Origin of the sequence: Streptococcus sp. 27098_8_74 (genome assembly GCF_041431705.1) — a bacterium.
GTDB lineage: Bacteria > Bacillota > Bacilli > Lactobacillales > Streptococcaceae > Streptococcus > Streptococcus salivarius_E.
The window spans coordinates 1-57,671 of the sequence record NZ_JAPVYF010000011.1 but is presented as its reverse complement, the minus strand read 5'-3'; the positions used below and the strand labels follow the sequence as shown (position 1 = coordinate 57,671).

General features: G+C 39.3%; 61 protein-coding genes and 4 pseudogenes. 51 read left to right on the top strand and 14 right to left on the bottom strand.

The window, feature by feature from the left end:
- Positions 1–13 precede the first annotated feature (13 nt).
- On the bottom strand, positions 14–574 hold the full coding sequence (gene ahpC / locus O3670_RS05785; RefSeq protein WP_022496765.1) for an alkyl hydroperoxide reductase subunit C: 561 nt from the start codon (positions 572–574) through the stop codon (positions 14–16).
- Between the two features lie 272 nt (positions 575–846).
- Here ahpC and rpsB point away from each other — a divergent pair, with 272 nt between their 5' ends.
- Complete coding sequence (gene rpsB / locus O3670_RS05780) at positions 847–1,614, top strand: 30S ribosomal protein S2 (protein WP_002886342.1); 768 nt, start codon at positions 847–849, stop codon at positions 1,612–1,614.
- Positions 1,615–1,724: 110 nt separating this feature from the next.
- Positions 1,725–2,765, top strand: coding sequence for a translation elongation factor Ts (gene tsf, locus O3670_RS05775; RefSeq protein ID WP_002886343.1), 1,041 nt, complete (start codon positions 1,725–1,727; stop codon positions 2,763–2,765).
- Between the two features lie 108 nt (positions 2,766–2,873).
- Here the strand turns inward: tsf and O3670_RS05770 are convergent, their stop codons facing one another.
- On the bottom strand, positions 2,874–3,344 hold the full coding sequence (locus O3670_RS05770) for a COG2426 family protein (RefSeq protein WP_004182164.1): 471 nt from the start codon (positions 3,342–3,344) through the stop codon (positions 2,874–2,876).
- Between the two features lie 317 nt (positions 3,345–3,661).
- Between O3670_RS05770 and O3670_RS05765 the strand changes: the two genes are divergently transcribed.
- Together O3670_RS05765 and O3670_RS05760 are read left to right on the top strand one after the other, a co-directional pair.
- Complete coding sequence (locus tag O3670_RS05765) at positions 3,662–4,117, top strand: CtsR family transcriptional regulator (protein WP_272126820.1); 456 nt, start codon at positions 3,662–3,664, stop codon at positions 4,115–4,117.
- Positions 4,118–6,568 (top strand): ATP-dependent Clp protease ATP-binding subunit, encoded by a 2,451-nt coding sequence (locus O3670_RS05760; RefSeq protein WP_371511101.1) that lies wholly within the window; start codon positions 4,118–4,120, stop codon positions 6,566–6,568. It begins immediately after the preceding gene.
- A gap of 128 nt (positions 6,569–6,696) precedes the next feature.
- Here the strand turns inward: O3670_RS05760 and pbp3 (O3670_RS05755) are convergent, their stop codons facing one another.
- Both pbp3 (O3670_RS05755) and pbp3 (O3670_RS05750) read right to left on the bottom strand, forming a co-directional pair.
- The gene (gene pbp3, locus O3670_RS05755) at positions 6,697–7,953 is read right to left on the bottom strand and encodes a D-alanyl-D-alanine carboxypeptidase PBP3 (protein WP_037603298.1); all 1,257 of its coding nucleotides are present in this window, start codon (positions 7,951–7,953) and stop codon (positions 6,697–6,699) included.
- Between the two features lie 144 nt (positions 7,954–8,097).
- The gene (gene pbp3 / locus O3670_RS05750; RefSeq protein WP_037603297.1) at positions 8,098–9,345 is read right to left on the bottom strand and encodes a D-alanyl-D-alanine carboxypeptidase PBP3; all 1,248 of its coding nucleotides are present in this window, start codon (positions 9,343–9,345) and stop codon (positions 8,098–8,100) included.
- Positions 9,346–9,554: 209 nt separating this feature from the next.
- Here pbp3 (O3670_RS05750) and pnp point away from each other — a divergent pair, with 209 nt between their 5' ends.
- The 13 genes from pnp to rpsI all read left to right on the top strand — a co-directional run bounded on the left by pnp (position 9,555) and on the right by rpsI (position 21,470).
- Entirely contained in the window at positions 9,555–11,792 is a 2,238-nt protein-coding gene (gene pnp, locus O3670_RS05745; protein WP_073686364.1) for a polyribonucleotide nucleotidyltransferase, read from the top strand.
- Positions 11,789–12,559, top strand: coding sequence for an SseB family protein (locus O3670_RS05740; protein WP_049546073.1), 771 nt, complete (start codon positions 11,789–11,791; stop codon positions 12,557–12,559). Before pnp ends, O3670_RS05740 begins: the two co-directional genes overlap by 4 nt.
- 86 nt (positions 12,560–12,645) lie before the next feature.
- Positions 12,646–13,266, top strand: a complete 621-nt coding sequence (gene cysE / locus O3670_RS05735) for a serine O-acetyltransferase (protein ID WP_014633706.1) — start codon at positions 12,646–12,648, stop codon at positions 13,264–13,266.
- 376 nt (positions 13,267–13,642) lie between these two features.
- Positions 13,643–14,986 carry a cysteine--tRNA ligase gene (cysS, locus tag O3670_RS05730; protein WP_073686363.1) on the top strand — a complete coding sequence of 448 codons (1,344 nt, stop codon included), beginning with the start codon at positions 13,643–13,645 and terminating at the stop codon, positions 14,984–14,986.
- A complete protein-coding gene (locus tag O3670_RS05725) occupies positions 14,979–15,380 on the top strand; it encodes a Mini-ribonuclease 3 (protein ID WP_002886359.1) in 402 nt (133 codons plus the stop codon). Before cysS ends, O3670_RS05725 begins: the two co-directional genes overlap by 8 nt.
- A gap of 288 nt (positions 15,381–15,668) precedes the next feature.
- Positions 15,669–17,342, top strand: coding sequence for a hypothetical protein (locus O3670_RS05720; protein ID WP_195520289.1), 1,674 nt, complete (start codon positions 15,669–15,671; stop codon positions 17,340–17,342).
- Positions 17,343–17,389: 47 nt separating this feature from the next.
- A complete protein-coding gene (gene rlmB, locus O3670_RS05715) occupies positions 17,390–18,133 on the top strand; it encodes a 23S rRNA (guanosine(2251)-2'-O)-methyltransferase RlmB (RefSeq protein WP_004182149.1) in 744 nt (247 codons plus the stop codon).
- A gap of 2 nt (positions 18,134–18,135) precedes the next feature.
- On the top strand, positions 18,136–18,651 hold the full coding sequence (locus O3670_RS05710) for an NYN domain-containing protein (protein WP_002886370.1): 516 nt from the start codon (positions 18,136–18,138) through the stop codon (positions 18,649–18,651).
- Positions 18,652–18,659: 8 nt separating this feature from the next.
- The gene (locus O3670_RS05705; RefSeq protein WP_371595895.1) at positions 18,660–19,520 is read left to right on the top strand and encodes a DegV family protein; all 861 of its coding nucleotides are present in this window, start codon (positions 18,660–18,662) and stop codon (positions 19,518–19,520) included.
- Positions 19,521–19,672: 152 nt separating this feature from the next.
- On the top strand, positions 19,673–20,143 hold the full coding sequence (locus O3670_RS05700) for a hypothetical protein (protein ID WP_371595894.1): 471 nt from the start codon (positions 19,673–19,675) through the stop codon (positions 20,141–20,143).
- Positions 20,144–20,152: 9 nt separating this feature from the next.
- Positions 20,153–20,353: a helix-turn-helix transcriptional regulator gene (locus O3670_RS05695; protein WP_002886373.1), complete on the top strand. Its 201-nt coding sequence runs from the start codon at positions 20,153–20,155 to the stop codon at positions 20,351–20,353.
- A gap of 250 nt (positions 20,354–20,603) precedes the next feature.
- Positions 20,604–21,050 carry a 50S ribosomal protein L13 gene (rplM, locus tag O3670_RS05690; RefSeq protein ID WP_002886374.1) on the top strand — a complete coding sequence of 149 codons (447 nt, stop codon included), beginning with the start codon at positions 20,604–20,606 and terminating at the stop codon, positions 21,048–21,050.
- A 27-nt stretch (positions 21,051–21,077) separates the two neighbouring features.
- A complete protein-coding gene (rpsI, locus tag O3670_RS05685; protein ID WP_002888293.1) occupies positions 21,078–21,470 on the top strand; it encodes a 30S ribosomal protein S9 in 393 nt (130 codons plus the stop codon).
- Positions 21,471–21,579: 109 nt separating this feature from the next.
- On the opposite strand, the gene O3670_RS05680 is transcribed toward rpsI, so the two are convergent.
- Both O3670_RS05680 and O3670_RS05675 read right to left on the bottom strand, forming a co-directional pair.
- On the bottom strand, positions 21,580–21,801 hold the full coding sequence (locus tag O3670_RS05680; protein WP_002893762.1) for a tyrosine-type recombinase/integrase: 222 nt from the start codon (positions 21,799–21,801) through the stop codon (positions 21,580–21,582).
- Positions 21,802–22,045: 244 nt separating this feature from the next.
- Positions 22,046–22,654: a DUF1269 domain-containing protein gene (locus tag O3670_RS05675; protein WP_002893760.1), complete on the bottom strand. Its 609-nt coding sequence runs from the start codon at positions 22,652–22,654 to the stop codon at positions 22,046–22,048.
- 350 nt (positions 22,655–23,004) lie between these two features.
- Between O3670_RS05675 and O3670_RS05670 the strand changes: the two are divergent.
- Positions 23,005–23,148, top strand: a pseudogene (locus tag O3670_RS05670) (IS982 family transposase); the annotation flags it as partial.
- Positions 23,149–23,151: 3 nt separating this feature from the next.
- Positions 23,152–23,485 (top strand): annotated as a pseudogene (locus tag O3670_RS05665) (diacylglycerol/lipid kinase family protein); the annotation flags it as partial.
- A gap of 331 nt (positions 23,486–23,816) precedes the next feature.
- Here O3670_RS05665 and O3670_RS05660 read toward each other — a convergent pair.
- The 8 genes and pseudogenes from O3670_RS05660 to O3670_RS05625 all read right to left on the bottom strand — a co-directional run bounded on the left by O3670_RS05660 (position 23,817) and on the right by O3670_RS05625 (position 29,273).
- Positions 23,817–25,034, bottom strand: coding sequence for a tyrosine-type recombinase/integrase (locus tag O3670_RS05660; protein WP_037611323.1), 1,218 nt, complete (start codon positions 25,032–25,034; stop codon positions 23,817–23,819).
- A gap of 10 nt (positions 25,035–25,044) precedes the next feature.
- Entirely contained in the window at positions 25,045–25,317 is a 273-nt protein-coding gene (locus O3670_RS05655; protein ID WP_105026077.1) for a helix-turn-helix domain-containing protein, read from the bottom strand.
- Positions 25,318–25,371: 54 nt separating this feature from the next.
- Complete coding sequence (locus O3670_RS05650; RefSeq protein ID WP_138261809.1) at positions 25,372–26,514, bottom strand: YcjF family protein; 1,143 nt, start codon at positions 26,512–26,514, stop codon at positions 25,372–25,374.
- Positions 26,504–26,737, bottom strand: coding sequence for a hypothetical protein (locus tag O3670_RS05645; protein WP_138261808.1), 234 nt, complete (start codon positions 26,735–26,737; stop codon positions 26,504–26,506). Before O3670_RS05645 ends, O3670_RS05650 begins: the two co-directional genes overlap by 11 nt.
- Before the next feature lie 79 nt (positions 26,738–26,816).
- Positions 26,817–27,035, bottom strand: a pseudogene (locus O3670_RS05640) (CHAP domain-containing protein); the annotation flags it as partial.
- 149 nt (positions 27,036–27,184) lie between these two features.
- Positions 27,185–27,751, bottom strand: a pseudogene (locus O3670_RS05635) (replication initiation factor domain-containing protein); the annotation flags it as partial.
- Between the two features lie 24 nt (positions 27,752–27,775).
- On the bottom strand, positions 27,776–28,510 hold the full coding sequence (locus O3670_RS05630) for an HAD family hydrolase (RefSeq protein ID WP_371595893.1): 735 nt from the start codon (positions 28,508–28,510) through the stop codon (positions 27,776–27,778).
- A 4-nt stretch (positions 28,511–28,514) separates the two neighbouring features.
- Positions 28,515–29,273, bottom strand: a complete 759-nt coding sequence (locus O3670_RS05625) for a DeoR/GlpR family DNA-binding transcription regulator (RefSeq protein ID WP_201042595.1) — start codon at positions 29,271–29,273, stop codon at positions 28,515–28,517.
- A gap of 516 nt (positions 29,274–29,789) precedes the next feature.
- Between O3670_RS05625 and lacA the strand changes: the two genes are divergently transcribed.
- The 32 genes from lacA (at position 29,790) to O3670_RS05465 (ending at position 57,442) form a co-directional block, all read left to right on the top strand.
- The gene (lacA, locus tag O3670_RS05620) at positions 29,790–30,215 is read left to right on the top strand and encodes a galactose-6-phosphate isomerase subunit LacA (protein ID WP_201035983.1); all 426 of its coding nucleotides are present in this window, start codon (positions 29,790–29,792) and stop codon (positions 30,213–30,215) included.
- 16 nt (positions 30,216–30,231) lie between these two features.
- Positions 30,232–30,747 carry a galactose-6-phosphate isomerase subunit LacB gene (gene lacB, locus O3670_RS05615; RefSeq protein WP_002889666.1) on the top strand — a complete coding sequence of 172 codons (516 nt, stop codon included), beginning with the start codon at positions 30,232–30,234 and terminating at the stop codon, positions 30,745–30,747.
- Between the two features lie 123 nt (positions 30,748–30,870).
- Complete coding sequence (gene lacD, locus O3670_RS05610) at positions 30,871–31,851, top strand: tagatose-bisphosphate aldolase (protein WP_048674083.1); 981 nt, start codon at positions 30,871–30,873, stop codon at positions 31,849–31,851.
- 27 nt (positions 31,852–31,878) lie between these two features.
- Positions 31,879–32,196, top strand: a complete 318-nt coding sequence (locus O3670_RS05605) for a PTS lactose/cellobiose transporter subunit IIA (RefSeq protein WP_002290550.1) — start codon at positions 31,879–31,881, stop codon at positions 32,194–32,196.
- The gene (locus tag O3670_RS05600; RefSeq protein WP_371595888.1) at positions 32,196–33,902 is read left to right on the top strand and encodes a lactose-specific PTS transporter subunit EIIC; all 1,707 of its coding nucleotides are present in this window, start codon (positions 32,196–32,198) and stop codon (positions 33,900–33,902) included. The genes O3670_RS05605 and O3670_RS05600 overlap by 1 nt, the downstream gene beginning before the upstream one ends.
- Before the next feature lie 136 nt (positions 33,903–34,038).
- Positions 34,039–35,445, top strand: coding sequence for a 6-phospho-beta-galactosidase (lacG, locus tag O3670_RS05595; protein WP_037597316.1), 1,407 nt, complete (start codon positions 34,039–34,041; stop codon positions 35,443–35,445).
- A complete protein-coding gene (locus tag O3670_RS05590; protein ID WP_073686143.1) occupies positions 35,445–35,717 on the top strand; it encodes a DUF3884 family protein in 273 nt (90 codons plus the stop codon). The genes lacG and O3670_RS05590 overlap by 1 nt, the downstream gene beginning before the upstream one ends.
- A gap of 20 nt (positions 35,718–35,737) precedes the next feature.
- Positions 35,738–36,637 carry an aldose 1-epimerase family protein gene (locus O3670_RS05585; RefSeq protein WP_371595887.1) on the top strand — a complete coding sequence of 300 codons (900 nt, stop codon included), beginning with the start codon at positions 35,738–35,740 and terminating at the stop codon, positions 36,635–36,637.
- A gap of 465 nt (positions 36,638–37,102) precedes the next feature.
- Positions 37,103–37,771, top strand: a complete 669-nt coding sequence (locus tag O3670_RS05580; RefSeq protein WP_037604025.1) for an ArsR/SmtB family transcription factor — start codon at positions 37,103–37,105, stop codon at positions 37,769–37,771.
- A gap of 305 nt (positions 37,772–38,076) precedes the next feature.
- Positions 38,077–38,391, top strand: coding sequence for a thioredoxin (gene trxA, locus O3670_RS05575; RefSeq protein ID WP_195187381.1), 315 nt, complete (start codon positions 38,077–38,079; stop codon positions 38,389–38,391).
- An 8-nt stretch (positions 38,392–38,399) separates the two neighbouring features.
- Complete coding sequence (gene trxB, locus O3670_RS05570) at positions 38,400–39,320, top strand: thioredoxin-disulfide reductase (RefSeq protein ID WP_021143448.1); 921 nt, start codon at positions 38,400–38,402, stop codon at positions 39,318–39,320.
- Positions 39,317–39,586 (top strand): hypothetical protein, encoded by a 270-nt coding sequence (locus O3670_RS05565; protein ID WP_037620098.1) that lies wholly within the window; start codon positions 39,317–39,319, stop codon positions 39,584–39,586. The genes trxB and O3670_RS05565 overlap by 4 nt, the downstream gene beginning before the upstream one ends.
- Positions 39,587–39,766 carry a type Z 30S ribosomal protein S14 gene (locus O3670_RS05560; RefSeq protein WP_014677714.1) on the top strand — a complete coding sequence of 60 codons (180 nt, stop codon included), beginning with the start codon at positions 39,587–39,589 and terminating at the stop codon, positions 39,764–39,766. It abuts the gene before it with no gap.
- A 19-nt stretch (positions 39,767–39,785) separates the two neighbouring features.
- Positions 39,786–40,436: a DsbA family oxidoreductase gene (locus O3670_RS05555; RefSeq protein WP_175057365.1), complete on the top strand. Its 651-nt coding sequence runs from the start codon at positions 39,786–39,788 to the stop codon at positions 40,434–40,436.
- Between the two features lie 159 nt (positions 40,437–40,595).
- Positions 40,596–41,159, top strand: a complete 564-nt coding sequence (locus tag O3670_RS05550; RefSeq protein ID WP_049530577.1) for a TMEM175 family protein — start codon at positions 40,596–40,598, stop codon at positions 41,157–41,159.
- Positions 41,160–41,640: 481 nt separating this feature from the next.
- A complete protein-coding gene (locus O3670_RS05545) occupies positions 41,641–42,222 on the top strand; it encodes a hypothetical protein (protein WP_371595886.1) in 582 nt (193 codons plus the stop codon).
- 3 nt (positions 42,223–42,225) lie between these two features.
- Entirely contained in the window at positions 42,226–42,435 is a 210-nt protein-coding gene (relB, locus tag O3670_RS05540; RefSeq protein WP_002886384.1) for a type II toxin-antitoxin system RelB family anti-toxin, read from the top strand.
- Positions 42,436–43,107: 672 nt separating this feature from the next.
- A complete protein-coding gene (locus O3670_RS05535) occupies positions 43,108–43,524 on the top strand; it encodes an LPKTxAVK-anchored surface protein (RefSeq protein WP_371595885.1) in 417 nt (138 codons plus the stop codon).
- An 86-nt stretch (positions 43,525–43,610) separates the two neighbouring features.
- Entirely contained in the window at positions 43,611–44,447 is an 837-nt protein-coding gene (gene srtB / locus O3670_RS05530; protein WP_002889691.1) for a class B sortase, LPKTxAVK-specific, read from the top strand.
- 165 nt (positions 44,448–44,612) lie between these two features.
- Positions 44,613–45,830 (top strand): CapA family protein, encoded by a 1,218-nt coding sequence (locus O3670_RS05525; RefSeq protein WP_073685762.1) that lies wholly within the window; start codon positions 44,613–44,615, stop codon positions 45,828–45,830.
- Positions 45,831–46,151: 321 nt separating this feature from the next.
- On the top strand, positions 46,152–46,418 hold the full coding sequence (locus O3670_RS05520; protein WP_002889695.1) for an ACT domain-containing protein: 267 nt from the start codon (positions 46,152–46,154) through the stop codon (positions 46,416–46,418).
- 17 nt (positions 46,419–46,435) lie between these two features.
- Positions 46,436–47,773 carry a PFL family protein gene (locus O3670_RS05515; RefSeq protein WP_073685763.1) on the top strand — a complete coding sequence of 446 codons (1,338 nt, stop codon included), beginning with the start codon at positions 46,436–46,438 and terminating at the stop codon, positions 47,771–47,773.
- A 115-nt stretch (positions 47,774–47,888) separates the two neighbouring features.
- On the top strand, positions 47,889–48,593 hold the full coding sequence (locus O3670_RS05510; RefSeq protein WP_073685764.1) for a histidine phosphatase family protein: 705 nt from the start codon (positions 47,889–47,891) through the stop codon (positions 48,591–48,593).
- Complete coding sequence (locus O3670_RS05505; RefSeq protein ID WP_371595883.1) at positions 48,580–49,377, top strand: M15 family metallopeptidase; 798 nt, start codon at positions 48,580–48,582, stop codon at positions 49,375–49,377. The genes O3670_RS05510 and O3670_RS05505 overlap by 14 nt, the downstream gene beginning before the upstream one ends.
- On the top strand, positions 49,374–49,955 hold the full coding sequence (locus tag O3670_RS05500; protein WP_004182173.1) for a glycoside hydrolase family 73 protein: 582 nt from the start codon (positions 49,374–49,376) through the stop codon (positions 49,953–49,955). Before O3670_RS05505 ends, O3670_RS05500 begins: the two co-directional genes overlap by 4 nt.
- Before the next feature lie 193 nt (positions 49,956–50,148).
- Positions 50,149–51,183, top strand: a complete 1,035-nt coding sequence (gene hrcA, locus O3670_RS05495) for a heat-inducible transcriptional repressor HrcA (protein WP_004182170.1) — start codon at positions 50,149–50,151, stop codon at positions 51,181–51,183.
- A 38-nt stretch (positions 51,184–51,221) separates the two neighbouring features.
- The gene (grpE, locus tag O3670_RS05490) at positions 51,222–51,746 is read left to right on the top strand and encodes a nucleotide exchange factor GrpE (protein ID WP_002886396.1); all 525 of its coding nucleotides are present in this window, start codon (positions 51,222–51,224) and stop codon (positions 51,744–51,746) included.
- A gap of 316 nt (positions 51,747–52,062) precedes the next feature.
- Positions 52,063–53,886: a molecular chaperone DnaK gene (gene dnaK, locus O3670_RS05485; protein ID WP_175057367.1), complete on the top strand. Its 1,824-nt coding sequence runs from the start codon at positions 52,063–52,065 to the stop codon at positions 53,884–53,886.
- 353 nt (positions 53,887–54,239) lie between these two features.
- Positions 54,240–55,373 (top strand): molecular chaperone DnaJ, encoded by a 1,134-nt coding sequence (gene dnaJ / locus O3670_RS05480; RefSeq protein WP_002886399.1) that lies wholly within the window; start codon positions 54,240–54,242, stop codon positions 55,371–55,373.
- A gap of 105 nt (positions 55,374–55,478) precedes the next feature.
- On the top strand, positions 55,479–56,225 hold the full coding sequence (gene truA / locus O3670_RS05475) for a tRNA pseudouridine(38-40) synthase TruA (RefSeq protein WP_014633801.1): 747 nt from the start codon (positions 55,479–55,481) through the stop codon (positions 56,223–56,225).
- The gene (locus O3670_RS05470) at positions 56,218–56,979 is read left to right on the top strand and encodes a bifunctional hydroxymethylpyrimidine kinase/phosphomethylpyrimidine kinase (protein WP_014633802.1); all 762 of its coding nucleotides are present in this window, start codon (positions 56,218–56,220) and stop codon (positions 56,977–56,979) included. The genes truA and O3670_RS05470 overlap by 8 nt, the downstream gene beginning before the upstream one ends.
- A complete protein-coding gene (locus tag O3670_RS05465; RefSeq protein ID WP_175057368.1) occupies positions 56,969–57,442 on the top strand; it encodes an ECF transporter S component in 474 nt (157 codons plus the stop codon). The genes O3670_RS05470 and O3670_RS05465 overlap by 11 nt, the downstream gene beginning before the upstream one ends.
- Positions 57,443–57,671: the final 229 nt, after the last annotated feature.

The following is a 57,671-nucleotide window of genomic DNA, read 5'->3' as shown; positions in this document are numbered from 1 at the left end:
TACCCCCTGGTTGTTAAATTTTACCTACAAGATCTAAGCTAGGAGTAAGTGTTTCAGCTCCTTCTTTCCATTTGGCTGGACAAACTTCACCTGGATGTTGGCGAATATATTGAGCAGCACGGACTTTATCAATAAGAGTGCTTGCATCCCGTCCGATACCGTCAGCGTTAATTTCCATCATTTGGATAACGCCATCTGGATCAATGATGAATGTACCACGTTGTGCGAGACCATCTTGCCCAAGAACATCAAAGCCTTGTGAGATGTGGTGTGAAGGATCTCCAATCATAGGATAAGTAATAGTTCCAACAACATCTGAGTCATCATGCCAAGCTTTGTGAACAAAGTGAGTGTCAGTAGAGACAGAGTAAACCTCTACACCAAGAGATTTAAGAGCTTCATATTGTTCTTGAAGGTCACCGAGTTCAGTTGGGCAGACAAATGAAAAATCTGCAGGGTAGAAGCAGAAAACAGCCCATTTTCCCTTAATATCTTCATCTGTAACAGTAATGAATTCCCCGTTGTGGTAAGCTTGTGCTGAAAATTCAATAATTTCTTTTCCGACTAATGACAAAATAATGTCCTCCTCTATTTTTGATAGCCTAATTATAAACAAAATACTTATCAACCTCAAAGAAAACGATTGCAATTTCAATACGGGTGAATTTTTTCTAATGGTCAGACTGATTTTAGAGCTTGTCAAATGTCACTTTTTTTGATAAACTACTATAGTTGCGTAAAGTGACAAATACTCATTCTAAGCCGATTGTGGTCTTGTTGCCGCAGGGTGGGACTGCAAGTCTAAAGCTTAGAAGAGGAAAAAACAATTTTTAAGGAGAAATACTCATGGCAGTAATTTCAATGAAACAACTTCTTGAGGCTGGTGTTCACTTCGGTCACCAAACTCGTCGCTGGAATCCTAAGATGGCTAAGTACATCTTCACAGAACGTAACGGGATCCACGTTATCGACTTGCAACAAACTGTAAAAATGGCTGATACAGCTTACGAATTCGTTCGTGAAGCAGCAGCTAACGATGCAGTAATCTTGTTCGTTGGTACTAAAAAACAAGCAGCTGAAGCAGTAGCTGAAGAAGCAACTCGTGCTGGTCAATACTACATCAACCACCGTTGGTTGGGTGGTACTCTTACAAACTGGGATACTATCCAAAAACGTATCGCTCGTTTGAAAGAAATCAAACAAATGGAAGCTGATGGAACTTTCGAAGTTCTTCCTAAGAAAGAAGTTGCACTTCTTAACAAACAACGTGCACGTCTTGAAAAATTCTTGGGTGGTATCGAAGATATGCCTCGCATTCCAGATGTAATCTACATCGTTGACCCACACAAAGAACAAATCGCTGTGAAAGAAGCTAAAAAACTTGGTATCCCAGTTGTAGCGATGGTTGATACAAACGCTGATCCAGATGAGATTGATGTAATCATCCCAGCTAACGATGACGCTATCCGTGCCGTTAAATTGATCACTTCAAAAATGGCTGATGCTATCATCGAAGGTAACCAAGGTGAAGATGCTTCTGCAGATTTCCAAGAAGCAGCTGCAGCTGATTCAATCGAAGAAATCGTTGAAGTTGTCGAAGGTGACAACAACTAATCTTTAAGATTGGTTTGGGCTCAATGCCCACTAAAGATACGACAAACACCTAAGGGGCGGGGCTCAGCCCTGCCCCTTAGTTTGATAAAATAAATTTGGAGAAAAACAAAATGGCAGAAATTACAGCTAAACTTGTTAAAGAATTGCGTGAAAAATCTGGTGCTGGTGTCATGGACGCTAAAAAAGCATTGGTTGAAGTTGAAGGTGATATCGAAAAAGCAATTGAATTGCTTCGCGAAAAAGGTATGGCTAAAGCAGCTAAGAAAGCTGACCGTGTTGCAGCTGAAGGTTTGACTGGTGTTTACGTTAACGGTAACGTTGCAGCAGTTGTTGAAGTTAACGCTGAAACTGACTTCGTTGCGAAGAACGCTCAATTCGTTGAGTTGGTAAACGAAACAGCTAAAGTAATTGCTGAAGGTAAACCAGCTAACAACGAAGAAGCACTTGCATTGACTATGCCTTCAGGTGAAACTCTTGAAGCTGCATACGTAACTGCTACAGCTACTATCGGTGAAAAGATTTCATTCCGTCGTTTTGCAGTTGTTGAGAAAACTGATGCACAACACTTCGGAGCTTACCAACACAACGGTGGACGTATCGGTGTTGTTTCAGTTATCGAAGGTGGAGATGATGCTCTTGCAAAACAAATCTCAATGCACATCGCAGCGATGAAACCAACTGTTCTTTCATACACTGAATTGGACGAACAATTTGTTAAAGATGAATTGGCACAACTTAACCACGCTATCGATCAAGATAACGAAAGCCGTGCTATGGTTAACAAACCAGCTCTTCCACACCTTAAATATGGTTCTAAAGCTCAATTGACTGATGCTGTTCTTGCTCAAGCTGAAGAAGATATCAAAGCTGAGTTGGCTGCTGAAGGTAAACCAGAAAAAATCTGGGATAAAATCATCCCAGGTAAAATGGACCGCTTCTTGCTTGACAACACTAAAGTTGACCAAGCATACACACTTCTTGCTCAAGTTTACATCATGGACGACAGCAAAACAGTTGAAGCTTACCTTGAATCAGTAAACGCTTCAGTAGTAGAATTCGTTCGCTTTGAAGTTGGTGAAGGTATCGAAAAAGCATCTAACGACTTTGAATCAGAAGTTGCAGCTACAATGGCAGCAGCTCTTAACAACTAATTCTAGTTGCTAGATAAAAAGAAAAGAAGTTACGTGAATGAATCGTAACTTCTTTTTTGTTGCTATTAAAAAAACGTCTGAGCATGCCCCAGACGTTGAAAAAAGTAATTAATGAGCGAAGGTATTTACACCAAGTAGAAGAGAGAGTGTTCCCATGATGATACCTGCAAGGATAACCCCAAGCATAACAGCAATAACACTACGTTTAAAGTCCCAATCTAGGATAGATGCTGCTAGGGTACCAGTCCAAGCTCCTGTTCCTGGAAGCGGAATTCCCACAAAAAGTAGAAGGGCCCAGAAGACACCCTTATCTCCAGCAGCTTTTTCAAGTTTTTGGCCACCACTGTGACCTTTTTTAAGACACCAGGTAAAGAAGCCACCAATTAGAGGTTTATCTGCCCCCCATTCGAGGACACGGCGGGCGAAGAAGAAGATAATTGGAACTGGAATCATGTTCCCAATGACACAAAGAATTAGGGCTTGCCACCAAGGGATACCTGAGGCGATAGCAACAGGAACGGCTCCACGGAGCTCAACCAAAGGAATCATAGAGATTAAGAGTGCAATGATGTATTTCATGAGTAACCTTTCATAGGGGAATAAAATAAGAGATAAGACTCAAAATGACATGAGCTTTATCGAGAGTGATAAGACTAATACTACTGCGAAAGTGCTAAAAAGTACTTGTTGGATTAGGTGGGTCTCAGCCTATCAAAGTAGATAGAAAATTTGAATCAAACACCTTAAGTTACCTAATATTTCAGTCTTATTTATTGTATCTTATATGGTCTCTAATGACAACTTTAAAAAGCTTTTTGAGGGTATAGTTTCCCATGAGCTGACATTTTTGGTATAATAATAGTCAGTTATAGTCAAATTAGACTGGAGGAATTAAGATGGCAAGAAATACATCAGATAGTATAGAAGAATATATTAAAGAATTGCTGGGCCAGTCTGGAATTGCTGAGATTCAACGCTCGAACTTAGCAGATACTTTTCAAGTTGTACCGAGTCAGATTAACTATGTTATTAAGACTCGTTTTACAGAAAGTCGTGGTTATATTGTTGAGAGTAAACGTGGAGGTGGCGGTTATATTCGTATCGTCAAGGTCAGATTCTCCGACAAGCACCACATGATTAATGATTTGCTTCAGAACTTGGCAGATAAGCTCAGCGAGCAGGTATTTACAGACTTGATTCAGTTGCTTTTTGATGAAAAAATCATCACTGAACGTGAGGGAAATTTGATTTTAGCAACTGCTAGTGATGATGTTTTAGGCGAAGATGCGGCTGCTATTCGTTCGCGTATTCTACGCTCGCTATTACTTAGATTGGATAGAAAAGGAAATTAGATGACGACATATTCAAGAAAAATGCAGGCTATTTTCCATCGTGCTCAGCTTGAGGCAGAGCGTTTTGGAAGTCCTTTCTTGGAGACTTGGCATGTGCTTCTGGCTATGGTTGAGGTTCCAGGATCTGTAGCCTACCTAACATTTACTGATTTTGAGGACCGTATTCGTGCGGAAGAGATTGAGACCGCTGCTGTACTAGCGATGGAGAAAAGTCCAAAAGACTTGTCTGAATCAGATGTTATCGATTTACGTGCACAGTCGCATGCTTTAGAGGCTATGTTGCAAGAGGCAGAGGGAATTGCTGGTGTGACTGGTGCTGTAGAGGTAGGTTCTGAACATGTATTGATGGCCTTCCTTCTTCATAAGGATTTGATGGTTTGTCGTCTCCTTGAAGTTGCTGGTTTTCAATATAAGGATGACAGCGATAAGCCTCGCATTATCGATTTACGACGTTCTTTGGAGCGTTACGCAGGTCTTAGTAAGCAAGATTTGAAGGCCATTCATGACCTTCGTAAGCCTAAAAAGTCAAAGGCATCAGGGAATTTTGCTAATATGATGCAGCCTCCTCAATCTTCTACTGGGGAACTGTCAGATTATACCAAGGACTTAACGGCAGTAGCCGAGTCAGGTGCTCTTGATCCTGTTATTGGACGTGAGAAAGAAATTTCACGCATGATTCAGGTTTTGAGTCGTAAAACGAAGAATAACCCAGTTCTTGTGGGTGAAGCAGGTGTTGGTAAAACGGCACTTGCGCTTGGCTTGGCACAACGTATTGCTTCAGGCGAAGTACCTTTTGAGTTGGCTGATATGCGTATCTTAGAGCTTGATATGATGAGTGTGGTTGCAGGAACACGTTTCCGTGGCGATTTCGAAGAACGTATGAATCAAATCATCGATGAGATTGAAGCTGATGGAAAAATCATTCTCTTTATTGACGAATTGCATACGATTATCGGTTCTGGTTCAGGTATTGATAGTACCTTAGATGCAGCGAATATTTTGAAACCCGCTCTAGCACGTGGAACTCTTCATATGGTTGGAGCAACTACTCAAGCTGAGTACCAGAAGCATATTGAAAAAGATGCAGCTCTTTCTCGCCGTTTTGCTAAGATTACAATTGAGGAGCCAAGTGTAGCTGAGGCGATTGATATTCTAAAAGGCCTACGTTCGTCTTATGAAGACTATCATCGTGTAACGATTACTGATGAGGCAGTTGAGACAGCAGTCAAGGCAGCCCACCGTTATTTGACGAGTAAAAACTTACCCGACTCTGCCATTGATCTTTTAGATGAAGCGAGTGCAACTGTTCAAGGTCGTATCAAAAAAGAAGCCAAACGTGAGATAACGCCTTTGGATGAAGCACTTCTATCTGGTGATATGAAGGCTGCTGTTAAACAATATAAGGCTAGCCAAAAAGCAAAATTACCAAAACCTGCCTTGGTAGATGCAGATCAGATTATGCAAACCCTTAGTCGTCTATCAGGTATTCCTGTTGAGAAGATAACACAGGCAGATAGCAAGCGTTACTTGAATCTGGAAGCAGAGCTTCACAAACGTGTTATTGGTCAAGATGAAGCAGTTTCAGCCATTAGTCGTGCTATTCGTCGTAACCAGTCAGGTATTCGTACTGGAAAACGTCCAATTGGTTCCTTTATGTTCCTTGGACCTACTGGTGTTGGTAAGACAGAATTGGCCAAGGCTTTGGCGGAAGTTCTCTTTGATGATGAGTCAGCTTTGCTTCGCTTTGACATGTCAGAATACATGGAAAAATTTGCGGCTAGCCGACTTAATGGTGCTCCTCCAGGTTATGTTGGATATGATGAGGGTGGTGAATTAACAGAGAAAGTTCGCAATAAGCCTTACTCAGTTCTCCTCTTTGACGAGGTGGAAAAGGCTCACCCAGATATTTTCAACATCCTCTTACAAGTTTTGGATGATGGTGTCTTGACGGATAGTCGAGGTCGTAAAGTTGACTTCTCAAATACCATTATCATTATGACTTCGAACTTGGGAGCGACTGCTCTTCGTGATGATAAGACTGTTGGTTTTGGTGCTCAAGACATTTCTCATAATCACCAAGCAATGCAGTCACGTATTATGGAAGAACTTAAGAAGGCCTACCGTCCAGAGTTTATCAACCGTATTGATGAGAAGGTTGTCTTCCATAGTCTAGAGGAAGAACAACTTCGCGAGATTGTCAAGATTATGGTGAAACCGTTGGTATCAGCTTTGGCTGAAAAAGGGATTGACTTGAAATTCCAACCAGCTGCTCTCAAGCATTTAGCTAAAGATGGCTATGATGTTGAGATGGGTGCTCGTCCGTTACGTCGTACGATTCAAACTCAAGTGGAGGACAAGTTATCTGAGCTCTTACTAGGTGGCCAAGTGGTTAGTGGACAAACCCTTAAAATCGGCTGCTCGAAAGATAAATTAACCTTTACAGTAGTGTAAAAATCAAACAAAAAGACAAACTACACCTGTAGTTTGTCTTTTTTTGTGTCAATAGGAGTCAAGGTAGAGTCAATCTTTCTGTAAAGGTGGGGTAAAAGAAAAAGCCGAGCAAAGCTCGACTGTAATGACTAGAGTTTTTCGTTGACAAAGTTGACAAAGTGATTCCACCAGACCTTGAGGAAGAAGCTTTTTTTAACTTCTTTACCAGCAACCAGTTCCATGCTAGGCATACCTTGGTTAGGCAAGTAACCTTCTCCTACAAGTGACTTATCTTCAAAGGTAGCCGTTCCAACCTTGTCACTTGAGTTGACAGGGGCTTGGACTTGATTGGTAGTGACTTTAATATGTTTACTATTGTTAGCATCTATTTTTTGGATGATATTAAAGTCAGACTTAGCAACAGCAGTGACTTGCTTAGATTTCCCATCAAGGACATTGGCTTGGCTTTTACCAATAGCTTGTCCTTTTTTGGCAATGGTCTTGCTTTCCCAATGATAGACTACGTAGTTAAGTAGGTCATTGGTTGCAGTGAAACGGGCGTAGTCATCAGTATCGGTATTATCAGCATTCAAAATGACTGTGATAATGCTCATGCCGCTTTCATTTGAGTGGGCCACGAAGGAAGCACCGGCTAAATCAGTGGTCCCTGTTTTTAGGCCATCTACACCTTTACGGTAACTAGGTTGTCCCTTGAGCATATAGTTGAAGGTTTTGAGTTTGTTGACACCATCAAAATCAGCTTCAGTTTTTTTAGTGATATCGAGAATTTCAGGATATTCTTTCACTACGTGTTGTGCAATGATAGCAACATCTTTAGCACTCATGGTATTTTCTTCGTCTGATTTAGAGCCTGGATAGATATTGTCACCTAAGTAAGAATTATTGAGACCAGAGGCATTGACAATCTTAGCATCAGTGATACCCCAATCTTTAAGTTGGGCTTTCATCATGTCGACAAACTTACTTTCGGTTCCTCCGATTTCCTCGGCTAGAGCAATAGATGCACTGTTGGCACTGGAAATAAGAGTTGCGTCAAGAAGTTGTTTGACAGTGTATTTGCGGGCATCTAGTGGAATATTAGATACTCCGGCACTGACAGTTAGTTCAAAGGGGTAGTCAGAAATGTCAACTTTGCTGTTCCATTTGAGGTCTCCCTGATCTACCGCTTTATAAACCATATAGGCTGTTAGGAGCTTGGTAATAGAGCCAATCCCTGTAGAGGTAGTGGCATCTTTTTCATATAAAATTTTGCCAGTATTAGCTTCGACAGCGATGGCATGTTTGGCTGCGGCATCATATCCTTTTTTCTTATCTGCTGCAAAAGCAGGGGCTACGCTTCCCAGACAGAGTAAGAAGGTTATCATAAGCGTAATCAGTTTTTTCATGGTTTGTTCCTTCATGTGTTTTGGATATTTATTATACCACATTTTGAGAGGAACTTAAGGTGTTGAGAAGGGGCTTTTACTTACAGGACTAATTTTTAAGGCAAGATAAAACTACCTTTTGATAGCTAAAAGGTAGTTTTGTGTTTACTTGTTTCCTGTAAAGAAATTAACGATATGGTTCCACCAAACTTTTAAGAAGAAACTTTTCTTGATAGATTGGTTGGCTGTTACAGAAATTTGAGGTGGATCAGAGATGTAACCTGTTCCAACGAGATCCTTATCATCAAAGGTCGCTGTTCCAATAGTGTCACCTTTTTTGATAGGTGCTGTTATAGTTTTTGCTTTGATTTTAACAGTATCATTTTTGCTGTTTATTTTTTGAACGACTGTAAGGTCTGACTCGAGCTTAGCAGAGATGGTTTGACTGTCTCCATCGGCTACCTTAATATCATTTTTCTTGACGATTTGTCCTTTGGTGTTGAGGGTTTTGATTTCCCAGTTTTGAGTCACATAATCTAGCAACTCATTTGTGGCTGTGAATCTGGCAGCTTCATCTTCTCCGCCATTGTCCGCATTCATAACAACTGTAATCAAACTCATGCCATTTTCATTGGAGTGGGCTACAAAGGATGCCCCTGCAAGTTCGGTTGTTCCCGTCTTGAGTCCATCAACGCCTTCACGGAAGTTGTCTTGCCCCTCCAACATGTAGTTGTGTGTCGTTAATTTGTTGTCACCTTCGAAGTCAGTTTCGGTTTGCTTGGTGATTTCAAGTACCTGAGGATAGTCTTTGATGAGGTGGTCCGCAATAATTGCAACATCTAGGGCGCTCATCGTGTTCTCGTCATCTGGTTTTGAGCCAGGATAGCGATTATCCCCAAGATATTTATTATTTAGACCAGAAGCGTTAAATAATTTAGCATCTGTAATTCCCCATTCTTTTAGTTGTGCTGTCATAGCGTCAACGAAGGCACTCTCTGATCCTGAGATTTTTTCAGCCAGAGCAATAGCAGCACTGTTAGCGCTGGAAATGAGGGTGGCATCTAGGAGTTGTTTAACAGTGTATTTTCGGGAATCCAGTGGGACATTTGAAACTTCTGAATCAACGGTTAAGTTGAAAGGATAGTCTGAAATATCTACTTCAGTGTCCCAGGTAATTTTTCCTTGATCAACTGCTTTATAGACCATGTAGGCTGTTAGGATTTTAGTCATTGAAGCCACACCATCAGGGGTAGTGGCGTCCTTTTCATAGAGGACTTTTCCTGTAGTTGCTTCGATAGCAATCGCATGTTTAGCAGAAACATTGAAGTCATCTGTCTGTTCTTGTGCTAGAGCAGGTGTTACTAGGCCTAGTAAGATTAAGGCAATCATAATGATGTGTTGTAATTTTTTCATAGTCATTCCTTTGTCTCTCATAGGTGTTTATTATATCACAAAACGACTTAAATATCTGAGAGAAAGGGAATCTTAGCTGCTAACTTATGCCGGAGCTCTGCCATTTTTGACTATATTATGGTAAAATGAAAGTTATATCAAATGAATGACATAAAGTTGACCGGTTCGTTTTTATAAGGGCTGGTCATGGATAAAAAGAGGGATCAAACATGGCTAAACAAACTTTTGAGATGACCTTTGCAGGACGCCCGCTTGTCGTTGAAGTTGGGCAGGTAGCCAAGCAGGCTAATGGTGCTGTCGTCGTGCGTTATGGAGATACAACGGTATTATCAACAGCTGTTATGTCTAAAAAGATGGCAACTGCAGATTTCTTTCCTTTACAGGTTAATTATGAGGAAAAAATGTATGCAGCTGGTAAGTTCCCGGGGGGCTTTAACAAGCGTGAGGGTCGTCCCTCAACAGATGCCACGTTGACTGCTCGCCTCATTGACCGTCCTATTCGTCCTATGTTTGCGGAAGGCTTCCGAAATGAAGTTCAAGTCATTAACACCGTCCTCTCTTATGATGAGAATGCTAGTGCTCCGATGGCAGCTATGTTTGGCAGCTCTTTAGCTCTTTCTATTTCTGACATTCCTTTCAATGGTCCGATTGCTGGGGTTCAAGTGGCCTATGCCGCAGAAGATTTCATCATCAACCCAAGTGCAGCAGATAAGGAAATTTCACTTTTAGACTTGACAGTGGCAGGTACCAAGGAAGCTATCAATATGGTAGAGTCGGGTGCTCAGGAATTGTCTGAGGATATTATGTTGCAAGCACTCTTGAAGGGACATGAGGCTATTCAAGAGTTGGTTGATTTCCAAAATTATATCGTTGCAGCTGTTGGTAAGGAAAAGGCTGAGGTTGAACTTCTACAAGTTGATGCTGATTTGAAAGTCGAAATCGAAACGGCTTATTATGATCAGTTAGCTAAGGCTGTTCAGGTGGAAGAAAAACTGGCGCGTGAAGCAGCAACTCAGGCTGTAAAAGAAGAAGTCCTCGCCTCTTATCAAGAACGCTTTGCAGAAGATGAAGATAAGGAAACCATTCTGCGTGATGTAGCAGAAATCCTTGAGCAGATGGAACATGCTGAAGTACGCCGTCTCATTACCGAGGATAAGGTTCGTCCAGATGGTCGTCGTGTGGATGAAATCCGTCCTTTGGACGCAGAGATTGACTTTCTTCCTAAGGTTCATGGTTCAGGTCTCTTTACACGTGGACAAACTCAAGCCTTGTCAGTTTTGACTTTAGCACCTATGAGTGATACACAACTTGTTGATGGTTTGGATCCAGAGTATAAGAAACGCTTCCTTCACCACTATAATTTCCCTCAGTATTCAGTGGGTGAAACAGGGCGTTACGGTGCACCAGGTCGACGTGAAATAGGTCACGGAGCCCTAGGTGAACGTGCCCTTGCTCAGGTTCTTCCAAGTGTTGAAGAGTTCCCTTATGCTATCCGTTTGGTAGCAGAAGTCTTGGAGTCAAATGGTTCTTCCTCACAAGCCTCTATTTGTGCAGGAACCTTGGCTCTTATGGCTGGTGGTGTACCGATTAAGGCGCCTGTTGCAGGGATAGCTATGGGGCTTATCTCAGATGGTACTAACTACACTGTCCTGACGGATATTCAAGGTTTAGAAGACCATTTTGGAGATATGGACTTTAAAGTAGCTGGTACACGTCAAGGAATTACAGCTCTTCAGATGGATATTAAGATTTCAGGTATTACACCTGCCATTCTCGAAGAGGCTTTGGCTCAAGCCAAGGTAGCTCGTTTTGAGATTCTTGACGTTATTGAGTCAGCAATCGCTGAGCCACGTCCAGAATTGGCACCAACAGCGCCTAAGATTGACAGTATTCAGATTCCTGTTGACAAGATTAAGGTTGTCATCGGTAAAGGTGGCGAAACGATTGACAAGATTATCGCTGAGACTGGTGTCACTATCGATATCGATGAAGAAGGTCTTGTTCAGATTTTCTCTAGTGATCAGAATGCTATTAACCGTGCTAAGGCTATCATCTCCGATCTTGTACGTGAAGCTAAGGTTGGAGAGGTTTACACTGTACCAGTTGTGCGTATTGAAAAGTTCGGTGCCTTTGTTCACCTCTTTAATAAGACAGATGCTCTTGTCCACATCTCAGAACTAGCTTGGGAACGCACTGAGCGTGTCGAAGATGTGGTTAAGGTTGGGGATATGGTAACTGTTAAAATTATCAAAATCGATGAAAAAGGACGTATCGATGCCTCAATCAAGACCTTGCTTCCTAAGCCTGAAAAGATTGAGGACGGAGAAAATAAAGGAGAGCATCGTCACCGCCGTCGTTCTCATCACAAACCACGCCACCATAATGAAAATGGTGAAGCACCGAAAAATCCTGATAAATCAGAAACGAAAGAACAGATAGAAGAATGACAGAAAATCAAGAATTGCAAGCTTTTGATGAAACTCTAAAAGAATTTTTAAAGGAACCAGACCACTTTTTGACCAGTTTGGCTTTGGTTAATCACCTACAACGTACTCCCGTCTTGGCTGCCCAAGACCTCTACGCAGTTGAAGTGGAAGGCAAGAAGGTTGTTCCTGTCTTCACTAGTGAACAGGACTTACAATCTTTCAAAGCTACTCAAGAGAGTGCTCGAGAACAGACTTGGATAGAACGTTCAAGCTTAGATATCCTAACACAACTGGTTCAGGCAGAGCTTTTTGGTCTTGCTTTCAATTTAAAAGAGGATGGTGATTTCTCAAACACCACTCTGTTTGCAAGCAGTGAACTTATCCAGTTTATCAACTATTTCACTCAGACCTTAAATAATCTTTTGGGTGAGGAAAATCAAAAGGCAGATTTTAAAGATAAGATTTATCTTGTTCCAGCCTTCATTCACAAACGCGAGGAAGATGGTCAGGATGACCGTTTCTTTGCGACCATGTCGAATGCAGAGGGACAGAGTTATGTGCCAGTGTTTACGAACTTAACGAGCTTTGCAAAATGGTACGGTAACGAAACTTTTGGCCTACCTTTCCGTAAGGCTAAAGGGACGATTTTACAATGGCCACTGTCAGAAATTTACCAGCCTTCAACAGGTGAAAATGAGTTGGATAAGGTTCAAGGTATTGTCATCAATCCGTTTGATGAGCAACCTGAGTTAGTCGATTGGTCTTATTTTGAGGGGGATAGCGAGTAGACCTAGTGTTTACAGCTCTCCACTTTAAAGAAATAATAGGGCCACAACAAACAATAATAGCAATAATGATGTAAGGAGTGACCTAAATGGGTTGGTGGAAAGAAAGTATTGATATAGTAAAGAAAAATGACCCAGCAGCTCGGACGAGTCTGGAGGTTCTTTTAACCTACCCTGGATTAAAAGCCTTGGCTGCTCATCGTATCTCACATTTTCTCTGGCGCCACCATTGTCGACTCTTAGCGCGTATGCATAGTCAGTTTTGGCGCTTCTGGACTCAAATCGAGATTCACCCAGGGGCTCAGATTGCTGAAGGTGTTTTCATCGACCATGGCTCAGGCCTTGTCATTGGTGAGACAGCTGTTGTGGAGAAGGGTGCTATGCTTTACCACGGTGTCACTTTAGGTGGTACTGGTAAAGATGTCGGAAAACGTCACCCAACCGTTCGTGAGGGTGCCTTGGTTTCAGCCCATGCTCAGGTCATAGGCCCTATTGAGATTGGAAAGAATTCTAAGGTCGGTGCGGCAGCTGTGGTTGTTGCGGATGTCCCAGAAGATGTTACAGTCGTTGGTGTTCCTGCTAAGGTTGTGCGTGTTCATGGTCAAAAGGATGAAGAAGTTATTCACGATATTGAAGAAGGACGTGAATACTATAGCGAAAAACTAGAAGACCTTCTAAAAGCAGCTAGCTTCCACTCATCACGGCTATAAGGAAAGGAAACGATGAAACTATTTAGTTCAAAGGTGACTCGATTGACGGTCGTGGGCCCTCTTGCCCTTGTTTACATTGCTTTACATAGAGCAGACTATAGCATGGCAGCCTTGTGGTTTTGCATTGCTCTTTTATGGGCTGGTCTTGTTTTTAAGCAACGTCACAAGTAATACTTGAGTTATGAAAAATTTATTCAAAAACAATCCTTTTTTGGTCTTCTATATAGTTGGGAGTTTCCTTTCAGCTATGTCTCTCTTGGCTCAAGGTCAGCTAGTTGCGGCTATATGGATTATCATTCTTGTGATACTCTTGTGTTTATACCTAAACCATATCAAGGATAAAAAATAGTTTCCAGTTAATTGAAAGGAATCTCTAGTGATTAAAATTTATGATACGATGACGCGTTCGCTCCGTGATTTTGTACCTTTGACAGAAAATGTTGTCAATATGTATGTCTGCGGACCAACAGTTTACAATTATATTCATATCGGAAATGCCCGTTCAGCAGTAGCTTTTGATACTATTCGTCGTTATTTTGAGTATTGTGGCTACACAGTCAACTATATTTCTAACTTTACGGATGTAGATGATAAGATTATCAAGGCAGCCAATGAAGCTGGTATTTCAACTAAAGAATTGTCGGACAAGTTTATCGCAGCTTTTATGGAAGATACTGCACAGCTTGGCATTAAACCAGCGACACAAAATCCTCGTGTTATTAACTACATGGATGAAATCATTGCATTTGTGTCAACCTTGGTTGACAAAGGATTCGCCTATGTCTCTGAAGGTGATGTTTACTTCCGAGTAGCTAAGTCAAACAACTATGCTAAATTAGCTAACAAGACTTTGGAAGATCTTGAAATTGGTGCAAGCGGACGTACGGATGCTGAAACAGAACGTAAGGAGAATCCTCTGGATTTTGCCCTTTGGAAAGCTGCCAAAGAGGGAGAAGTTTCTTGGGACAGCCCGTGGGGACTTGGTCGTCCTGGTTGGCACATCGAATGTTCAGTTATGGCGACTGAAATCCTTGGAGATACCATCGACATCCATGGTGGAGGGGCAGACCTTGAGTTTCCACACCATACCAATGAAATTGCACAATCAGAAGCCAAAACTGGCAAGACCTTCGCCAACTACTGGATGCACAACGGTTTTGTCAATGTGGACAATGAGAAAATGTCAAAATCCTTAGGTAACTTTGTAACGGTTCATGATATGCTTAAGACAGTCGATGGTCAAGTGCTTCGCTTCTTCCTAGCAACACAACAGTACCGTAAGCCAATTAACTTTACTGAAAAAGCTATTCATGATGCTGAAGTCAATCTTAAGTATTTGAAAAACACCCACAGTCTTCCCTTGACAGATCAGGTGAATCAAGATGAGTTGCAAACTTATCTTGAAGCCTTCCAAGAAGCTATGGATGATGACTTTAATACAGCGAATGGTGTGACTGTTCTGTTTGACATGGCCAAATGGATTAATTCAGGCAATTATGACCAAACCGTTAAGGATGCTTTTGAAAAAATGCTCCAAGTCTTCGGTATTGTTTTCGAAGAAGAAGTCCTTGATGAAGATATCGAAAAACTCATTGAAGAGCGTCAAGCAGCGCGTGCCAACAAGGACTTTGCGACAGCAGACCGCATTCGCGATGAGTTGGCTGCTCAAGGTATCAAACTTCTTGATACCAAGGAGGGCGTGAGGTGGACACGTGACTAAACATCTTGATGTCAACCTTATTAATGGTATTGCTCTCGCTTTTGAGGGAGATGCTGTTTATTCCTTGTACATTCGCCGTCACCTGATTTTTCAAGGTCAGACCAAGCCAAATCAATTGCACCGTCTAGCTACACGCTATGTGTCGGCAAAGGCGCAGGCTAGTCTCATTGAAAAAATGCTAGAGCAAGAGCTTTTGACTGAAAAAGAGCTAGATATCTATAAACGAGGTCGTAATGCGAATAGCCATACCAAGGCTAAAAATACAGATGTCATTACCTACAAAATGTCAACAGGCTTCGAAGCAGTCATGGGCTATCTTCATATGACCGAGGATATTGCTCGCTTAGAGGAACTAATTGCTTGGTGTATTGACGAAGTTGAAAAAGAAATCTAAAAATTCTGCCGAGAGCAGGATTTTTTGTTATTTAAAGGCTATAAAAATTGTGACAATTAGTTGAAGCTTCAAAATTTAGATTATTTGAGAATCAAAGTAATTCAGCGATTTGACAATAAAAAATAAGATGAAACTAATATTTAGCACCTTGAAAATGAGAAAGTTAAGGGATGTCTGACACGTGTAAAACCCTGATATTATAGCGTTTTTTAATAAAACTAATTTGACAGAAAGTAAAAAAAAAGTCTATAATATTAGTAAATGAGGCCATAAAAAATGAGGAGGTGAATGGAAATAGCTAAGAAAAAAGTTTTCTATACAACTTTTGCTGCTTTGATTTTATCTAGCTTTACGCTTCAAACAGGTAAAGCAGATGAGGTTCAGGTAAAATCTGATGAAGCTAAAATAGATTATGTTAATAGTGAGGCACCGGCTCCAGTTGCTCCTCAGGTTGATTTTTCCTCAGTAGGAGCTAAGGCAGAGCCAGCGAGTCAAGTAAGTTCAGTAGTGACCTCAACGTCACTGATGGTTGTCTCTTCAAGTGAGACAGATGAGGGGCTTCTTGAGGTACATTCTCAAGTTGATATCGTGGAGACTAGCGTTTCTACGACTTCATCTCATTCAGAAGAGGCTCGTGCCCAAGCTTTTGGTGAGGATCGATCAGTAGCGGCGTCTGAACGAGGAGATGCAAACTCAACATCTGATTCTGAACAAGCAAAACCAAATATTGTGCTTACTTATGATAAGTCTCGTGAGGCTACAGCGACTGCAGAGTCTCAAGCTGTAACTTCAATGTATAAGAGTGAAAGCACACTATATACATCCGAACTTGCTGGAAATACACATGATGTTATTGAAAAATCAGAGTATTCTTCACTGGATTCTCATACGACATCTGTAAGTGCGACTCCTACTAGCCAAGCTATTGCAACTTCTGAAGTCGCTTCTGAGTCTGCAAGTACTGCAAGCTCTCTTGCATCTACGGCTCCAGAAACGAGTCAGTTAAATAATAATTCAGAAGATAGCTTAACTGTCCTCACGATTGGTTGGAAAGATTCATCATCAACTTCTGAGGTCTTTGAAACTTCTGAAGTGGTTTCTATGTTGCAAAGTGAGAGTTTGACCTATTCGTCAGAGGTAACCTTTACGGATGGACTCATTTCAGAAATCTTAGCGACTCCAATCACTTCTGAAGTTTACACCGTTGTTCCAAAACGAGACAGTACTGGAGCGCTTCTTGAAGATCAACCTGCTGTTACAGGGAATACAGACATTCTTTATTTAGCACGTGGTGAAATCTTTAACGTCAATTTTGATGTTAACAAGATGGAAGGTAAGAAGATTAAGGGGCTTAATCTAGTCCTTGATGGTAAACAAATTCATCATAGTTACTTTGTTGAAGGAACTTTGGATGAGGTCAATGCTGGTTTGAGTGCCTACCATTTGGCAGAACAAACGACTGGTATTCATAAAATGACCTTTGAGTTGATTGATACGAATAACAATATTCATTACCTGACACAGACTTTTAGCGTCTTCAATGAAGGCGAGCGTCCAGTGACACCTGATAGTTACCGTAGGAATCAGTATTCATCAACGACAACAACGACTGTACCGGTTACTTATAATACCAGTGCAAATAACTATACTGAGACCGCCAATCATATACAAGCTACGGCTGTTAATGAGTTGGCTGAGACAACTAGAGCGTTAACACAGCAATTAGCAGAACAAATTGCTGAGGTTTTGAGTGGTTGGTCTTCAGCGATTTCTGGAAATAGTTCAACAAGCACAGGTTCAATTGATATCTTCCAAGCAGCAGGTAAAACCATTACTCAAGCTGCGAGAAAGATTGCAGAATCAATCTCAGATCCAGATACAATTGGTAAGCAAGCTTTGGCTGCTGCAACTGTTGTTCTAGTTCTCCTAGTGCTTTATCTAGCAGCAATTACATTTATTTAACATGCTTTGCCCTCGTAAGAGGGCTTTTTTTATGATAGAATTAGCTTATGAAAACAACTAAAGAATTAAGTCTAGACATTGTTTATGGTGTGCATGCCGTAACAGAGAGTCTGGAAGCAAATACTGGAAATAAACTCTATATTCAAGATGATCTTCGAGGAAAAAATGTTGATGCCATTAAGGCCTTGGCAGCTGAAAAGAAGGTTTCCATCTCTTGGACACCTAAGAAAACCTTGTCTGATATGACAGGTGGAGCAGTGCATCAAGGTTTTGTTCTTCGTGTGTCAGAGTTCGCTTATTCTGAGCTCTCAGTTATTATGGATAAGGCTGAACAAGAGGAGAATCCTCTAGTCCTCATTTTAGATGGACTCAACGATCCTCATAACTTTGGTTCTATCCTACGTACAGCTGATGCTACTCAGGTGACAGGAGTTATTATTCCTAAGCATCGTGCTGTGGGGGTAACACCTGTCGTTGCCAAGACATCAACAGGGGCAGTGGAACATATTCCCATTGCCCGAGTGACCAATCTTAGCCAAACTCTTGATAAACTTAAAGAAGCAGGCTTCTGGGTATTTGGTACGGATATGGATGGCACGCCGTCTCATAAATGGAACACAGCTGGAAAGGTTGCCCTTATCATTGGTAATGAAGGTAAGGGAATCTCTGCTAACATCAAGAAACAAGTGGATGAGATGATTACTATTCCTATGAGTGGTCATGTGCAGAGCCTTAATGCCAGTGTGGCAGCTGCAGTTCTCATGTATGAAGTTTATCGAAACCGATTGTAACTATGAAAAAAAGAATACTTCTAGTTGATGGTTATAATATGATTGCTTTTTGGCAAGAAACCCGTCAACTCTTTAAGACCAATCAGCTTGATCAAGCTCGTGAAACCTTGCTTCGTAAGCTCAATCATTATGCTAACTTTGAACATATTGATATTATCTGTGTGTTTGATGCTCAGTTTGTTCCAGGGAGTCGTCAACGTTATGATCAATATCGTATCAGTGTTATTTTTACTGAGGAAGATGAGACAGCAGATAGCTATATTGAGCGCGCAGCGGCTGAGATGAATACTGTTCAAAATCTAGTTGAAGTAGCAACTAGTGACTTAAATGAACAGTGGGCTATCTTTTCACAAGGAGCTTTACGTGTTTCGGCGCGTGAGTTGGAAGAGCGTGTCAATACCGTTAAGTCTGATCTAGACAAGATGTCGGCACATATTGACTTAAAGACACCAAAACTACGTCCATGGGACGATGCGCAATTAGGGAAATTACAGGACCTTTTAAATGAAATAGAATAGAGGGATTTATGACATTTAACATTTTGACAGATTCCACAGCAGATCTAGATGAAAAATGGGCTCAGGAGAATAAGGTAGAGCTAGTTGGTTTGACCATCACGCTTGATGATATTGCCTATGAGACCGTTGGCCCTAACCGTTTAACGAGTGACCGTCTCTTAGAACGTATGCAAGAAGGCAGTCAGCCAACCACAAGCCAGGTGAATGTTGGTCAATTTGAAGAGGTTTTTCGTCGTCATGCTAAAAATGGTGATGCTCTTCTCTATATTGCCTTCTCATCAGTGCTTTCAGGTACTTATCAAAGTGCTGTTATAGCGCGTGACATGATTTTGGATGAATACCCAGAAGCTATCATTGAGATTGTAGATACTCTGGCGGCAGCAGGTGGGGAAGGTTATCTTTCTATTTTGGCGGCAGCAGCTCGTGACCAAGGTAAGAGCTTATCTGAAACGAAAGCCATGATTGAGGACATTCTGCCACGTTTACGGACCTATTTCTTAGTTGATGATCTCTACCATCTCATGCGTGGGGGTCGCCTTTCTAAGAGCTCAGCCATTATTGGTAGTTTGATTAATATCAAACTCCTTCTTTGGTTGAACGCTTCAGGCAAGTTGGTTCCTCTGGCCAAAATCCGTGGACGCAAAAAGGCCATTAAAGAAATGGTCCTACAAGCTACCCAGGATATTGGACATAGCACAGCAATTGTTGCTTATGCCAATGATATTGAAGCTGCGGAGAATCTAAAAGAACAATTGTTAGCAGTTGACGGTATTGAGAAAGTTCTCATTATGCCACTTGGACCAGTCATCTCTACCCACGTCGGACCAGATACCTTAGCTGTCTTTACGATTGGTAAAGAAGCTAGATAGAAAAAGTGTCAGATAGGATTTCCTATCTGATTTTTTGTTTTCTGAAATGCTAGATTAATAGAATATAAAAAGATAATTCATACAAAATGAATGATATATTTGACATAACGTAAAATAGTGCTATAATGAATCTAGAAAATGGAGGAAACAAAATGAAAAAGTCAAAGAAAAAAGTAGCTAGTACGATGGATGAACGTGCTCAGTTGATCAGCGGAGAATCTTCTGCTAGAGGTTATTGGGTAGCCATGCTTGGTCTATTTGTAACGATTATGGTTGCTAGCAAGACACACTCCGTCGAATTAGTGCAGTCACTATTAATCATCACTTTCTTTGGTTCTATGTGCGTAGTCGTAGTGCACAGCGTATCACGGAATGGGCACCCATGGTTGCTAGACAAAAAACTTGAGAAGAAGATGCTTATAATTTCCTGGGTAATGTGTTTTTTGGGAATTTTTATATTGCTAATGGGCCTCTTAAGTCTATTTCAGTCGTTTAAGATAGGAAAGAATCTTATGAGTAGTGTGGCATTTTTGACATTGGGTTTGACCCTTATTTGCGATTGCTGGGTTATTATTAACAGAATCAAGAAGAACCGTTTGGAAGAACTAGAAGACGAAGAATAGGATTTTTGAATGAAAAATTTAAAAATGAAGTCAGCTCGTGTAGCAAAGGATCTCACTCAACAAGGCTTGGCAGATGCAATTGGTGTTTCGCGTCAGACCATTTCAGCTATTGAAAAAGGTGATTACAACCCAACTATAAATCTGTGTATTGCTATCTGCAAAACTCTGGACAAAACTTTAGACCAGCTTTTTTGGGAATCTGAGGATTAGTTTGTATCGCTTTAGAGGTTATTTAGGCATGAATTCTAGTCTTACACCTTATAAAATGATAGACTAAAAAAATACAAAAAATAAAAGAAAAACATCTCCAAATGACTTGCCTTGGATGTGTTTTTTTGATATTATGTTAAACGGTATTGTTTACCCCATTTGAAAGGCCCCGGAACCTTCCAAATACTTTTCGATGGGAAGGAACACCCATCACTCGTAAACAAAAATCGAACTATATATAGGAGAAATCATGAACAAAACAACATTTATGGCTAAACCAGGCCAAGTTGAACGTAAATGGTATGTCGTTGACGCAACTGATGTGCCACTTGGACGTCTTTCTGCAGTAGTTGCTAGCGTACTTCGCGGAAAAAACAAACCAACTTTCACACCACACACTGATACAGGTGACTTCGTAATCGTTATCAATGCTGAAAAAGTTAAATTGACTGGTAAAAAAGCAACTGATAAGATCTACTACACTCACTCAATGTATCCAGGTGGATTGAAACAAATCTCAGCAGGTGAACTTCGTTCTAAAAATGCTGTTCGTTTGATTGAAAAATCAGTTAAAGGTATGCTTCCACACAACACTCTTGGACGCGCACAAGGTATGAAATTGAAAGTCTTCGTTGGCGGTGAGCACACTCACGCTGCACAACAACCAGAAGTACTTGATATCTCAGGACTTATCTAATTCTAAGAGGAAAGGAGCACTAATATAATGGCACAAGCACAATATGCAGGTACAGGACGCCGTAAAAACGCCGTTGCACGCGTACGTTTGGTTCCAGGTACTGGTAAAATCACAGTTAACAAAAAAGATGTAGAAGAATACATCCCACACGCAGACCTTCGTCTCGTTATCAACCAACCTTTTGCAGTTACTTCAACTGAAGGTTCATACGACGTACACGTTAACGTTGTAGGTGGTGGATACGCTGGTCAATCAGGTGCGATCCGTCACGGTATCGCTCGTGCACTTCTTCAAGTAGACCCAGACTTCCGCGATTCATTGAAACGCGCTGGACTTCTTACTCGTGATGCACGTATGGTTGAACGTAAGAAACCAGGTCTTAAGAAAGCTCGTAAAGCATCACAATTCTCAAAACGTTAATCAATACGATTATATCAACGTTTACAGACATTCAAGAATTATTTCTTGGATGTCTTTTTTGTTTCAAAAAATCAAAGTTCACCCCAAAATTCACCCCATATTCACCCCATCAATTTTTTAAACTACGAAAAGCAATATCACCTACAGTCTGATTGACTTTATCTTTGATATTAACGTAAGTTTTTGTAATCTCTTTATCACTATGAGTAAGAGCTTCTGAGAAGGCTTCAAGAGAAACACCTGCTTGTTTAGCAAGAGTAGCACCAGTATGTCTTAGTTTGTGTGGTGATGCTGGTGCTAATTCGGGATGTCTTCGTCTGACTGATTTCATCTTGATAAAACTTAAAATTTTTCTAATTATAACGAAGCATAGTCAAAAAGCTATGACCTCTATATTCACAAAAAAATCCAGACCAATACTAGTCCAGATTTCTTGTCTATTAAACATTCTTTTCAAAGAATGGAAGAACGGCTGTAACGGCTTTGTCAACGCAATTATTTAACTGTGAGAATCCGACGCACATAAATTTTAAATGGCGTCTCAGTCACATTTAAATTTATGAGACGCTTAGACGTTAGGCTTTCAATTTGTCAAATTTTGCTTTGACATTTGCCTTGAATTCTTCAAGTTTAGCCTTGCGTTCGGCTTTACGTTCAGCCTTCATTTGTGCACGTGCCTGGTTGTAGAGGTCTTCTTGGACTTGCAGAGCTGCTTCGATTTCGGCTACGACGGTTGCTACATCCCAACGCACGATTTGGGTGTCGTACTTGGTGAAGTAAGCATCGATGACTGCTTCGTTGTTTTCTTGCACCAAGGCGACAACGGCTGTTTCGCCGTCGATCAATTTTTGAGACACAACGTCAATCAAGCCAGCTTCTGCCGTATCAACGGTATCACCAGCAGCCAAACCATAGAGGCTGCCAATACCATAACCAAACAAGACGCCGATAGGACCACCCAAAAGCCCGATAACTGCACCGAGCAAGCCACCTTCTAGGGTTGCATCCGTCGTTGAATCTTCAAAGTCATAGCGTTCTTTTTCAACGATGTGACCGTTTTCATTTTTGACCAAGGCGATTTGAGCAACCTTGGTCGTCTGAGTTTGGCGGAAAGCCTTCAAATCCGCAAAGGACTGATAAGCTTCGCTTTCAGTGTTAAAGACTGAAACTACTAGGTTTTCCATAGTTAGTACCTCTTTTCTAAATATATACGTTCATTATAATACAGTTTCAATCACTTTTCAATCATTTTAGTGCGACATTTTAATTGATATGTCGCGTTTATCAGCGTCAAAGAACAGTTTCAGGCAGCGGTATATCTTTGCCATATCCCAGCCCAGACACTCTGGCGACTCTGAGTGATTATCAAGAAAGGCGTCCAGCAACATCTTAAAGCCTCCCGTGCAAAAAGTAAATAAATAGTGTTTTTCCTGTATGCCTGTCACACGGCTAAAAGACCGCTTGACCAAATCTTCCAGAAAATTATAGCAGATATTATGTACCAGCTCTGTGTAGCGAGTCTGATGAGCGTGCCGAATCACATCGACACTTTTATAGAATCTGCCAACTGTTTCCTTATGGTCGAATCCTTGAAAGAAGTCGCTTTATTCGTCGGTCAAGACAATTAATTTGGCTGGTGCAACTGATTCGCCAAGCTATGAACAAGCAATTATTACCTTTTGAAAGCAAAAATGGCAATTATGAAGGTGAAGCTACTCAGGTCTTAGTTCTTCTATCCAATTACTATGCAGACAAAAAACTATTTGATGAAAATACAGATGAATATGGAAATATCTTGATTTTAAAGGATTCATCCATCATTTCTAAATTATCGGCTATCCCAGATTTATTAAAAAGGGGATCTAGTAGGTAACAATAATATCGAATATATCAAAGTACGCAATATTAGGATTTCTTCAGAGGTTGAGTTAGAGTCAGATGTTGATGGGGATAAGTCGGATAATCTGCCAATAGATATAAAAATACTAGAAAACAGGCTTGAAAAAGGCTCGTAAAGCTAGCCAGTTCTCTAAACGTTAATTCGTTGCTGGACAGCAGAATACAAACGAAAACACTTTGCATCTTGCAAGGTGTTTTTTTCTATGAGAACTGGCGGTGCGCAATTAGGATAGCTCTAGCGACTTTAGTCGCATAGAGATATGCTATGCACAGTTGCCCCAAGAAAACAAGCGAAGCGATGTTTGATTGGATGGCAACCACTGCACTCAAAACGTTAATCAACACGATTATATCAACGTTTACAGACATTCAAGAATTATTTCTTGGATGTCTTTTTTTGTTCAAAAAACTAAAGTTCACCCCAAAATTCACCCCAAGTTCACCCTATTACTTTTTGAGACTTCTAAAGGCTATTTCTCCTGCTGTTTGATTTACTGTTTCAGTAGTATTGACATAAGTCTTCGTTATTTGGATGTCACTATGAGTAAGTGCTTCTGAAATAGCATTTAATGATGTTCCAGCCTGTCTTGCCAGAGTTGCTCCGGTGTGTCTTAATTTGTGAGGAGATGCTGGAGGAAGTTCCGGATGTCTTCTTCGAATAGAATTCATTCGATGATTAAGATAATCAATATGAAGTGGAACGTTAATACCGTTTGTTCTATTATTGTATGTGAAAACGAATTGCTTTTCATTCTGTCTGATTCCAAACAGCTTTAGTTGCTTTTTTTGTTCTATTTTCCAATCGGTCAGGATATTCATTAGTTCTTTAGGTGCTTTAAATAGAGTTTTTTTATTTCCTTTAGTTGATTTAACATTTCCGAATTTGTCTAATGCTTGTTCAATGAGAATTTCATTTTTTTCAAAATTGATATGTTTCCATTGGAGAGCGTAGGTTTCTGATTTTCTATCTGATAAAAAGAATGTCGTATAGAACAAAGCATAATCTTTTAATTCCATTCGATCATTTTTTAGATCGTCATCAAATGCTTGTAGCCATTGTTTAAGTTCTTCCTCATTTAATGCTAGGTCTTCAAACTTTTTACTTTCTTTGAGGGCTAATTTTTTATTAGCTTTAATTCTACTGATTGTCTTTTTTACCTTATTGACTTGAATATATTCAAGCTCTTCTGCCCAGTCCAAGACAGAATTGACGTACCCTCTAATGGATTTAAAGTTGGCATAAGAATTCGATAGTGGAGTAAGAAGTGACAAAACTAGTTGTTTATTTTCATTGAGATGATCAATAGAATAATTACCTAGGACTGGAAGAATTTGCAAACGAAAGAGATTTTCTGTTTGAAAGACAGTTACTGCTGTAGGTGGTTTAATAGTAGCAGTAGCTTGTCCTGCTTTATAGGGTTCTAGCCAAATGTCTTTGTAAAAATCTTTAAATAGGATGTCTCCTTTTCTTTGAGATAAAGTAGAAAATCTTCCTAAACGTGCATTTTCAATGTCAACAGCTAACTTAATTTCTGCTTCCTTTGCTTCTCTACGAGTTTTGAATCTTTTTTCAAATCGTTTACCGATCCCTAACTTTCCTTGAACGTCATCGGGTATGTATACCCTTAGCCTATAGGATCCATTTTTTGTTTTTGAAATGCCCATTTTTACCTCCTTATGCGCTTATCTCTAGTCGAGTCATCCACTGATTGATACTTTCTTTGCTGAAACGAATGGATTTTCCAATTCGAATATAGGGTAGTCCCATTGCAATCCAGATATCAAGGGTATTATGTGAAACTCCAAGATAATGGCACGTTTGTTTTTTGTTCAGAAATGGAGTATCTAATCCCATATCTTCTTTGAAATGATGAATCTCATCTTTGATAAGAGTTGCAATCATTTTTTGAATTTCTTGTGTTTGTTCTTCTGGTAATTGTACTAACATATATTGTTCTCCTTTTAAAATTAAAAAAACCAAGGTTTAATTTTACCTTGGTCATTATTTATTATTTTGCGCTGATAACTGTTCTTTAAATAGTTTATTCATTCGTTTCTGTCCCTCAGAAGAGTTGAGAGCATTTTTATTTATTTCACCTTTATATATTTGTTCCATTAGAATTAAGTATGCTTCACCTAAAGCGGTTGTGACTAGGCCAGCAGTTGTACCAGAAATAACACTTCCAATACCTGTACCAACACCTGGTATAAATTTCAATATATTAGAGACAATAGTTTTACCGATTATTGTAGCACCACCAGATCCTAAAGTGGAAGAAACGAAAGCTGTTAGGATTGTTTTATTAATTTCTAGTCCAAATATTACAGTAATCGCACTAATCATAGCAACCTGAGTAGGTACTAGTAAAAATGCATCAGCAAATGGGATAGGAGTGAAACCTTCTCCAAAGCTTGCTGCTACCGCTGTTGCAATAGCAGCTCTAGCGTGCTTTTTTTTGGCTTCTAGAGATACTTTTTGAATATTTTGTAATGTATCTTGAAGTTCAGAAGGTAATACTTCAGACATTACATTTATTAAGGTATCTAACCCAAAGGCTTTTGCGACATATTCTTCATCAAAATCCATGTCCTGAGCAAGAATTGGTACAACTTTACAAATATCAAGATTTTCTTGTTCTACATGATTTTTCATTTCCAAAGCTTTTTTTCTTGGAACAGATTGTGTTAATACTACAATTATTGGAACTTTGGAATTTCTATTTTTTTCCGAGAATTCCTTTAGCCATTCTACCTCAGAGCTATCAAAGGTACGATTTGCTCCGACATTAATGCAGTACCAAATACAGTGGATTGTTTTGTTAACATCATTAGAGGAGTAACCGTCGCTTATTAATTTTATTACTTCATTTTTTACGTTGTCTTGTTGGTCAGAAGATAGTTCGAAACCCGGAGTATCATAAATAGTGAGTGGATAGTCATTTTTAACAATTTTTCTGATTTCTTGTGTTACAGGTCTACCTAGACCAGTTTCAGCAAAATTACCTCTAAATAAACTGTTGATGAGTGTACTTTTTCCTACTCCAGATTTACCAATGATTATTATGTTAAGCTGTTTTAAATTATTTATTTTCTCATTAATCGCATTAATGCATTGTTGAGCAATATTATCTGTATTAATCTGCATTGCTTTGATCCTTTTTGTAATCAGTTTTTTTTATCAACTCATCTTCCCATGAGACACTATGATGTTGCTGATTATTTATCTTTAATTGTTTTTTATATAAATAATTTGTAGTTTTTTTCAAGACTTTCGGTAGTAATGTTGTGGAAACTAGTATTGCTCCAGTACCTAAAATGTATTTCATTTTAGTTTTTTTATTACTTGGTTTCGAATTTTTCTTTGACATAATATTTCTCACTAATTTTAAGTTTTGAAGTTATTATATCATATAAAACATTAAAATTGCTACAAAATTTCAACATTATTCAACTATCTTTATTTCCCATAACATAAGTAAATTGTTTTGCTGTTTCTGCATCAAAAGTGCGGTAGCTAACGACTCCTAGGCCTTTGACGTTTGATTCAGAGATAAGAATGGAGCAATCTGATTTGACTTGTTCCACAAAGGCGATGTGGCTATAGGTTGGATCTGCTCCAGCTTGTCCTGGGCTAAAAGATAGTGCGGAGTGCTCGGTAGGGGTATTTCCAGAAAAGAGGTCTTCACAGATGGTAGTTAGGGTATCTATCCCACCACGTTCACGGACAGTGTTTAAGGTGCTCAGTCCACCAGACCAGGCTTTAAAGTTGTTTAGTGAATTGATTTCGACTTTGTATTCCATAAGAGATTTCCTTTCTAGTGTTCATAGTGTTTGTTGGTTTTGAGGAGTCTTAAGATAGCCTCCCCACGATCAGTTATTTCACCGCTATTCTGAATCATCTTCATGTATTCTGTTTGCATGATTTTGTCTGCTTCAGAAACGAGTGCGAGAGAGTTTGCGACTTGATAGGTTAACCAGCGAATGGTTCGTTCGATACTGTAGGGTTGTGGACTGGTTGAGAGTTTTAAGGGTTCGACCCCTCCAAAGAGCCTTTGCCATTTTTCATCGGGCTTATAGGCTCCAAAACGGGTGACACCATCATAGACTTGGATTTCCTTGTTCACGATGCCTCTTGCGATTTCTCCGAGGTCCACACCGTTGATGTATTCCTCCACAACGCCTTGGGCTTTCTGGTCTGAAAAGCGTAGCTCGTAGCGGTTCCAGATACCAAAAATCTCCAAGGATTCTTCCAAGGAGATATTTTCCATACGGGCGATTTCGTATCGTTTTTCATAAAAGTTGAAGTAGAGCTGACTTTGTCGGCTCCCAAAGTAAAGGGAAGGACCGTGATTGGCTTCCATATCCTCGTTATCGGTGAAGGAGCATGATATTTCATGATCTTAGATCTATTTGAAGTCATGATTAATATCAAATAAACCAAGAACTAAATCTCGAAGTTCACTTGCACTAAAGACCTCATAAGAAGGCATTTCTTCTTTCTCTTTTGCTATCTGTCTGTTTCGATGGTTGAACCAGATAGGATGCCATCCAGCGTTATAACTTCCTTCGATATCGTTGATAAAGGTATCCCCAATGTATAGGCTTTCTGAAGGTAAGAAATTTAACTTTTTGGCAGTATAGTCAAAGATTTCTTGTTGAGGTTTGCTATACCCTGTGGTCTGACTAATAATGATTTTTTTCTTTTCAAAATATTGATAGGCACCAATAAGTTGGAGTTTTCGACTCTGTAAGTCAACAGGGCCATTAGTTAGAATACCGATTGGGATGTGGTTTTCATGTAGAGCCAGCAGTAGTTGATGTATCTCAGGAATCATTGTAATCTGATCGAGTTCATATTCATAGTCAGCCTGGAAGTCTAGAGCTTCTGTCCTAGATATACTATCGATGCCAAATTCTTCCATAGTCTTCTGACAGCGAAAAATTCTAAGTTCCTCAATACTGATGAGTTTTTTCGTGTATTTAGGAAAAGCAACATCAGACCAATATCTAAAACGTTTGTAAATAGTATCTATTTGTTCAATATTAATCGTTGGGAAACATTTCTCAACGCTCCGTTTAAAGGGAAGTTGGTGGTCGTAAAGAGTATCATCAAGATCAAAAACAATATTTTTAAAAATCATAATTCTAGTCTGCTTTTAAAATTGTAGTGTACTGACTAAATTCCTCGAATTGTTGAGGGCTAATTTTGTTATCAGTAATAAGGGTATCGAACTGGTCGAGATTGTAAAAGTTAAAGAAGTCATATCGGTGGAATTTGGTATGATCAACTAATAAGAACTTTTCAATAGCATTGTTTAGTGCAAGTTGTTGAATCTCCCCCTCCTTATCACTGTAGGTAGCAATAGAATTGTTAGTGACAGCATTTGCACTAACAAAGGCTTTAGCAAATCTCATTGACTTTAGGTTGGTTGAAGCCATCGAACCAACAAAGGCCCCTGTTACCTCTCTATATTCGCCACCAATAAGTAGTAAATCAATAGTGGCACTATTGATTAAAATAAGGAAAACAGGGAGACTGTTTGTAATGATACGGATGTTCCTGTCCTTCAATTCTTGGGCAAGATGCTCTAGCGTACTTCCAGGACCGATGAAAATAGTGTCGCCTTCTTTAATTAAAGAGCTGGCCTTTGTAGCGATGGCTCTTTTTTCTTTAGTATTAAGGATTTTCTTCTCGGTATGCGTTTTTTCAAGCGGTTTCTTAGAAGGAACAAGCTGAGCCCCTCCATGAGTACGCGTCAAAAACCCTTCAGCTTCGAGAGTATCAAGATCTCTTCGAGCGGTCATGTCAGAAATATCGAGTTCATCTATGATTTCTTTGATGGTTATCGTTCCATCTATCCTTAACATATCTAAAATTTTTTCTAATCGTCGTTTTTTGTTCATATAAAGCTTCTTCTCTCATTGAATAATTTTCTTAAACTTATAACTTTCTACTATTGTATTGTATCATAATTAGTCAGTTTTTCAAAGAAAAACAAACATTATCAAACACAATATAACTTTTCTAAATTGAAACACATGGTTGATAAGTTTGTGACTGTTAGCGTAGCCATCTTAAAAGACTTCCTATAAATAATAAGGTTCTAAGAGGGAGAAGCTTATAAGAACTTCGATAATACATATGAAAAATGATGAGCGAAGAGATGTCATATGACTTTTCTTGTAAGAAGTTTAGTCACAGAAAATACTCAATAAGAGAACAAAAACCCTTAACGAAAGAAGAATTTTCAAAAAAACACCAAAAATAAACAAAAAAACAAACATAAAAGTGTTGCTTTTTTTTTTTTTGTTTGATATTATAGAGTCAAAGAAATGATGAAAGCGTTATTTCAAACATTTTTGCAAAATATTTTCTACTTTTATGTAGCATTTCTTTCTAAAATTTAGGAGGTAGTCAAAATGGCTATTGTTGTTGGTGCAGATCTCAAAGGTAAGAGATTAAAAGATGTTGTCAAACACTTTCTTGTTGAAGAAGGTTTTGAGGTAATTGATGTGACTGAGGACGGACAGGATTTCGTTGATGTTACCTTGGCAGTTGCTTCTGTAGTAAACAAAGATGAGCAAAATTTGGGTATTGTCATTGATGCCTATGGAGCTGGCCCATTCATGGTAGCAACTAAAATTAAAGGTATGGTTGCAGCAGAAGTTTCAGATGAACGCTCAGCTTATATGACACGTGGACATAACAATTCACGAATGATTACGGTTGGCGCTGAAATCGTCGGTGATGAGCTTGCTAAAAACATCGCTAAAGGTTTCGTCAATGGTAAATATGATGGCGGACGTCATCAAATCCGAGTAGATATGCTTAACAAGATGTGTTAAGAAAAGGAGTTAAGGAATGAGAATCGCAATTGGATGTGACCACATTGTCACAGATGAAAAAATGGCAGTATCAGAATTCTTGAAATCAAAAGGACATGAGGTTCTTGATTTCGGGACATATGACCACGTACGCACTCACTACCCTATCTATGGTAAAAAAGTCGGTGAAGCAGTAGTAAGTGGTCAAGCAGACTTGGGAGTATGTATCTGTGGTACAGGTGTCGGCATTAACAATGCAGTCAATAAAGTTCCAGGTGTTCGCTCAGCGTTGGTTCGTGATATGACATCAGCTATATATGCAAAAGAAGAGTTAAATGCGAATGTTATCGGTTTCGGTGGAATGATTACTGGTGGTCTTCTTATGAATGACATCATTGAAGCTTTCATTGAAGCAGAGTACAAGCCAACAGAAGAAAATAAAAAATTGATTGCAAAAATCGAACACGTTGAAACTCATAATGCACATCAAGCAGATGAAGATTTCTTTACAGAATTCCTTGAAAAATGGGACCGTGGTGAGTATCACGACTAGATAATAGATCTATAAATCTCGTAATCAGATAAAATAATTAGTTGAAAATTTTTACGTATTAACTAGAGATATTCATCTTGTAAAAGAACTTAGTAAGAAAAGTATAAAAGAGGTATTTAAAAAATGGGACTTACAGAACAGAAACGCAAGTATTTGGAAAAGCTTTCAGACGAAAATGGTATTATCTCAGCTTTGGCATTTGACCAACGTGGTGCTTTGAAACGTTTGATGGCACAATATCAAGATGCAGAGCCAACTGTAGCTCAAATGGAAGAACTGAAGGTTTTGGTTGCTGATGAACTTACAAAATATGCATCATCAATGTTGCTTGATCCTGAATACGGACTTCCAGCAACAAAAGCATTGGATAAAGAAGCTGGTCTTCTTCTTGCCTATGAAAAAACAGGTTATGATACATCAAGTACAAAACGTTTGCCTGACTGCTTGGATGTTTGGTCTGCAAAACGTATCAAAGAGCAAGGCGCTGATGCCGTTAAGTTCTTGCTTTACTATGATGTAGACAGCTCAGATGAACTTAACCAACAAAAACAAGCTTATATTGAACGTGTTGGTTCTGAATGTGTTGCTGAAGATATTCCTTTCTTCTTGGAAATCCTTGCATATGATGAAGAAATCTCAGATGCAGGTTCTGTTGAATATGCAAAAGTGAAACCTCGCAAAGTCATTGAAGCGATGAAAGTTTTCTCTGATCCACGCTTTAACATTGATGTTCTTAAAGTAGAAGTACCAGTTAACGTTAAATATGTCGAAGGTTTTGCTGATGGTGAAGTGGTTTACAGTAAAGCTGAAGCTGCTGACTTCTTTAAAGCACAAGAAGAAGCGACTAACCTTCCATACATCTACCTAAGTGCAGGTGTATCTGCTAAATTGTTCCAAGAAACATTGCAATTTGCTCACGACTCAGGTGCCAAGTTTAATGGTGTGCTTTGTGGACGTGCTACTTGGGCAGGATCTGTAGAACCTTACATCAAAGAAGGTGAAAAAGCAGCACGTGAATGGTTGCGTACTACTGGATTCGAAAATATTGATGAACTTAACAAAGTTCTTGTTAAAACAGCTAGTCCATGGACTGATAAAGTATAGTAAAAACATAAAACGGAGGATATTGTTATGAACAGAGAAGAGATGACTCTCTTAGGGTTTGAAATTGTTGCTTATGCTGGAGATGCTCGCTCTAAACTTTTAGAAGCGCTTAAAGCAGCTGAAAATGGTGATTTCGCTAAGGCAGATAGTCTTGTAGTAGAAGCAGGAAGCTGTATTGCAGAGGCTCACAATTCTCAGACAGCTATGTTGGCTCGAGAAGCTTCTGGGGAGGAACTTCCATACAGCGTTACCATGATGCATGGTCAGGACCACTTAATGACTACTGTCTTATTAAAAGATGTGATTCATCACCTCATCGAACTTTATAAAAGAGGAGCAAAATAATGCATAAACTCATTGAACTTATTGAGAAAGGGAAACCATTCTTTGAGAAAATCTCTAGAAACATCTATCTTCGTGCTATTCGTGATGGATTTATCGCTGGTATGCCAGTCATCCTTTTCTCATCTATCTTTATCCTTATTGCCTATGTCCCAAATGCTTGGGGATTCCACTGGTCAAAAGACATTGAGACCTTCTTGATGACTCCTTATAGCTATTCGATGGGTATCCTAGCATTCTTTGTTGGTGGTACTACCGCTAAAGCTTTGACGGATTCGATGAACCGTGACCTACCTGCGACTAATCAGATTAACTTCTTGTCTACAATGCTAGCGTCTATGGTTGGTTTCCTTTTGATGGCAGCTGAACCTGCTAAAGAAGGAGGCTTCTTGACAGCCTTCATGGGTACAAAAGGTCTCTTGACAGCATTTATCGCAGCCTTTGTGACAGTTAATGTTTATAAAGTCTGTGTAAAAAATAATGTTACCATTCGTATGCCTGAAGAGGTTCCACCAAATATCTCTCAAGTATTTAAGGACTTGATTCCGTTCACCGTCTCAGTTGTTCTCCTTTATGGACTTGAACTCCTTGTTAAGGGAACTCTTGGTGTAACTGTTGCAGAATCAATTGGTACACTTCTTGCTCCTCTTTTCTCAGCTGCAGATGGTTACCTTGGAATTACTCTTATCTTTGGTGCTTATGCTTTCTTCTGGTTTGTTGGTATCCACGGTCCTTCAATCGTTGAACCAGCAATCGCCGCTATCACTTACGCCAATATCGATGCAAACTTGCATCTTATCCAAGCTGGACAACATGCAGATAAAGTTATCACTTCTGGCACTCAAATGTTCATTGTTACCATGGGTGGTACAGGGGCTACATTGATTGTTCCATTCTTGTTCATGTGGATTTGTAAATCAGAACGTAACCGTGCTATCGGACGTGCCTCAGTTGTTCCAACATTCTTTGGGGTTAACGAGCCAATCTTATTTGGTGCACCAATCGTATTGAATCCGATTTTCTTTGTACCGTTCATTTTAGCTCCGATTGTCAACGTTTGGATCTTTAAATTCTTTGTTGACACATTGAACATGAACTCATTCTCTGCCAACCTTCCATGGGTTACTCCTGGTCCGTTGGGAATTGTACTCGGTACTAACTTCCAAGTTCTATCATTTATCTTAGCCGGACTCTTGGTAGTTGTTGATACTATCATTTATTACCCATTTGTTAAGGTATACGATGAACAAATTCTTGAAGAAGAACGTTCTGGTAAAACAAACGATGCTCTTAAAGAAAAAGTAGCTGCAAACTTCAATACTGCTAAAGCAGATGCCGTTCTTGAAAAAGCAGGCGTTGCTAAAGAAGATGTAGTAGCAGACAATAACATCACAGAAGAAACTAATGTCCTTGTTCTTTGTGCAGGTGGAGGTACAAGTGGCTTGCTTGCCAATGCCTTGAACAAAGCAGCAGCAGAATACAATGTTCCAGTCAAAGCGGCAGCGGGTGGTTACGGTGCTCACCGTGAAATGTTGCCAGAGTTTGACTTGGTTATCTTGGCTCCACAGGTCGCTTCAAACTTCGATGATATGAAGGCTGAAACAGATAAATTGGGCATTAAACTTGCAAAAACTGAAGGAGCTCAATATATCAAATTGACACGTGATGGACAAGGTGCTCTTGCATTTGTTCAACAACAATTTGATTAATAAATTTGTAAAAGTTATTTGAGACGAGATTACTCTTTCCATTCCTTTTAATATTGTTAACCATATCATTTCATTTCCTTGGTTTCCGGAACTCAGAATCTTGTCTCAAATGCTTTTTTTGAAAGGATTTATAGTTATGACTAAAACACTTCCTAAAGATTTTATTTTTGGTGGCGCTACAGCTGCTTATCAAGCAGAAGGTGCGACTCATACAGATGGTAAAGGCCCAGTTGCATGGGATAAGTATCTTGAAGATAATTATTGGTATACAGCAGAGCCTGCAAGTGATTTTTACCATAAATACCCAGTTGATTTAGAATTAGCTGAAGAATATGGTGTTAATGGTATTCGTATTTCTATTGCCTGGTCTCGTATTTTCCCAACGGGCTACGGCGAAGTAAACGAAAAAGGTGTTGAATTCTACCATAAACTATTTGCTGAATGCCACAAGCGTCATGTTGAACCATTTGTGACTTTGCATCATTTTGACACACCAGAAGCTCTTCATTCAAATGGAGATTTCTTAAACCGCGAAAATATAGAACACTTTGTAGATTATGCCGCTTTCTGTTTTGAAGAGTTTCCAGAAGTAAACTACTGGACAACTTTCAATGAAATTGGCCCAATTGGTGATGGTCAATACTTGGTTGGTAAATTCCCTCCAGGCATTCAATATGATCTTGCCAAAGTCTTCCAATCACACCACAACATGATGGTCTCTCATGCACGTGCTGTAAAATTGTATAAGGATAAAGGTTATAAAGGTGAAATTGGTGTTGTTCATGCTTTACCAACTAAATACCCTTATGATCCGGAAAATCCAGCAGATGTTCGTGCTGCTGAACTTGAAGACATCATCCATAACAAATTTATCTTGGATGCAACATATCTTGGGCACTATTCAGATAAAACGATGGAAGGTGTCAACCATATCCTAGCTGAGAATGGTGGAGAACTTGATCTTCGTGATGAAGACTTCCAAGCACTTGAAGCAGCTAAAGATTTGAATGATTTCCTTGGTATCAACTATTACATGAGTGATTGGATGCAAGCTTTTGATGGTGAGACTGAAATCATTCACAATGGTAAGGGTGAAAAAGGAAGCTCTAAGTACCAAATTAAGGGTGTTGGTCGTCGAGTAGCTCCTGACTATGTTCCACGCACAGACTGGGATTGGATTATTTATCCTGAAGGCTTGTATGACCAAATCATGCGAGTGAAAAATGATTATCCGAATTACAAGAAGATTTACATCACTGAAAACGGTCTCGGATACAAAGATGAGTTTGTAGATAATACTGTTTATGATGATGGTCGTATTGATTACGTGAAGCAACACTTGGAAGTTTTATCAGACGCGATTGCGGATGGTGCAAATGTTAAAGGTTACTTCATTTGGTCACTTATGGACGTTTTCTCATGGTCAAATGGTTATGAAAAACGTTATGGATTGTTCTATGTAGACTTTGATACGCAAGAACGCTATCCTAAGAAATCAGCACATTGGTATAAGAAAGTAGCAGAAACTCAAGTGATAGAGTAATATCACCTGAGAATGTAATAATTTGTTATCCGATTTTTAGATCAGGCTTTGAAAAGGTATATATTATTAATTTCGAAGATTGTCCTATAATTCCTGAGCTTGAAGCTACCTCACTACTAAAATGTAGTAACTGGTGTGTTTCACCTGGAAAAGAGTGGATTTGCCATTCTGATTTAGCATTATCCGAATTTGAATGGGAAGTTTTACAATTACTCGATGTAGCAATATGTGAGACTGTTCACTTCGAGGTAGATTATTTGCCTTTCCAATAACAAAAAGAAAGGAATTGACTGTGACTATCGAATTAAAAAACGAGTATCTTACGGTTCAGTTTAAAACACTTGGTGGTCAACTGACTTCGATTAAAGACAAAGATGGGTTAGAATATCTCTGGCAAGCTGATCCAGAGTATTGGAATGGACAGGCACCAATTCTATTTCCTATCTGTGGTAGTTTACGTAATGATTGGGCTATTTATAGACCTCAAGAAAGACCCTTTTTTACAGGTCTAATTCGTAGACATGGTTTTGTTCGAAAAGAAGAATTTACTCTTGAAGAAGTTAATGAAAATAGCGTGACTTTCAGTATTAAACCAAATGCTGAGATGCTTGATAATTACCTTTATCAGTTTGAACTAAGAGTTGTTTATACCTTGAATGGTAAATCAATTAGAACCGAATTTCAGGTAACGAATTTGGAAATGGAAAAAACAATGCCTTACTTTATTGGAGCCCATCCAGCATTCAATTGTCCTTTAGTAGAAGGTGAAAACTATGAGGATTATTATATTGAATTTAGTGAGGTTGAGTCTTGCTCGATACCAAAGAGTTTTCCTGAGACAGGATTATTAGATTTGCAAGATCGGACACCTTTTTTGGAAAATCAAAAGATTCTCGATTTGGACTACTCACTTTTTTCCCATGATGCCATTACACTTGACCAGCTCAAGTCTCGTAGCGTAACGCTTCGGTCAAGGAAGTCTGGTAAAGGTCTTCGAGTAGATTTTGATGATTTTCCGAACTTGATTCTGTGGTCTACAACTAATAAAAGTCCATTCATTGCTTTGGAACCTTGGAGTGGTCTCTCCACTTCACTTGAAGAAGGTAATTTCTTAGAAGATAAAAGACAGGTAACGAAAATTTCACCTCAAGAAACTTCTAGAAAAATCTATGATATTACTATCCTTAATTAAAATTTGTTATTATTTGAGTCTTCAATAAGATTTGAATACTCTTACCTTGTGATGATAGATTGGTCTTCTCCGTGCCAGTCTTACATCACAAGGTTTTTGAGTTTTTTGTGGGTCTATGTCAACTGTAGTGGGTGACGAAAAGCTAATATCTAAAGACAGTCTGGTAGTAAAAAAATAAGATTATTTACTACTTCTTGATTTAAAATAATAGTGGAGCCATTAATTTGTGGCAAATTCAATTTAATATTTTGCCTCAAATTAGCCACACTTTTTATAGAATTAAGAGGAATAATGAAGTTCTCTTCCTATTAATATTAGTAAATGTTAAGGATAAGTATTCTTTTTATTTTTTGGCGAATGCCGGCTTTTTTGCCACAAATGAGTATCAACATCTTTCGAATGGAATAGTTGACAACTGTTTTTAAGAATTATACTATTGAATTGAATAGATAAGGAGTTGATTTGATGCAAGAGACAATGATTGATTACAAACAAAATATTTACCAAGAGCTATCTCGCTTAACAAAGGGGCTAGGAAGTGAGAAGCGTCTTGATATTTTAAATATATTATCACAGGGACCAAAGACAGTTGAGGGAATTGCGCATGCGACGGGTCTCTCTGTTGCCAATACTTCGCGCCACCTTCAGGTTTTAAAAGAAAGTCACTTGGTGGTGACGAGTCGAAATGGTAATTTTATCCGTTATAGCTTGGCTTCTGAAAAGGTTGTCCAGTTAGTCCTTCTGTTATTTGCCGTCGGTGAAGAACAGTTAGCAGAAGTCAGAGCGATTGAGTCAGACTATGATGAGGCAGCTGGTGTTCCTCAGATTGAGCTCGCTAATGCAATTGAATTAGCAGCTCAGACAGATGTTCTCCTGCTTGATTTAAGGCCTGTTGAGGAGTATGAGGCAGGGCACTTGCCAAAAGCTCTTAATTTACCAATCGATGAGTTTGATCAAAAAAAAGCTCAGCTTCCCAAAGAGAAGACCATCATTGTTTATTGTCGCGGGCGCCAATGTGGCTATGCTAACCTAGCAGCACAGGATTTACAGAGTTTAGGCTACAGTATCTATAGTCTCAATCGCAGTTTTGCTGATTGGAAGTGGGGTGCATCCTCTCGTTCAGAACTTGACTAAGGTGTATTCCTTAGTCTTTTCTTATAACCGGAGACTCGTGAGCAAAATCATTGCAAAATAGATTTAGTGTGCTATAATTCAATTATTCAATAAAAAAGTTGAATTCTTTTTCACTCAAACTATTCAATAATTTCATTGAATTATATCTTTGAAATACTTCTTATTTAGTATCTCAAACAAACTAAGTGATACAAATTGGATTTTTAGAAGGGCTAAGTTAACCTTTTTGAAATTCATTCTTTTATTCTTATGCTATTCAATTATATGATTGAATAGAAGCGATTTATTTTAGATAGGAGTTTTTTATGACGACACAACTAACAACCGAAACATTTGCGAAATCTATCCAAAATGGGGTAAGTTTTATCGATTTTGGGGCGCAGTGGTGCCCACCTTGTCGGATGATGGAGCCGGTAGTGGAAGAACTTTCACAGGACTTTGACGGAAAAGTAACGATTGCTCAGGTGGATGTGGACCAATCACAAGATCTGGCCAATCTCTTTGGCATTCGTTCTATCCCAACAATGGTGATTTTTAAAGATGGCAAACCCGTTGATGCTCTTGTTGGTGTTCATCCTAAAAAAACATTGATAGAAAAAATCCAAGCACAGTTATCATGAGGTGATTTATGTATGATGCAATTATTGTAGGTTCAGGACCTGCAGGGTACACAGCTGGCATTTATTTAAGTCGAGCTGGTTTGAAAAATCGATTGATCACAGGCTATTCTGAGGGTGGTCAATTAACCACCACAACCCTCGTAGAAAATTATCCAGGTTTTGAAAACGGGATTGATGGCAATGAATTAGTCCAAACAATGCGCCGCCAAGCAGAACAGTTTGGCACCGAAATGACCTTTGGATTTGTTCAAAAAATTGAAGGCGAATCGTCTCCTTTCGAGGTACATCTGGATAATGGTGAAATCATTGATACCAAGGCCGTTATTATCGCAACAGGCTCTAGCGCTAAATACCTAGGGATTGAAGGCGAAGAAGAGGCCATCGGAAAAGGTGTCAGCGCTTGTGCGACCTGTGATGCTTTCTTCTATAAAGAGCGTGAAATCCTTGTAGTTGGCGGGGGTGATGTCGCTATGGAAGAAGCCCTCTATTTGACACGCTTTGCATCGAAGGTGACCGTTGTCCACCGCCGCAATGAGTTACGCGCATCTGATATTATGGCCAAACGGGCTCAGGCAAATGATAAAATTCATTGGATGTTAAATTACACGCCTGTCAAAGTTACATCTAATCTGATGGGAATGACTGGTTTGGATGTTCGTAATAATGAAACAGGTGATATTGAGCACATTCAGGCTGACGGTCTCTTTGTGGCCATTGGTCATCAGCCAAACACCGATTTTCTTGATGGAAAATTAGCATTGGATGATAAAGGCTATATTCAAACACAGGCAGGAACAGCAAAGACCTCTGTTGCAGGTATTTTTGCAGCTGGTGATGTGCAAGATCCAAAATACCAACAAGCCATTACTGCAGCAGGTAGCGGTGCCATTGCTGCCCTAGATACATTGGCCTATATTGATAACCTATGATGAAATCAGTCACGTCTAGTATCGAATTAGAAGAACTGTTAGCCGAACATCAAAATCTAGCTCTTCTTGTTTCAGGAAATCAATGCAGTCTATCGTCTCTTGGGCAAAAAGAACTCATAGACACGGCTGAACGAGAGCATTTGGTGCTTTACCAAGCAGATATTTTTCAAGTGCCCCGTCTTATTTCTTTATTTGGCATTCAGCCTACCCTGACGAGTTTATTAGTCTTTAAAAAGGGTCAATTGGTGGATAAGAAAGAGGTTTAAATGGCAAGAAAAGCTTTGATACAAAGGAAAAAGAAGGCCTATCCGGTTCAAGAATACTCACGCTGTTTGGCATGCGGCCGCCCGCATTCGGTTTACCGCAAGTTTAAACTTTGTCGGATTTGTTTACGCCAGCAAGTTTACCAAGGTGTCATTCCTGGGTTGAAAAAAGCTTCTTGGTAGTAGAAAGAAAGGAAGAAATATGGAAATTAGTTACTGGTCAGATATTGCCTGTCCATTTTGTTACATTGGTGCTAGTCGGATGAAGCGTGCTATGGCAGCTGTTGGTTTAAACCCGGAAGATTTGACAATGAAAGCTTACCAGCTAAATCCCAATGCGCCTTTAGAAACAAGTGAAACCATGCTCACAGAGTTTGCTGCCAGTCACGGTATGACCACTGAGCAAGCTAAAGCTCAGTTTGCGCACATGGAAAGCGTGGGAAATGAAGAAGGGCTTCGTATTGATATGGCGGGGATTATCCCAACCAACACCTTTTCAGCTCACCGTCTTATTAAATGGTCGCAGAAGTATTTAGATAAAAAAGATCATCAAAATTTCATTATGGCCTTGTACTATCTTTACTTTGAAGAACATGCCAATATTGCGGATCATTCTGTGTTACTAGCTGTTATCAGTGAGTTCGCTCTACCACAAGAAGAGGCAGTGCAGGTTCTTGCTGGCGATGCGTTTGCTGACGAGGTCAAACGCGATATCTTAGAAGCCAATCAATCAGGCGTTCAAGGTGCACCTTTCTTTGTTCTGAACAATAAGTATGGCATTTCAGGTGCTCAGCCTTATGAATACATGTTAGCGGTATTAAAACAAATTCAAGCAGAGGAAGGAGCACAATAAAATGATAGATACCCCTTTTCAACTATTAGACAGCAATTCAGAAGAGACAGGTTTAGTTTGTGGGATTGATGGCTGCAGCATAGAGCCCTCAACACAGCCGTTAGAAACTACCTCTCAGCCATTAGAAAAAAGCAAAAAAGCAGTCATTAGGAGGGCAGAATGGAAAAACAAAGGGTAGAAGCCTTGTCAGATGCTATATTGGCCATTATTGTCACAATTATGGCCTTGGAGTTACAGTTACCTGAGGAATTGACAGTAGTAGGACTTAGAAGCATGCTACCCATGCTTTTTATCTACATTACTAGTTTTTTGCAAATCATGGCAGTCTGGCTATATTATCATGAACTCTACAAATTAGTAGATCATGTCAGCTTTCGTTTATTTGGAGCCAATAGTTTTTGGCTTTTAACAGCTAGTTTTGTTCCCTTAGCGACTCGAGGGATTGGACAGCATTCCGCTAATTTTGCCTTTCTCCTGTTTTACCTCATCGTTCTTGCCCTTTGGGATGTAGCTTGGATAATCATGACAGCAATGGTGATCAAGACGAGTCAAAGACCGTTATCAGCTGAAGAAAAAAAGATACCTTATCGGTGGGCACTATTATATGGATTGCAGCTAGTAATCATATTATTAGTTGGTTATCTTTTTCCAAATCTCATTCCTATTGCCCCGCTGCTGATGATTGTTAATGTTATCTATGGTTTTTTAAGCAACAAATCTTGAAAAAGACTAAAAATAATGGCTAAATAGCATCGGTTATAAAAACCAGGTCTTAAGAAAGCTCGTAAAGCTTCACAATTCTCAAAACGTTAATTCGTTGCTGGGAAGCACAATACAAACGAAAATACTTTGCAACTTGCAAGGTGTTTTTTTGTATGAGAATTGGCGGTGCGCAATTAGGATAGCTCTAGCGACTTTAGTCGCATAGAGATATGCTATGCATAGTTGCCCCAAGAAAACAAGCGAAGCGATGTTTGATTGGATGGCAACCACTGCACTCAAAACGTTAATCGATACGATTATATCAACGTTTCAAAGCACTCAAGAGTTTACCTCATGGGTGCTTTTTTGTATAGATTTCTGAAAAATTGTTCAAAATCTTACTAGAGTTTTGTCTTCATCTTGAAATTCTGACAACAATGTGATATATTTATAACAGATAAGGTGTGATGTATTTATAACATAGTGAAAGAAGGTGACGAAAATGAAAATGTCGAAGAACTTAAAGATAATCCTTTATATCGCTAGCGTGCTTATTGTTGTATGTTTAGTTTTATTGCTGGGGAATCATCTACCGATTCTAGCAAAAGGTGCTATTATGACGATGTCTTGGCTTCCTACGTATTTGGCTTGTACGATGCTATCGGTCCTCTCAAAATCAACCTATCAAAAGAAAGAGAAAAATATGTTTGGGATTACTGCAAAATTATATACAGTGCTTGTATTTCTCTCGTCCTCGATTTATACTATTGGAGTTTGGCTTCTAACTCCTGGTTCTTTGATTAAGAATATAATGTTAGGAATTGGATTAAGTGTTCAGTTGTTATTAATGTTTTACTTCTTATTCAAGAGAATTAATGAAAAACCCGATGAACGATTTTATAGAAATATTGCAAAGTCCTCTTCCATTTTGTTTACAATAGCAATCTTTATATTATTGGGAATTGCAACCTTGATAGCCGTCTGTAAAGTTTTCATTTTGAATGCTGGATTTCTTTATATTTTGGTGGCTTTTTTACTCTTATTATTTGCCATTACTTACTTTATCATTGAAAAAAGGGGATGAAATATGGCGAAAGAAAGTAAAATAAAGACTAACTTGAAAGAAGTAAGGGAAGCTTATGGTATGACTCAACAAGATTTAGCAGATCAAGTAGGAATACGGAGAGAAACGATTGTTCACTTAGAAAATAACCGCTACAACCCTTCGTTGGAAATGGCTTTAAAAATAGCACAAGTCTTTAATAAACAAGTGGAAGAACTATTTCGTCTGAAATAAGAGAAGTAAAACAATCCAATTGATTTGTGTATTAGTTTTTTGGAGACTTGTTATTCTGAGAAGAGGTCTTGGTAAGAGGGAGTGTTTTCAAAGGAATTTTCTTGACTTCACCTTAGTTGAAACGCTTTTAAAAATAAGATAATAGTTTATTTTTCAAGCATTTTAACCCAATAATAGAACTTTTTAGGCAGAAATGTTTTTAAAAATGCTAATGTTTCTCTAATCTATTCGGTTTTTAGGCCCTGCATATTATGTAGTTATCATACAAAAGCGCTCAGAGTGAATGAGTACATTCATTTGAAAGTTGATATTGTTCTATACCTCAAACAACTTAGATTTGGTCATTTTATAGGACTCTTCTAGCCATTGTTTTTTATAATAATGAATGTATATTTTAAAAATTATGCTTTTATATATGATTTAAATTTGTATTTAAACTTAGCAGAGGACATAATAAATTAGCTAAAATAACATTAAAATTAAAAATGATTAATTATTACTATTTGGTAACAGACTTCAAAAACCCTTTGTTTGTAGGAATTGTAGGATATATTAAAAATTTAAAAAAGTTTTTAAAAATTGTTGACATATCTCTAGATAGTGTTATAATCTATAGATGTCAGGGAGGTCCTGATACTAAATATATAATAATCCATTAGAGGAGAAACAATTATGAAAAAAGTATTGCTTACATCAGCTGCAGTTCTTGCAGTATTCGCTTCATCAGCAGCAGTTTTCGCTAACGACGGTAACGTTCACACTGGAAACCTTGATAACAAAACAGAAGTAACTGGTAAAGACTTCTTCTCAAACGAGACTGATGGTCTTACTCAAGCTGCTAAAGATGGTCTTAACAACGTTGATGCAGATTCAACTAAACAAAAATTTGAAGATGCTGGTGAACACATCGAACCAAAACGTGATGCTAACGGAAACATCATCAAAGACGAATTTGTAGTTACTGATAAAGCTAACGCTAACAAAGACGCTAAAGAAGAAGCTAAAGCTGTTAAAGCTGCAGAAAAGAAAGCTCCAGCAGCAGCAAAAGCTGACGCTAAAGCTCTTCCAAACACAGCAGCTGTTAAATAATTAACTGCTATTGCTAAAAAGAATATCACTGGGGCTAGGGCTTCGGTGATATTTTTCTATGGATAAAGAAAAGGATTTGACATTTTATGAGTAATCACAATCGTAAATCTAATGGATCTCGCAATAAACTGATTGCTGGGATTTCTGCCGTAGTAATTGCTGCTTTGGCTATCTTCCTTGGCTTCCAGTTTATGTCTCCAACAGCATCATCCTCTAATGGTGTTAAGAGTGTTTTAACGACTAAAAAAGCAAACACTTATAAAGTTTCAGATGAGGAGAAAGCCTACCTCAAAAATAAATTTGATGGTCTTGAGGCAACAAACCCTGATACTATCGCTTATGTCTATGCACCAGGGACTAAATTGGATGAGCCAGTTGTTCAAACAACGGACAATTCAACCTATTTAGATAAAACATTTGATGGAGGAAACGTTCCGTATTTGGGAACTGTCTTCATGGATACAGACAATAAGAAAGATTTCAGTGATCGTTTGACTTGGCTCTTTGGCCATGCTCGAGGCAGTAAGGTTGCTGATAGTCGTATGTTCAACGATGTTAACTACTATAGTGATCAGTCGTTCTTTGATAAACACAAATATGTTGTTATTGAGACGCCTCAACGTAAGTACTATTATGAAGCGCTTGCTATGGTAATTGTGCCTGAAGACACAGCTTTCTATCGTACATCATTTGAAAGTGATAAAGACTTTAAACAACAGTTGGATATTATCTATGATCAAGCAAGTGTTAAAAACAAGGATTTGAAGGTTAGTGCTTCAGATAAATACCTCGTTCTTTCTACTTGTCGTGAGGAAGATGAAACGATTCGTGCCAATCTCTACTTACGTCAAATTCCAGACTCTGAAATGTCTGATTTTGTAGCTAAACATGGTAAAGATTTGGAATACACACCAACACGCTAATCATTAACAGAACTCTACTTCAGTATGAAGTAGAGTTTTTATCTTGTCTAAGAAAACTGCTCTTTTCAATCGTCGTGGAATTGAGATGTAACCGTTTATTAATCTTTTTTATCATCAATGGATAAGTTTTTTTGGTACACTAGAAGTATGAAAAAGGAGAGTATTATGAAACAGAGCCAGGCTAAAAAGCGTGACAATGCGATGACTAATAAGATTTTGATGGGGTTAATTGCTCTTGTCTTAGGTTTGCTTTTTCTTGAGATTTTAATTGTTCATAGTAAGAACGAACAGCAAAAGAGTGCCTCGAACCAAGTACAGACAGCACGTATCATGGCTAATGGGGACTTGCTCTATCATGACGGTCTCTATATGAGTGCCCTGCAGGCAGATGGTAGTTATGATTTCACGGAGAATTTTACTTATGTGAAGCCGTGGTTAAAGCAGGCTGATTTGGTTTTGGGTGATTTTGAGGGAACTATCAATCCTGACTATCCCTTGTCAGGCTATCCTCTGTTTAATGCTCCTCAATCAGTGACTGCAGCTATTAAGGATGCTGGCTATGATGTCATGGATTTGGCTCATAATCATATCTTGGATTCTGGTTTAGAGGGAGCTTTTACAACAGCTGATGCTTTTAAAAAAGTAGGAATTGATCCTGTTGGTGTTTATGAAAAGCCAGTTCGTGACAAGGCGCCACTCCTCATAAAGAATGTTAATGGTATCAAGGTTGCAATACTTTCCTATGCTTATGGTTACAATGGCCTAGAGTCAAACTTAACGGATAAAGAGGTTGCAGACCACTTATCGAATTTGGATGAAAAACGTATGAAAGCTGAGATTCAGCGTGCAGAAAAAGAAGCAGATATTACGGTTATCATGCCTCAGATGGGTGTTGAGTATCGTTTGGAACCGACAGATGAACAGGTTAAACTCTATCATAAGATGATTGATTGGGGTGCCGATATTATCTTTGGAGGTCATCCTCATGTGGTTGAGCCTTCAGAGGTGGTTAAAAAGGATGGGCAGCAAAAACTTATTATTTACTCAATGGGGAATTTTATCTCTAACCAGCGCATAGAGACTATGGATGGTGTGGATAGTGCAGAGTGGACAGAGAGAGGTGTCTTAATGGATGTGACCCTTGAGAAAAAGAATGGTCAAACCACGATTAAGACGGCTCAAGCACATCCGACTTGGGTTAACCGTACGCCTAAAGGAACAACTTCGCCAGAGGGGTATCCTTTGTATACTTACCAAACTTATATTTTAGAGGATTTCATTAAAGGTGGTAAATACAGAAATAAACTAGATGAAGAGACCAAAGAACGTATCGATACTGCCTATAAAGAAATGAATGCCCATGTTAATTTAAAATGGAAATAAAGCTAAGATATCGCCTAAATTTGGCGGTATTTTTTGTTTATTGACAAGTTACCCACAGACTTATCCACAGGTGTGGATAAGTCTGTTAACTGTGTTGAATATTGATTTTTCAAGGTTTTAAAAGAAGGAAATTATTTAGGTTGTGAACAAGTTTATCCACAAGTAGTTAAGTCAAAGAGAGGATGTTTTCATAAACGATAATGATTAAATGTCGCTGAAATATTCGTCTTTTTCAAGAAAAAAGAGGCAATTTTCATAAAAAATAGCATTTTTAATCAAAATATGCTAAAATTATACAAAATAAAATGATGGAGGCTTCTCATGAAAGCAATTATTACAGTTGTAGGTAAGGACAAAGCAGGTATTGTTGCGGGTGTTGCGACTAAGGTAGCAGAACTTGGTTTGAATATTGATGATATTTCTCAAACAGTCCTTGATGAATTCTTTACCATGATGGCGGTTGTATCATCGGAAGGCAAACAAGATTTTACACACCTACGTGCTGAATTGGAAGCCTTTGGTGAGTCATTGAACGTTAAAATCAACATCCAAAGTTCAGCGATTTTTGATGCGATGCACAACTTGTAAGATAGGAGTAGCTTAAAATGGATATTAAACAGGTCACAGAAACCATTGCCATGATTGAGGAACAGAATTTTGATGTTCGTACCATTACCATGGGAATCTCACTCCTAGACTGTATCGATTCAGATATCGATAAGGCAGCGGAAAAAGTATATAACAAGATTGTATCTAAGGCTAAGGATTTGGTAACTATTGGCGACGAGATTGCGGCTGAACTTGGTATTCCGATTGTTAATAAACGTGTATCTGTTACTCCGATTTCAATCATCGGTGCGGCAACAGATGCTACAGACTATGTACCTTTTGCGAAGGCGCTTGACCGAGCAGCTAAGGAAATCGGCGTTAACTTTATTGGTGGTTTCTCTGCACTCGTTCAGAAGGGCTACCAAAAAGGTGATGAAATTCTTATTAATTCTATTCCACGTGCGCTTGCAGATACTGATTTTGTCTGTTCGTCTGTCAACATTGGTTCAACAAAGACCGGTATTAACATGACAGCAGTACGTGACATGGGACGTATCATCAAAGAGGCTTCTCAGGCAGATCCAATGGGTCCAGGTAAATTGGTTGTCTTTGCCAATGCGGTTGAAGATAATCCATTTATGGCAGGTGCCTTCCACGGTGTTGGTGAGGCTGATGTTGTAATCAATGTTGGGGTTTCGGGTCCTGGTGTTGTGCAACGTGCAGTTGAGAAAGTTCCAGGCGAAAGTTTCGATGTTTTAGCTGAAACAGTTAAGAAGACTGCCTTCAAAATCACACGTGTTGGTCAGTTGGTTGGTCAAATGGCCAGTGAACGTCTTGGTGTCGAGTTCGGTATTGTAGATTTGTCTCTTGCACCAACACCAGCAGTTGGTGATTCAGTAGCCCGTGTCCTTGAAGCGATGGGTCTTGAAGTTGTTGGTACACATGGTACTACTGCAGCTCTAGCCCTTCTTAATGACCAAGTTAAAAAAGGTGGTATCATGGCATGTAACCAAGTTGGTGGTTTGTCAGGTGCCTTTATTCCAGTTTCTGAAGATGAGGGTATGATTGCGGCTGTTAAATCTGGTCATATCAATCTTGAAAAATTGGAAGCTATGACAGCCATCTGTTCTGTTGGTCTAGACATGATTGCTATTCCTGCTGATACGCCAGATACTACAATCGCGGCCATGATTGCTGATGAAGCAGCTATCGGTGTTATTAACCAGAAAACAACAGCTGTTCGTATTATTCCTTATGGTAAGGAAGGTGACATGTTGGAACTTGGAGGTCTTCTTGGGTATGCACCGGTAATGAAGGTAAACAAAGCTTCGTCGGCTGACTTCATTGCGCGTGGTGGTCAAATCCCAGCTCCTGTTCACAGCTTTAAAAACTAAACGGATGATAAATGCTTTGCCAATTGGTAAGGCATTTTCTGATGGTCTCGCTGGCTAGATAGTCGAGGGGATTTGTGCTATAATGAATTCAAAAATGACGGAAAGAAGGGGCGCTATGAGTAAGGTTAGGTTATATATTGCGAGACACGGCAAAACCATGTTTAACACCATTGGTCGTGCACAAGGTTGGTCTGATAGCCCTTTGACCCCGTTCGGTGAAGAAGGTATTCGTGAATTGGGGCTAGGTCTGAAAGCAGCAGGTATTCCTTTTAAAGCTGCATATTCTAGTGATTCAGGTCGAACGATTCAAACCATGGATATCATTTTGCGTGAGACGGGTTTAGAAACTATTCCCTATAAACGTGACAAACGTATTCGTGAGTGGTGTTTTGGTAGTTTAGATGGTGGCTATGATGGTGAACTTTTCTACGGTGTGCTACCGAGAACAGATGCTTTTCAAGGTAAGGATTTGCATGAGGTAACTTATCCTGAACTTGCACAAGGTATCCTTGATGTGGATACGGCTGGTTGGGCAGAGTCTTGGGAAGTGCTCAGGAAACGTATTATAGAAGGGTTTACAGCTATGGCTGAGGATCTTGAGAGGTCTGGTGGTGGTGATGCTATCGTCGTTAGTCATGGTATGACTATCGCAACTTTTGCATGGTTAATTGATCCTTCTGTCGAGCATCCTTCATTGGACAACGGTTCGGTTACTGTTGTTGCTTATGAAAATGGTAAATTTACATTAGAAGCACTTGGCGATATGACTTATCGTCAGGTTGGGCGAGAGATAATAGAAAAAGAAAATGGTAAAAAATAACTATCCAAGTCGCCGTCGGGCGAAAAAGCAAACCAACTGGTTTTTGGTTATCAGTAGTGTCTTGATTGCAGTTCTTTTAGTTGCAGCAGGACTTTATTCAGTATTTGGTGTCAGCCGTACAGTCCAACAAACCAATGGATCGTCAGTAACAAAAAGTAGTAAACAAGCTACCGATGCGACTCAAAGCAAGGATACAAAGGGACTACCTGATGTATCGCCTAAAGACTGGCAATTGCTTTTGGTAAATCGAGATAATAAGTCTAAAGAACTTAACCCTGAGATTGCTGACGTTGATGGTGTTTCTGTAGATGCAAGAATTGCTAAGAACGTTAAGGAGTTTTTAGCGGCTGCTCAAGAAATTGATCCAAGTTATCACTTGATATCAGGTTATCGTAGTGTTGCTTATCAGACAGAACTTTATAACAGTTATGTTCAGCAGGAAATGGCTGCTGACCCAAGTTTGACGGAGTCTCAGGCGGAGAAAAAGGTTCAAACCTATTCACAACCACCAGGAGCGAGTGAACACCAAACAGGTCTTGCGATTGATATGAGTACTGTAGATAGCTTAAATGAAGCAGATCCAGATACAGTAGCTAAAGTCAAAGAGTTGGCGCCGAAATATGGCTTTGTTCTTCGTTTTCCAGATGGTAAAACATCGTCAACGGGTGTAGGCTACGAGGATTGGCATTTCCGCTATGTTGGTAAAGAGTCAGCAGAGTATATGACTGAACATAATCTTACTTTGGAGGAATATTTGGCATTATTAAAGGAGAAAGCTAAGTGAGACGACGTTTTAAACTAAAAGCCTTCATTACCTTAGTTGTTGTTTTTGCTTTAGGTATTCTCTTACCTTTGATTCTTCATGCCTCTACAGATGATAATGCGCGTGCGGTAAAGGTTGCTTACACACAGCAAGAATTTATTGAGACCTTAGCTCCAACAGCTCAAAAGATGTCTAAAAACTATGGTGTACCTGCGTCTATTCTCCTTAGTCAAGCTGCATATGAGTCAAATTATGGTAGCAGTCTTTTATCTGTTAAATACCATAACATCTACAGTCTCCCTGCTCAGCCAGGTCAAGAACGTATTCGTTTAAAGGATAGTATCTACAGTAAAGGTAAATGGCAATACCAAAAGGTGGATTTTGCAGTTTTTAAGGATTGGTCAAGTTCTATGATGACTTATTTAGAAGAACTTCGCCAAGGAACATGGGGCGAGTCGACCTATAAAGAGGTGGCAGGAACGACTAGTTATAAAGTTGCGGCAGAAAAACTACAAGCTGCGGGTTTTAGCAGTGATCCAGATTATGCCAAACACCTCATATCTATTATTGAGACCTATCATTTGTCAAAATATGATTGATAAGATTAGAGTACCTCTGAGGTGCTCTTTTTTTGCTTTTCTAGGTCTTAAGATGTATTTTTAGCACTCTCGCAAAAAGAGTGCTAATTTTTTTGGTTTTTTGGGTTGACATGTTCAAGTTTAGGTGTATAATAGAATCATAAGTTAGCAGTCGATGTATTAGAGTGCTAATGAATAGAAATGAGGTGACATCGTGATTACGCAAAGGCAAAACACTATTTTGAATTTGATAGTTGAGATGTTCACTCGTACACATGAACCGGTTGGTTCTAAAGCATTACAAGAATCAATTGATTCGAGTTCAGCGACCATTCGTAATGACATGGCCAAGCTTGAAAAGATGGGCTATCTTGAAAAAGCTCATACTTCTAGTGGGCGTATGCCAAGCCGAGCAGGTTTCCAGTATTTCGTCGCTAATTCTTTGAATCTTGATACGATTGATGAACAAGATGTTTACCAAGTGGTCAAGGCCTTTGATTTTGAAGCCTTTAAACTTGAAGATATCTTGGATGCAGCGGCGAAGTTGCTGGCAGAAATGACAGGATGTACAGCAGTGATTCAAGATGTGGAACCGACACGACAACGTCTGACTGGATTTGACATTGTTCATCTATCCAATCACGACGCTTTAGCGGTTCTTACTCTAGATGAATCTAAGCCTGTGACAGTTCAGTTTGCTATTCCAAAAAATTTCTTGTCTAGTGATTTGGAAATTCTTCATAAGCTTGTTCAAGAACGTTTTTTGGGAAACACTGTCTTAGATATCCATTACCGATTGAGAACTGAGATTCCTCAGATTGTGCAGAAGTATTTCAAGATAACAGATAATGTTCTAGATTTGTTTGATTATATCTTTTCACAACTTTTTAAGGAATTGATTTTCATCGAAGGTAAGGTTGCATCACTGACTTATGCCGACTTAAAAACTTATCAATTTTTGGACAATCCACAACATGTGGCACTTGAGCTTCGATCAGCTATCTCCGATGATGAAGTGACCAAGATTTCGGTTGCAGAATCAACTGAAGAAGCGCTTGAAAATGTCACAGTTATGAGTCATAAATTCCTGATTCCTTATCGTGGGATGGCGCTCATGCATGTGATTGGCCCAGTTGAAATGGATTATCGTCGCATGGTTAGTTTGGTCAATGTTATTAGTAGAGTTTTGGTTATGAAGTTGACGGATTATTACCGTTACCTCAATAGTAACCATTATGAAGTTAGCTAAGATATAACATTTAAAAAGTATAGAAAGAGGTGTATGCCTTGACTGAAGATATTAAAAAAGAAGAAGTGAAAGAAGAGGAAGCTACGGAGACAACTGAAGAAGTTGTAGAGGAAGTAAGCGAACCTTCTGAACTTGAAGAAGCCCAAGCGCGTGCCGAAGAATTTGAAAACAAATACCTTCGTGCCCATGCAGAAATGCAAAACATTCAGCGCCGTGCAAATGAAGAACGTCAACAATTACAAAAGTATCGTAGCCAAGATTTGGCAAAAGCAATTTTGCCATCACTTGATAACCTTGAACGTGCTCTTGCCGTTGAGGGCTTGACTGATGATGTCAAAAAAGGTTTGGAAATGGTGCAAGAAAGTTTAGTGCATGCTCTTAAAGAGGAAGGGATTGAAGAAATTCCAGCAGATGGTGATTTCGATCATAACTTCCACATGGCTATTCAAACAATGCCTGCAGATGATGAACATCCAGCAGATACGATTGCACAAGTTTTCCAAAAAGGGTATAAACTCCACGAACGCGTCTTACGCCCAGCTATGGTAGTTGTATACAACTAGGATACAAAGTCCGTAAAAGCTCACAGTAAAAATAGGAGATTGACGAAGTGTTCGATGAACACAAGGAAATCTATCTTTTTTACCCAGAGCTTAGGGCGTGTTCAACTAGGCAATTCTGACGGTTGCTGAAGCAACTCGTCAGAAAACGGCAATCGCTATGGCGCTTGCCTAGCCTCCTAACTAACTCGTCGTCAAAATAAAATCGATTTCGACTTCTTGTGTCGTAACATAATTGAAAACTTGTCCGAAATGACAGAAAACTATGAATGAAAGATAAAAAAGCAAAATAGAAATTAAGTAAAAAGGGGAAAAACATATGTCTAAAATCATTGGTATTGACTTAGGTACAACAAACTCAGCAGTAGCAGTTCTTGAAGGAACTGAATCAAAAATTATCGCAAACCCAGAAGGTAACCGCACAACTCCATCTGTTGTGTCATTCAAAAATGGTGAAATCATCGTTGGTGACGCTGCAAAACGTCAAGCAGTAACAAACCCAGATACAATCATCTCTATCAAATCTAAGATGGGTACTTCTGAAAAAGTTTCTGCAAACGGTAAAGAATACACACCACAAGAGATTTCAGCTATGATTCTTCAATACTTGAAAGGTTATGCTGAAGATTACCTTGGTGAAAAAGTAACTAAAGCAGTTATCACAGTTCCTGCTTACTTCAACGATGCACAACGTCAAGCAACAAAAGACGCTGGTAAAATCGCTGGTCTTGAAGTAGAACGTATCGTCAACGAACCAACAGCAGCAGCCCTTGCTTATGGTTTGGATAAGACTGATAAAGAAGAAAAAATCTTGGTATTCGACCTTGGTGGTGGTACATTCGACGTATCTATCCTTGAACTTGGTGACGGTGTCTTTGACGTATTGGCCACTGCAGGGGATAACAAACTCGGTGGTGATGACTTTGACCAAAAAATCATCGACCACATGGTTGAAGAATTCAAGAAAGAAAATGGAATCGACTTGTCAACAGACAAGATGGCTCTTCAACGTTTGAAAGACGCAGCAGAAAAAGCTAAGAAAGACCTTTCAGGTGTCACTTCAACACAAATCAGCTTGCCATTCATCACTGCCGGTGAGGCTGGACCTCTTCACTTGGAAATGACATTGACTCGTGCGAAATTCGATGATTTGACTCGTGACCTTGTAGAACGTACGAAAACTCCAGTTCGTCAAGCCCTTTCAGATGCAGGTTTGAGCTTGTCAGATATTGACGAAGTTATCCTTGTCGGTGGTTCAACTCGTATCCCTGCCGTTGTAGAAGCTGTTAAAGCTGAAACTGGTAAAGAACCAAACAAATCAGTTAACCCTGATGAAGTAGTTGCCATGGGTGCTGCTATCCAAGGTGGTGTTATTACTGGTGATGTCAAAGACGTTGTCCTTCTTGATGTAACTCCATTGTCACTTGGTATCGAAACAATGGGTGGAGTGTTCACAAAACTTATTGACCGCAACACTACTATTCCAACATCTAAATCACAAGTCTTCTCAACTGCAGCAGACAACCAACCAGCCGTTGATATCCATGTTCTCCAAGGGGAACGCCCAATGGCAGCAGATAACAAGACTCTTGGACGCTTCCAATTGACTGATATCCCAGCTGCACCTCGTGGTATCCCACAAATCGAAGTTACTTTCGATATTGATAAGAACGGTATCGTATCTGTTAAAGCTAAAGACCTTGGAACTCAAAAAGAACAAACAATTGTCATCCAATCTAACTCTGGTTTGACAGACGAAGAAATTGAAAAGATGATGAAAGATGCTGAAGCAAATGCTGAAGCAGATGCAAAACGTAAAGAAGAAGTAGATCTTCGTAACGAAGTTGACCAAGCTATCTTTGCGACTGAAAAAACAATCAAAGAAACAGAAGGTAAAGGCTTCGACACAGAACGTGATGTTGCTCAATCAGCTCTTGATGACCTTAAGAAAGCTCAAGAATCAGGCAATCTTGATGATATGAAGGCTAAATTGGAAGCTCTTAACGAAAAAGCTCAAGCTCTTGCAGTTAAACTTTACGAACAAGCTGCAGCAGCACAACAAGCTCAAGCAGGAGCAGAAGGTGCACAAACAGCAGATAACCCAGGCGACGATGTCGTAGACGGAGAGTTTACTGAAAAATAAGATGTAAAGTCCATTAAAACCTCACAGTGAAAATAGGAAGATTTCTCTTTTTCACCAAGAGGTTAGGGCGTGCTCAGTTCGGTAAGGTGTTGAGCTTAGCTAGTAAATGATAAAAAGAAATCCAGAGGTTGCAAACCAGCCTCTGTTTTTCGCTAAAATAAGTGAAGTGAATATAAGATATAGTTTTACTTCGTATCGTAACAAATATAAAATAGAAAGGAACAAAGAGTGTTCGTCGTTGAACACGGGCTATGGATTAAGCAAAAAAGATAGTTGGTTTCAAGGGACTAGGTGTTCATCTTCAAAACTATTACTTTGGCTTTCTCCATTAGATGCCCTTTGTATCTAAAATTATGAACAATACCGAATATTACGATCGTCTTGGGGTATCTAAGGATGCCTCTCAAGATGAAATTAAACGTGCCTATCGTAAGATGTCTAAGAAATACCACCCAGACATTAATAAAGAACCGGGTGCGGAAGAAAAATATAAAGAGGTTCAAGAGGCCTACGAAACTTTAAGTGATGACCAAAAACGTGCAGCCTATGACCAATACGGACCAGATGGTGCGAATGGTTTTGGTGGTCAAGGAGGCTTTGGTGGCTTCGATGGTGGTGCAGGCTTTGGTGGCTTTGAGGATATCTTCTCTAGCTTCTTTGGTGGTGGTGCTACTCGTAACCCGAATGCTCCACGTCAAGGTGATGATCTTCAGTACCGTGTCAACCTAAGCTTCGAAGAGGCGATTTTTGGTGCCGAAAAAGAAGTTCACTACAATCGTGAAGCAACATGTAAGACATGTTCGGGATCTGGTGCAAAACCTGGCACAAGCCCTGTAACTTGTGGTCGCTGTCATGGTCAAGGAGTTATCAATGTTGATACGCAAACACCACTTGGTATGATGCGTCGTCAAGTAACCTGTGATGTCTGTCATGGAACAGGTCAAGAAATTAAAGAGCCATGTCAAACTTGTCATGGAACAGGACATGAAAAACAAAGTCATAAAGTATCTGTCAAGATTCCAGCAGGTGTTGAAACAGGTCAACAAATTCGTCTTGCGGGTCAAGGTGAAGCTGGTTTCAATGGTGGTCCTTATGGAGACCTCTTTGTAATCATCAATGTTAATCCAAGCGATAAATTTACTCGTGATGGTTCAACAATTTACTATACACTTAACATTTCCTTTGTCCAAGCAGCTCTTGGTGATACTGTCGAAGTACCAACAGTTCATGGAAATGTTGAGATGACCATTCCAGCAGGAACTCAAACAGGCAAAACTTTCCGTCTAAAAGGAAAGGGTGCTCCACGTCTTCGTGGAGGTTCACAAGGAGACCAACACGTTACAGTTAAGATTGTAACTCCTACGAAGCTAAACGATGCTCAAAAAGAAGCTCTCCTTGCATTCGCCAAGGCAAGTGGAGATGAAAAAATCGCACCACAGAAAAAAGGTTTCTTCAATAAAGTAAAGGATGCCTTAGAAGATTTATAAAGGAAGGACGCTGAAGGCGTCTTTTTCTTTATTTCGAAAACTGTATGGGGTCACTTGACAATCGACCTACTTTTTATCCTTGAAAAAATCTGATATGATAATTTTATGGTTAGATACAAAGCGACAATTTCCTATGATGGTACACTTTTCTCAGGTTTTCAAAGACAACCAAATGCACGTTCTATTCAAGAAGAGCTTGAAAAGACTCTTTTACGGTTAAATAGCGGTACACCTGTCACCGTTCATGGAGCGGGGCGTACAGATGCAGGTGTTCATGCCTATGGACAAGTTATCCACTTCGACTTGCCCCAGGAGCGGGATCCAGAGAAGTTACGTTTTGGTTTAGATACGCAATGTCCAGATGATATTGATGTTGTTAGTATTGAACTTGTATCAGAAGAATTTCATGCACGATACAATAAACATAGTAAAACTTATGAGTTTCTAGTAGATGCAGGGCGACCTAAGAACCCTATGATGCGTAATTATGCGACCCACTATCCCTACCCTCTAAGTTTAGCACCTATGCAGGAGGCCGCTAAGGATTTGGTCGGTACACATGATTTTACAGGCTTCACAGCTTCAGGAACTTCTGTAGAAAATAAAGTACGCACAATTACACAAGCTAGTGTATCTATCGATGAGAAAACTGGATTTTATATCTTTACTTTTTCTGGCAATGGTTTTCTCTATAAGCAAGTTAGAAATATGGTCGGTACCTTGTTGAAGATTGGCAATGGTCGCATGCCTGTTTCGCAAGTTAAGACAGTGTTGGAAAGTCGTAATCGTAATCTCGCAGGACCAACGGCAGCAGGAAATGGGTTATATTTGAAGGAGATAAGATATGAGTGATGAATTGATTTTAGCGATTTCGGGGAATGATATTTTTAGTGGTGGCGGACTTCATGCAGATTTAGCGACGTTTACCACAAATAAACAGCATGGATTTGTGGCTCTTACCTGTCTGACAGCTATGACTGAGAATGGTTTTGAGGTCATTCCGGTTGATACTAATGTTTTTAAACAACAACTTGACTCACTAAAAGATGTCCCATTCTCAGCAATAAAAATTGGTTTGTTGCCTAACGTTGAAATCGCAGAATTAACGTTGGATTTTGTTAAAAAACATTCTGATATTCCAATTGTCTTGGATCCCGTTTTAGTATGTAAGGAGACTCATGACGTTGAAGTTTCTCAACTACGTGATGAATTGGTTAAATTTTTCCCTTATACCACGGTTATCACTCCGAACTTACCTGAAGTCGAACTGCTTATAGATAGAAAGGTTAAGACTCTTGATGACATGAAGCATGCGGCTAGCTATCTCAATGAATTAGGTGCTAAGACTGTCGTTGTCAAAGGTGGAAATCGCTTGGATGGTAATAAAGCGATAGATGTCTTTTATGATGGAACAGATTACAAATTGTTTGAAGAAGCTGTGCTAGACAAAAACAATACCGGTGCAGGATGTACATTTGCTTCAAGTATAGCTAGTGAATTAGTCAAAGGCTGTTCAGAAACTGAAGCTGTAGCAAATGCTAAAGCCTTCGTTTATGAATCAATTAAACAATCAAATGAATTTGGAGTAGTTCAATATGCAAAATAAGAAAACAAAAGAGCTAACATTATTAGCTGTCTTAACGGCTTTATCAGTGACCTTTGGATTCGTAGCTAAAATTCCGACTCCAACAGGGCTTTTAACTTTGGTAGATGCAGGAATCTACTTCACAGCCTTCTATCTTGGGAAGAAAGAGGGGGCAATTGTGGGCGGATTGTCTGCTTTTCTGATAGATCTGCTATCATCTGCTCCGCAATGGATGTTTATCAGTTTGTTAATACATGGTGCACAAGGTTATTTTGCTGGCTTAAAAGGGAGCTATCGTATCCTAGGCCTTCTGATTGCAGCAGTTGTGATGGTGGGTGGCTATGCACTTGCTTCAGTATTTATGTATGGAACAGGAGCTTCAATCGCAGAAGTAATTCCTAATTTCTGCCAGAATGCTCTTGGCGTAGTTGTTGGATGGGTATTGTATCAAGGATTCAAAAAAGTTCAGTCTAAAAAAGGTTAATAACATTACTAAACCCTATTGACAAGAACTAAATTGGGTGATAAGATATAAAAGTTGTCTTAACTGACTTGCCACAAACTTGAAAAGGTTCCAAAACTTTAAAAAAGTTATTGACAAGACAGGTCAGAGATGATATTATAAATAAGCTGTTTCGCGAGAGACAGCAGACACGAGAAGTGAAAAAAACTTCAAAAAAAGTGTTGACAAGGCATTCTAGATTTGCTAGAAT

Coding starts and splice junctions, on each gene's coding strand:
- O3670_RS05720 (WP_195520289.1), top strand. CDS start 15,669: ATGGAAATAGCTAAGAAAAAAGTTTTCTATACAACTTTTGCTGCTTTG.
- relB (WP_002886384.1), top strand. CDS start 42,226: ATGGCGAAAGAAAGTAAAATAAAGACTAACTTGAAAGAAGTAAGGGAA.
- rplM (WP_002886374.1), top strand. CDS start 20,604: ATGAACAAAACAACATTTATGGCTAAACCAGGCCAAGTTGAACGTAAA.
- rpsI (WP_002888293.1), top strand. CDS start 21,078: ATGGCACAAGCACAATATGCAGGTACAGGACGCCGTAAAAACGCCGTT.
- O3670_RS05520 (WP_002889695.1), top strand. CDS start 46,152: ATGAAAGCAATTATTACAGTTGTAGGTAAGGACAAAGCAGGTATTGTT.
- O3670_RS05550 (WP_049530577.1), top strand. CDS start 40,596: ATGGAAAAACAAAGGGTAGAAGCCTTGTCAGATGCTATATTGGCCATT.
- O3670_RS05510 (WP_073685764.1), top strand. CDS start 47,889: ATGAGTAAGGTTAGGTTATATATTGCGAGACACGGCAAAACCATGTTT.
- O3670_RS05525 (WP_073685762.1), top strand. CDS start 44,613: ATGAAACAGAGCCAGGCTAAAAAGCGTGACAATGCGATGACTAATAAG.
- lacA (WP_201035983.1), top strand. CDS start 29,790: ATGGCTATTGTTGTTGGTGCAGATCTCAAAGGTAAGAGATTAAAAGAT.
- O3670_RS05535 (WP_371595885.1), top strand. CDS start 43,108: ATGAAAAAAGTATTGCTTACATCAGCTGCAGTTCTTGCAGTATTCGCT.
- O3670_RS05675 (WP_002893760.1), bottom strand. CDS start 22,654: ATGGAAAACCTAGTAGTTTCAGTCTTTAACACTGAAAGCGAAGCTTAT.
- O3670_RS05580 (WP_037604025.1), top strand. CDS start 37,103: ATGCAAGAGACAATGATTGATTACAAACAAAATATTTACCAAGAGCTA.
- pnp (WP_073686364.1), top strand. CDS start 9,555: ATGGCTAAACAAACTTTTGAGATGACCTTTGCAGGACGCCCGCTTGTC.
- O3670_RS05765 (WP_272126820.1), top strand. CDS start 3,662: ATGGCAAGAAATACATCAGATAGTATAGAAGAATATATTAAAGAATTG.
- pbp3 (WP_037603298.1), bottom strand. CDS start 7,953: ATGAAAAAACTGATTACGCTTATGATAACCTTCTTACTCTGTCTGGGA.
- srtB (WP_002889691.1), top strand. CDS start 43,611: ATGAGTAATCACAATCGTAAATCTAATGGATCTCGCAATAAACTGATT.
- O3670_RS05470 (WP_014633802.1), top strand. CDS start 56,218: ATGAGTGATGAATTGATTTTAGCGATTTCGGGGAATGATATTTTTAGT.
- O3670_RS05700 (WP_371595894.1), top strand. CDS start 19,673: ATGAAAAAGTCAAAGAAAAAAGTAGCTAGTACGATGGATGAACGTGCT.
- dnaK (WP_175057367.1), top strand. CDS start 52,063: ATGTCTAAAATCATTGGTATTGACTTAGGTACAACAAACTCAGCAGTA.
- O3670_RS05565 (WP_037620098.1), top strand. CDS start 39,317: ATGATGAAATCAGTCACGTCTAGTATCGAATTAGAAGAACTGTTAGCC.
- lacD (WP_048674083.1), top strand. CDS start 30,871: ATGGGACTTACAGAACAGAAACGCAAGTATTTGGAAAAGCTTTCAGAC.
- lacG (WP_037597316.1), top strand. CDS start 34,039: ATGACTAAAACACTTCCTAAAGATTTTATTTTTGGTGGCGCTACAGCT.
- tsf (WP_002886343.1), top strand. CDS start 1,725: ATGGCAGAAATTACAGCTAAACTTGTTAAAGAATTGCGTGAAAAATCT.
- O3670_RS05770 (WP_004182164.1), bottom strand. CDS start 3,344: ATGAAATACATCATTGCACTCTTAATCTCTATGATTCCTTTGGTTGAG.
- O3670_RS05695 (WP_002886373.1), top strand. CDS start 20,153: ATGAAAAATTTAAAAATGAAGTCAGCTCGTGTAGCAAAGGATCTCACT.
- O3670_RS05680 (WP_002893762.1), bottom strand. CDS start 21,801: ATGAAATCAGTCAGACGAAGACATCCCGAATTAGCACCAGCATCACCA.
- O3670_RS05645 (WP_138261808.1), bottom strand. CDS start 26,737: ATGTCAAAGAAAAATTCGAAACCAAGTAATAAAAAAACTAAAATGAAA.
- O3670_RS05740 (WP_049546073.1), top strand. CDS start 11,789: ATGACAGAAAATCAAGAATTGCAAGCTTTTGATGAAACTCTAAAAGAA.
- rpsB (WP_002886342.1), top strand. CDS start 847: ATGGCAGTAATTTCAATGAAACAACTTCTTGAGGCTGGTGTTCACTTC.
- O3670_RS05465 (WP_175057368.1), top strand. CDS start 56,969: ATGCAAAATAAGAAAACAAAAGAGCTAACATTATTAGCTGTCTTAACG.
- O3670_RS05505 (WP_371595883.1), top strand. CDS start 48,580: ATGGTAAAAAATAACTATCCAAGTCGCCGTCGGGCGAAAAAGCAAACC.
- lacB (WP_002889666.1), top strand. CDS start 30,232: ATGAGAATCGCAATTGGATGTGACCACATTGTCACAGATGAAAAAATG.
- O3670_RS05705 (WP_371595895.1), top strand. CDS start 18,660: ATGACATTTAACATTTTGACAGATTCCACAGCAGATCTAGATGAAAAA.
- trxA (WP_195187381.1), top strand. CDS start 38,077: ATGACGACACAACTAACAACCGAAACATTTGCGAAATCTATCCAAAAT.
- O3670_RS05515 (WP_073685763.1), top strand. CDS start 46,436: ATGGATATTAAACAGGTCACAGAAACCATTGCCATGATTGAGGAACAG.
- O3670_RS05650 (WP_138261809.1), bottom strand. CDS start 26,514: ATGCAGATTAATACAGATAATATTGCTCAACAATGCATTAATGCGATT.
- O3670_RS05555 (WP_175057365.1), top strand. CDS start 39,786: ATGGAAATTAGTTACTGGTCAGATATTGCCTGTCCATTTTGTTACATT.
- O3670_RS05630 (WP_371595893.1), bottom strand. CDS start 28,510: ATGATTTTTAAAAATATTGTTTTTGATCTTGATGATACTCTTTACGAC.
- O3670_RS05605 (WP_002290550.1), top strand. CDS start 31,879: ATGAACAGAGAAGAGATGACTCTCTTAGGGTTTGAAATTGTTGCTTAT.
- O3670_RS05625 (WP_201042595.1), bottom strand. CDS start 29,273: ATGAACAAAAAACGACGATTAGAAAAAATTTTAGATATGTTAAGGATA.
- trxB (WP_021143448.1), top strand. CDS start 38,400: ATGTATGATGCAATTATTGTAGGTTCAGGACCTGCAGGGTACACAGCT.
- rlmB (WP_004182149.1), top strand. CDS start 17,390: ATGAAAACAACTAAAGAATTAAGTCTAGACATTGTTTATGGTGTGCAT.
- O3670_RS05660 (WP_037611323.1), bottom strand. CDS start 25,034: ATGGGCATTTCAAAAACAAAAAATGGATCCTATAGGCTAAGGGTATAC.
- O3670_RS05655 (WP_105026077.1), bottom strand. CDS start 25,317: ATGTTAGTACAATTACCAGAAGAACAAACACAAGAAATTCAAAAAATG.
- O3670_RS05760 (WP_371511101.1), top strand. CDS start 4,118: ATGACGACATATTCAAGAAAAATGCAGGCTATTTTCCATCGTGCTCAG.
- O3670_RS05545 (WP_371595886.1), top strand. CDS start 41,641: ATGAAAATGTCGAAGAACTTAAAGATAATCCTTTATATCGCTAGCGTG.
- O3670_RS05560 (WP_014677714.1), top strand. CDS start 39,587: ATGGCAAGAAAAGCTTTGATACAAAGGAAAAAGAAGGCCTATCCGGTT.
- cysE (WP_014633706.1), top strand. CDS start 12,646: ATGGGTTGGTGGAAAGAAAGTATTGATATAGTAAAGAAAAATGACCCA.
- O3670_RS05710 (WP_002886370.1), top strand. CDS start 18,136: ATGAAAAAAAGAATACTTCTAGTTGATGGTTATAATATGATTGCTTTT.
- truA (WP_014633801.1), top strand. CDS start 55,479: ATGGTTAGATACAAAGCGACAATTTCCTATGATGGTACACTTTTCTCA.
- dnaJ (WP_002886399.1), top strand. CDS start 54,240: ATGAACAATACCGAATATTACGATCGTCTTGGGGTATCTAAGGATGCC.
- pbp3 (WP_037603297.1), bottom strand. CDS start 9,345: ATGAAAAAATTACAACACATCATTATGATTGCCTTAATCTTACTAGGC.
- O3670_RS05600 (WP_371595888.1), top strand. CDS start 32,196: ATGCATAAACTCATTGAACTTATTGAGAAAGGGAAACCATTCTTTGAG.